The organism is Myxococcales bacterium, assembly GCA_012517325.1.
In the GTDB taxonomy this organism is placed as follows: domain Bacteria; phylum Lernaellota; class Lernaellaia; order Lernaellales; family Lernaellaceae; genus JAAYVF01.
Genome location: JAAYVF010000006.1, coordinates 1 through 57,671 on the forward strand (window position 1 = coordinate 1; position 57,671 = coordinate 57,671).

General features: G+C 60.8%; 52 protein-coding genes, 1 tRNA gene and 1 other RNA gene (1 of these 54 running past the window's edge). 25 read left to right on the top strand and 29 right to left on the bottom strand.

The window, feature by feature from the left end:
* The coding region (locus tag GX444_00485) for a transposase (GenBank protein NLH47058.1) at positions 1-111 on the top strand (111 nt) is incomplete at its 5' end.
* A gap of 97 nt (positions 112-208) precedes the next feature.
* Here the strand turns inward: GX444_00485 and GX444_00490 are convergent.
* The 4 genes from GX444_00490 to GX444_00505 form a co-directional block, all read right to left on the bottom strand.
* On the bottom strand, positions 209-664 hold the full coding sequence (locus tag GX444_00490; protein ID NLH47059.1) for a Smr/MutS family protein: 456 nt from the start codon (positions 662-664) through the stop codon (positions 209-211).
* Between the two features lie 5 nt (positions 665-669).
* Positions 670-1,176 carry a hypothetical protein gene (locus GX444_00495; GenBank protein NLH47060.1) on the bottom strand — a complete coding sequence of 169 codons (507 nt, stop codon included), beginning with the start codon at positions 1,174-1,176 and terminating at the stop codon, positions 670-672.
* A gap of 254 nt (positions 1,177-1,430) precedes the next feature.
* Positions 1,431-2,123 carry a hypothetical protein gene (locus GX444_00500; GenBank protein ID NLH47061.1) on the bottom strand — a complete coding sequence of 231 codons (693 nt, stop codon included), beginning with the start codon at positions 2,121-2,123 and terminating at the stop codon, positions 1,431-1,433.
* A 42-nt stretch (positions 2,124-2,165) separates the two neighbouring features.
* On the bottom strand, positions 2,166-2,819 hold the full coding sequence (locus GX444_00505; GenBank protein NLH47062.1) for a hypothetical protein: 654 nt from the start codon (positions 2,817-2,819) through the stop codon (positions 2,166-2,168).
* Between the two features lie 331 nt (positions 2,820-3,150).
* Between GX444_00505 and GX444_00510 the strand changes: the two genes are divergently transcribed.
* The 5 genes from GX444_00510 to GX444_00530 all read left to right on the top strand — a co-directional run bounded on the left by GX444_00510 (position 3,151) and on the right by GX444_00530 (position 8,507).
* Positions 3,151-4,005 (top strand): hypothetical protein, encoded by an 855-nt coding sequence (locus GX444_00510; protein ID NLH47063.1) that lies wholly within the window; start codon positions 3,151-3,153, stop codon positions 4,003-4,005.
* Between the two features lie 75 nt (positions 4,006-4,080).
* Positions 4,081-4,917, top strand: coding sequence for a hypothetical protein (locus tag GX444_00515; protein ID NLH47064.1), 837 nt, complete (start codon positions 4,081-4,083; stop codon positions 4,915-4,917).
* A gap of 284 nt (positions 4,918-5,201) precedes the next feature.
* Complete coding sequence (locus GX444_00520) at positions 5,202-6,677, top strand: amidophosphoribosyltransferase (protein NLH47065.1); 1,476 nt, start codon at positions 5,202-5,204, stop codon at positions 6,675-6,677.
* 52 nt (positions 6,678-6,729) lie between these two features.
* On the top strand, positions 6,730-7,785 hold the full coding sequence (locus GX444_00525) for a hypothetical protein (protein ID NLH47066.1): 1,056 nt from the start codon (positions 6,730-6,732) through the stop codon (positions 7,783-7,785).
* 32 nt (positions 7,786-7,817) lie between these two features.
* A complete protein-coding gene (locus GX444_00530; GenBank protein NLH47067.1) occupies positions 7,818-8,507 on the top strand; it encodes a DUF697 domain-containing protein in 690 nt (229 codons plus the stop codon).
* On the opposite strand, the gene GX444_00535 is transcribed toward GX444_00530, so the two are convergent.
* The 19 genes from GX444_00535 to GX444_00625 form a co-directional block, all read right to left on the bottom strand.
* A complete protein-coding gene (locus GX444_00535; GenBank protein NLH47068.1) occupies positions 8,504-9,472 on the bottom strand; it encodes an ABC transporter ATP-binding protein in 969 nt (322 codons plus the stop codon). The two genes, GX444_00530 and GX444_00535, sit on opposite strands and share 4 nt — an antisense overlap.
* A gap of 7 nt (positions 9,473-9,479) precedes the next feature.
* Positions 9,480-10,154 (bottom strand): hypothetical protein, encoded by a 675-nt coding sequence (locus GX444_00540; protein NLH47069.1) that lies wholly within the window; start codon positions 10,152-10,154, stop codon positions 9,480-9,482.
* A 13-nt stretch (positions 10,155-10,167) separates the two neighbouring features.
* Positions 10,168-10,944 carry a hypothetical protein gene (locus tag GX444_00545; GenBank protein ID NLH47070.1) on the bottom strand — a complete coding sequence of 259 codons (777 nt, stop codon included), beginning with the start codon at positions 10,942-10,944 and terminating at the stop codon, positions 10,168-10,170.
* Positions 10,937-12,634 (bottom strand): tetratricopeptide repeat protein, encoded by a 1,698-nt coding sequence (locus GX444_00550; protein NLH47071.1) that lies wholly within the window; start codon positions 12,632-12,634, stop codon positions 10,937-10,939. The genes GX444_00545 and GX444_00550 overlap by 8 nt, the downstream gene beginning before the upstream one ends.
* A gap of 140 nt (positions 12,635-12,774) precedes the next feature.
* An RNA gene (gene rnpB / locus GX444_00555) (RNase P RNA component class A) lies at positions 12,775-13,166 on the bottom strand.
* Between the two features lie 26 nt (positions 13,167-13,192).
* The gene (locus GX444_00560; protein ID NLH47072.1) at positions 13,193-13,855 is read right to left on the bottom strand and encodes a ribonuclease HI family protein; all 663 of its coding nucleotides are present in this window, start codon (positions 13,853-13,855) and stop codon (positions 13,193-13,195) included.
* The gene (locus GX444_00565; protein NLH47073.1) at positions 13,848-14,588 is read right to left on the bottom strand and encodes a hypothetical protein; all 741 of its coding nucleotides are present in this window, start codon (positions 14,586-14,588) and stop codon (positions 13,848-13,850) included. The genes GX444_00560 and GX444_00565 overlap by 8 nt, the downstream gene beginning before the upstream one ends.
* A 10-nt stretch (positions 14,589-14,598) precedes the next feature.
* Positions 14,599-15,726 carry a Nif3-like dinuclear metal center hexameric protein gene (locus GX444_00570; GenBank protein NLH47074.1) on the bottom strand — a complete coding sequence of 376 codons (1,128 nt, stop codon included), beginning with the start codon at positions 15,724-15,726 and terminating at the stop codon, positions 14,599-14,601.
* Between the two features lie 25 nt (positions 15,727-15,751).
* Positions 15,752-15,824, bottom strand: a tRNA-Ile gene (locus GX444_00575).
* A 121-nt stretch (positions 15,825-15,945) separates the two neighbouring features.
* Positions 15,946-17,697 carry an RNA polymerase sigma factor RpoD gene (rpoD, locus tag GX444_00580; protein ID NLH47075.1) on the bottom strand — a complete coding sequence of 584 codons (1,752 nt, stop codon included), beginning with the start codon at positions 17,695-17,697 and terminating at the stop codon, positions 15,946-15,948.
* A gap of 24 nt (positions 17,698-17,721) precedes the next feature.
* Entirely contained in the window at positions 17,722-19,500 is a 1,779-nt protein-coding gene (locus GX444_00585) for a DNA primase (GenBank protein ID NLH47076.1), read from the bottom strand.
* Between the two features lie 17 nt (positions 19,501-19,517).
* Positions 19,518-19,994: a CvpA family protein gene (locus GX444_00590; GenBank protein NLH47077.1), complete on the bottom strand. Its 477-nt coding sequence runs from the start codon at positions 19,992-19,994 to the stop codon at positions 19,518-19,520.
* Positions 19,995-20,028: 34 nt separating this feature from the next.
* Complete coding sequence (locus tag GX444_00595) at positions 20,029-20,475, bottom strand: GatB/YqeY domain-containing protein (GenBank protein ID NLH47078.1); 447 nt, start codon at positions 20,473-20,475, stop codon at positions 20,029-20,031.
* A complete protein-coding gene (locus GX444_00600) occupies positions 20,472-20,696 on the bottom strand; it encodes a 30S ribosomal protein S21 (GenBank protein NLH47079.1) in 225 nt (74 codons plus the stop codon). The genes GX444_00595 and GX444_00600 overlap by 4 nt, the downstream gene beginning before the upstream one ends.
* Positions 20,697-20,901: 205 nt before the next feature.
* Complete coding sequence (locus tag GX444_00605) at positions 20,902-21,798, bottom strand: EamA family transporter (GenBank protein ID NLH47080.1); 897 nt, start codon at positions 21,796-21,798, stop codon at positions 20,902-20,904.
* Positions 21,799-21,890: 92 nt separating this feature from the next.
* Entirely contained in the window at positions 21,891-22,349 is a 459-nt protein-coding gene (locus tag GX444_00610) for a hypothetical protein (protein NLH47081.1), read from the bottom strand.
* 96 nt (positions 22,350-22,445) lie between these two features.
* Positions 22,446-24,101: a hypothetical protein gene (locus GX444_00615; GenBank protein NLH47082.1), complete on the bottom strand. Its 1,656-nt coding sequence runs from the start codon at positions 24,099-24,101 to the stop codon at positions 22,446-22,448.
* 15 nt (positions 24,102-24,116) lie between these two features.
* Positions 24,117-25,403 carry a DUF1624 domain-containing protein gene (locus GX444_00620; GenBank protein NLH47083.1) on the bottom strand — a complete coding sequence of 429 codons (1,287 nt, stop codon included), beginning with the start codon at positions 25,401-25,403 and terminating at the stop codon, positions 24,117-24,119.
* The gene (locus GX444_00625) at positions 25,400-26,335 is read right to left on the bottom strand and encodes an alpha/beta hydrolase (protein ID NLH47084.1); all 936 of its coding nucleotides are present in this window, start codon (positions 26,333-26,335) and stop codon (positions 25,400-25,402) included. Before GX444_00625 ends, GX444_00620 begins: the two co-directional genes overlap by 4 nt.
* A gap of 449 nt (positions 26,336-26,784) precedes the next feature.
* Here GX444_00625 and GX444_00630 point away from each other — a divergent pair, with 449 nt between their 5' ends.
* The 12 genes from GX444_00630 (at position 26,785) to GX444_00685 (ending at position 40,814) form a co-directional block, all read left to right on the top strand.
* Positions 26,785-27,225, top strand: coding sequence for a hypothetical protein (locus GX444_00630; protein NLH47085.1), 441 nt, complete (start codon positions 26,785-26,787; stop codon positions 27,223-27,225).
* A gap of 19 nt (positions 27,226-27,244) precedes the next feature.
* Positions 27,245-27,796, top strand: coding sequence for a PadR family transcriptional regulator (locus tag GX444_00635; GenBank protein ID NLH47086.1), 552 nt, complete (start codon positions 27,245-27,247; stop codon positions 27,794-27,796).
* 10 nt (positions 27,797-27,806) lie between these two features.
* Positions 27,807-28,799, top strand: a complete 993-nt coding sequence (locus tag GX444_00640; GenBank protein ID NLH47087.1) for an NAD(P)-dependent oxidoreductase — start codon at positions 27,807-27,809, stop codon at positions 28,797-28,799.
* A gap of 22 nt (positions 28,800-28,821) precedes the next feature.
* A complete protein-coding gene (locus GX444_00645; protein NLH47088.1) occupies positions 28,822-29,637 on the top strand; it encodes an SDR family NAD(P)-dependent oxidoreductase in 816 nt (271 codons plus the stop codon).
* Positions 29,638-29,676: 39 nt separating this feature from the next.
* Positions 29,677-32,049, top strand: coding sequence for a formate C-acetyltransferase/glycerol dehydratase family glycyl radical enzyme (locus tag GX444_00650; protein ID NLH47089.1), 2,373 nt, complete (start codon positions 29,677-29,679; stop codon positions 32,047-32,049).
* Between the two features lie 31 nt (positions 32,050-32,080).
* A complete protein-coding gene (locus GX444_00655) occupies positions 32,081-33,016 on the top strand; it encodes a CoA transferase subunit A (protein ID NLH47090.1) in 936 nt (311 codons plus the stop codon).
* 74 nt (positions 33,017-33,090) lie between these two features.
* Entirely contained in the window at positions 33,091-33,852 is a 762-nt protein-coding gene (locus GX444_00660) for a CoA-transferase subunit beta (protein ID NLH47091.1), read from the top strand.
* A gap of 25 nt (positions 33,853-33,877) precedes the next feature.
* Positions 33,878-35,245, top strand: coding sequence for an MmgE/PrpD family protein (locus tag GX444_00665; protein NLH47092.1), 1,368 nt, complete (start codon positions 33,878-33,880; stop codon positions 35,243-35,245).
* Between the two features lie 12 nt (positions 35,246-35,257).
* Positions 35,258-36,424, top strand: a complete 1,167-nt coding sequence (locus GX444_00670) for an acyl-CoA dehydrogenase (GenBank protein NLH47093.1) — start codon at positions 35,258-35,260, stop codon at positions 36,422-36,424.
* Positions 36,425-36,472: 48 nt separating this feature from the next.
* Positions 36,473-38,461 (top strand): aldehyde ferredoxin oxidoreductase family protein, encoded by a 1,989-nt coding sequence (locus GX444_00675; GenBank protein ID NLH47094.1) that lies wholly within the window; start codon positions 36,473-36,475, stop codon positions 38,459-38,461.
* Positions 38,462-38,567: 106 nt separating this feature from the next.
* A complete protein-coding gene (locus GX444_00680) occupies positions 38,568-39,215 on the top strand; it encodes a hypothetical protein (GenBank protein ID NLH47095.1) in 648 nt (215 codons plus the stop codon).
* Between the two features lie 48 nt (positions 39,216-39,263).
* Positions 39,264-40,814, top strand: coding sequence for an FAD-dependent oxidoreductase (locus GX444_00685; protein NLH47096.1), 1,551 nt, complete (start codon positions 39,264-39,266; stop codon positions 40,812-40,814).
* Positions 40,815-40,848: 34 nt separating this feature from the next.
* On the opposite strand, the gene GX444_00690 is transcribed toward GX444_00685, so the two are convergent.
* The 6 genes from GX444_00690 to GX444_00715 all read right to left on the bottom strand — a co-directional run bounded on the left by GX444_00690 (position 40,849) and on the right by GX444_00715 (position 49,524).
* The gene (locus GX444_00690; GenBank protein ID NLH47097.1) at positions 40,849-42,798 is read right to left on the bottom strand and encodes a KUP/HAK/KT family potassium transporter; all 1,950 of its coding nucleotides are present in this window, start codon (positions 42,796-42,798) and stop codon (positions 40,849-40,851) included.
* 217 nt (positions 42,799-43,015) lie between these two features.
* Positions 43,016-43,705, bottom strand: coding sequence for a hypothetical protein (locus GX444_00695; GenBank protein ID NLH47098.1), 690 nt, complete (start codon positions 43,703-43,705; stop codon positions 43,016-43,018).
* Between the two features lie 186 nt (positions 43,706-43,891).
* The gene (locus GX444_00700) at positions 43,892-45,061 is read right to left on the bottom strand and encodes a hypothetical protein (protein ID NLH47099.1); all 1,170 of its coding nucleotides are present in this window, start codon (positions 45,059-45,061) and stop codon (positions 43,892-43,894) included.
* A gap of 94 nt (positions 45,062-45,155) precedes the next feature.
* Positions 45,156-47,471 carry a diguanylate cyclase gene (locus tag GX444_00705; GenBank protein NLH47100.1) on the bottom strand — a complete coding sequence of 772 codons (2,316 nt, stop codon included), beginning with the start codon at positions 47,469-47,471 and terminating at the stop codon, positions 45,156-45,158.
* On the bottom strand, positions 47,471-48,277 hold the full coding sequence (locus tag GX444_00710) for a hypothetical protein (protein ID NLH47101.1): 807 nt from the start codon (positions 48,275-48,277) through the stop codon (positions 47,471-47,473). Before GX444_00710 ends, GX444_00705 begins: the two co-directional genes overlap by 1 nt.
* Entirely contained in the window at positions 48,274-49,524 is a 1,251-nt protein-coding gene (locus GX444_00715; protein ID NLH47102.1) for a radical SAM protein, read from the bottom strand. The genes GX444_00710 and GX444_00715 overlap by 4 nt, the downstream gene beginning before the upstream one ends.
* A 209-nt stretch (positions 49,525-49,733) precedes the next feature.
* Here GX444_00715 and GX444_00720 point away from each other — a divergent pair, with 209 nt between their 5' ends.
* From GX444_00720 to GX444_00750, 7 genes are all read left to right on the top strand, one after another.
* Positions 49,734-50,534: a hypothetical protein gene (locus GX444_00720; protein ID NLH47103.1), complete on the top strand. Its 801-nt coding sequence runs from the start codon at positions 49,734-49,736 to the stop codon at positions 50,532-50,534.
* Positions 50,535-50,658: 124 nt separating this feature from the next.
* The gene (locus tag GX444_00725; protein NLH47104.1) at positions 50,659-51,399 is read left to right on the top strand and encodes a hypothetical protein; all 741 of its coding nucleotides are present in this window, start codon (positions 50,659-50,661) and stop codon (positions 51,397-51,399) included.
* Between the two features lie 324 nt (positions 51,400-51,723).
* Positions 51,724-53,361, top strand: a complete 1,638-nt coding sequence (locus tag GX444_00730) for a hypothetical protein (GenBank protein NLH47105.1) — start codon at positions 51,724-51,726, stop codon at positions 53,359-53,361.
* A 57-nt stretch (positions 53,362-53,418) separates the two neighbouring features.
* Positions 53,419-54,099: a DUF4956 domain-containing protein gene (locus GX444_00735; GenBank protein ID NLH47106.1), complete on the top strand. Its 681-nt coding sequence runs from the start codon at positions 53,419-53,421 to the stop codon at positions 54,097-54,099.
* 7 nt (positions 54,100-54,106) lie between these two features.
* Positions 54,107-56,143 (top strand): hypothetical protein, encoded by a 2,037-nt coding sequence (locus tag GX444_00740; protein NLH47107.1) that lies wholly within the window; start codon positions 54,107-54,109, stop codon positions 56,141-56,143.
* Entirely contained in the window at positions 56,140-57,381 is a 1,242-nt protein-coding gene (locus GX444_00745; protein ID NLH47108.1) for a TolC family protein, read from the top strand. The genes GX444_00740 and GX444_00745 overlap by 4 nt, the downstream gene beginning before the upstream one ends.
* Before the next feature lie 9 nt (positions 57,382-57,390).
* Positions 57,391-57,671, top strand: partial view of a polyphosphate polymerase domain-containing protein gene (locus tag GX444_00750; GenBank protein ID NLH47109.1) — the start only. The gene runs 493 nt beyond the window's last position; 281 of the gene's 774 nt are visible here — the first part of the coding sequence; it begins with the start codon at positions 57,391-57,393; the stop codon falls past the right edge of the window.

Here is a 57,671-nt window from a genome sequence, read left to right on the forward strand (position 1 = left end):
GCCATCGACCAATATGTCCGCTGGTACAATGAAAAACGAATCCACTCGGCGCTCGGTTACCGGACGCCGAACGAGGTCGAAGCGGCTTACCTCACCCTAAAAGCCGCCTAAATCTGTCTTGCTTTCGGGGGGACACTACGTGAGGGCTTTATCAACCCTCACCCCGGCTTCGCCGCCCTTTTACCGCCCGCCGCTTGATGTAAATCCATTACTCCCGGCAATACACCCGGATGCCGCCCTTTGTTTCGACGCGCAACAGCTTGTCTTTCACCAGCGCGTCGAGGGCGGTCAGAATCGTCGGCTCGTCGTTTTTACGTAGAAATTTGCGGACGATCTTTTCCTTGGTTTTGCCGGTTTCGCAGAATTGCCGGATATCCTGCTGCAGGCGGTCGAGGGCGGTCGGCAGCGTCCCCCGCGGCTCGACGATCGTGTAGCCGGGATTGCCGTCGATCTTCTCGCCGCAAATGTAGGTGAGGCGGTCGCGGTGCCGGTGAAGCAGGCGGTGCAGTTCCCGCTTGATGGTCCGGCCGGCGTCGCCCGTGGAACTGTAGCCGTGAATGACGTGCAGCGGCGCCCGGCGGCCGGTGCGCACTTCCTCGTTGTACCGGCGCACGAAAAACGCCAGCGCCTCGTCCACCGTCATGCCGTGCAGGTCGAGTTCCATGGCTTTCAGATCGGCTTGCCGAATTTTTGCTTTAAAAAATGTTCCTCGCGCCGCACCCGCCAGATGACGACGGTGGTGTAAGGCACGAGCGCCAACCAGGTCCAACGAACGCCGGCGCCCCAGAAAAAGCCGATCAGCGTCAGGGCATTGCCCAGGTAGATCGGGTGCCGGAACCAGCGATAGGGCCCCGAGCGCACCAGGGTTTGTGAAGGGCTGGGATTGTCCGCTTCGGGCGTGTAGTTGTCGCCCAGGTGCCGGTAGCTCCAGTGTGTCCAGAGTCGGGCCAGGATCGCCAAACCCCAGCCGGGCAGTTGCCAGGTCGCAAAGCGAATCACCGGCATCGCGATCAACTCGGCCAGCATGAAACCCAAGCCGGCGGAATAGGTCAGCGAAAGCGCCCAATAGGACGGGTCGTCCCGCCCGACGGGTCCCTTGCGCCGCAACAGAAAACTCGCGTGGAAAAGCAGAAAAAATCCGCCGGTAAAACCCAGGCCGATCAAGATGGTGTTCATGCGCTCGTTTTAGACTAAGGGATTATTGGCGGCAAGTGGAGAAAACAATAATGGGGAATGCCGAATGGGGAATGCCAAATGGGGAATGCCGAATGGGGAATGAGGAATGAGGAATGCGGAATGCGGAATGTCGAATGTCGAATGCCGAATTGGGAGGCCCAGTCAAGACAAAGGCAATGGTTTTGGTTCGGAACATCATTGAAATACGCCACCTGCCATGAGTGCAGCCGAAGAATCCTCGTCACGATTCTTCGCTAACAGCCGCAACCTTTGTCGCTGTCCTCGTTATCCGAATCGGCATTGTCGTCATCATTACTGTCGTTATCGTTATCATCATCCTCGTCGACCGTGTCATCGCCACCGGCGGGCTCGGGAAAACAATAATGGTCATCGACGGCGGTAGCCGGATCGGCGTCGCCGGTCAGCACATAGTCGAAGCAGTTGTACCAGTAGCCGCCGTAGAACGGGTCGGCTTTACTGCCGGTTGTCGCCACGAACGTGAGAGAAACGTGCTCGCTTTCGCGGATATTGCCGATTCCGGGCGTAGCGGTGGGGCCGGTGTATAACCAGGTGAGCGTATCCGTGGCGTCGTCGAATGAAACCGCCCAGGTACCGGCTTCCTCGCCCTCGTGGATCAGCGCGGCGGGCGCGGCCAGGGTGGCTTGGTCGAGAACGCAAGTAGGATCGGGCAGGGTGATCGCAATTTTCTTGATGGCTTCATTGCCGCCGGTCATGTTCCACACGTCAAAAGCGAAGGTGTATTGCGTACTGGGCCATAAGTACATGCCACCGATGCCGTCAGCCCAGCCGATCACACCGAATACATCATCGGTTTGGGGCGTATCGTCGTCGAGGATGGGCGTGGTATCGTCGTCCTGCGCAAATGCCGAAACCGCGCCGACCAATAGTAAAATCACGATCATCATTAAAACTCTTTTTCCAAACATGCCCTTCTCCGATCAAAAACTAGCGGCAGTCGCGGTTAATCGCTAGCAGCCGCAACCCTTGTCGTCGTTATCGTCATCATCCGAATCGGCATCATTGCTGTCGTTGGTATCGTCGCCGACTGTGTCGTCATCACCGGCAGGAGACGCGAAATGCCAAGTACCCTCAATGACAGTCGGCGGAACGGCGTCGCCGGTCATTACATGATCGAACCAATAGTGTAAGGCGCCTGGATGGTAAAGGCATTGGTCGCTATCGGTTGTTGCAATAAAAGTAAAAGTCAGGTATTCGGTTTCGCGAATATTGCCAATTTCGGGAGTGGCGCTGGGGCCGGTGTATTCGCAAAAGATTGTCGAGGTTGCGCTATCGAAGGTAACCGCCCAGGTCCCGGTCTCCTCGCCTTCGTGAGTCAATGCGACAGGCGGGATCAGGGAGCTTTGATCGAGAACGTAATCCGGGTCCGGAAAAGTCGCCGAGAATTTCTTGATTGCCTCTGAACCGCCGTACATATTCCAAACATCGAAACCGAAAGTGTATGTGGTGCTTGGTTGCAGCCATGTCGTGTCACTGCCATTAGCTTTTCCCATGGCCTGGAATATATTATTCCCACATGGTGTGTCATCGTCTTGCGCAAAGGCCGAGATTGAAATAAGCAATAAAGAAGCTGCCAGAAAAACCACTATTCTTCTTCCTAACATTGCATTCTCCTTTCCATATTGAGATGCTGAAAGAATAATTGTTTGCCGTCCATCACGGCTTGGAGAGCTGAAAACAATTCAGCTATTTGTCCAAGTCGGCAATCGCTGTTCGAATTACACAATCTGTGATCGCCTACAGCAACTATCCAGAGGTTAGCAAAACAATGATTTGCCTGCAAGGATAATATTATTGACACTAGTTTTTTATTGATAAACTATGGAAGTCAAATGGGGCCCTTCATCAAGAAAATATAAAATTAAAAACATTTTCTAGCCGCATATGAGTAGTTCGTCTGCGGTTAAAAACCAGCGTATTGAAAGGAGTATAATCATGACAAAACGAACTGGATTATTCACTATGCTAGTTATCTTCTTTCTGATCGGTTTTTGGGTGAGGTATGTGAAAAGCAGCTATGATGTCAATTTTTATTTGATGGAAAAATATAGTAATGATGCGGAATGTTTAAATGGCCCGCTTTTTTCACAATCAATGCTGCAAGATTATATGGATGAAATGGACGAACATGGGTGGGATCAAAATTTAAATGCAAATTATGTCTATCACTATATGTTTTGGGACCCGGATAAAGTTACATATGGCCAGGATTCCAACTACCTAGATGATGGGATGATCGGATTCATCGGCGCTCATGGCGGTGTCAACGCCAGTAATCATATTTATATTAGTATGAATCGATTCAATGCCATCACGAATAGCTGCAAAGTAATCCCGTATGACCAAATGCAGCTTGGCGATATCGCCAACGGCAACAAATGGCTTCATTTGGATTCCTGCCATAGCATGCATGTTGACGACAATGCTCTTCAATCCTGGCGCCCGGTGTTTCAAGGGGTTCACCAGATCGATGGTTTTCACGGAAATGGCTGGATCTCGGATCAATTACTAGATGATTACGGTAATTTTGCCAACCATAGCCATATCCTAGCCATAGCCCGCGAGTGGGTTCAGGAACTGACGGAATTTGATTTCGATGGAGATGTCGACCTCTGTCCGGTCGCCTATACCGGTCGTTATACCGAAGATTCCTGTGAGGATATTCTGACTAACGAGAAGTATCCGACACCCGGACAGATAAACCTATTGTATGCGGATACCCCTAGTCCGACCGTATGGCGGCGGCATTATCGGGCCGGTTGTGATCCGAATGCCGGCGATCCATTGTGATCAAATCGTTCCATCTAACTACCTATTGGTATCGAACAAGTGAAACAAATAGAAACACAAAAACCGGAGGGATTCATGAAACGGTTTTTCTTAATACTTACCTCGATCGTTCTGGCTGCTTCGATGGCCGCGATTGCTCAAGCGGGTTCGACTCAATTTGGCAATACATATCAAATCCTGACTCCCGTTGAGCCTTCGGTGCAACTCATCGACGATGCCTTGGCATTGGGTATCGACCTGACCGATGCCGAATTGCATGAAGCGCGGCGTGGCTGGTGGAGACTGGAAAACGCCGAATACATTTTATCGCGCAATGCGATATCGGGGCATTTTTCACTTCTTAAAAAAGAGCCGCAGCCAAGTGAATGGAAACGATACGAAATCGGAAACGAGCCGGTTTCCGAAATCGACCTTCACGATGAGGCGGAGGATTTGTTGGAGCTATTGGGTGTACCGCTCGATGAAATCCGCGAGATCAAAGTGGAGCGGATTGTCGGCCAGACCGAGGACGAAATAGGCAATGACGTGGGCGAACCGACTACCGAGAACTTTCTTCTCTATACGGTGCGCGAGCTCGATGGTTATTATGTTTCTGGGTCCAACGCGAAATTAATGTTTTCGCCCGAAGGTGAGTTACAGGAAATTACCATTCGCTGGCGGAATGTCGACAAAGAACTTATCGCGAGCGAGCCGCTGATCGCACTGGAACTGTTGGAAGAGGAAAGTCGTAATGAATGCGAGGCCGAGGCCGAATACTCCAAAACATCGCTGACCCTTTTCTATGCCGGCTTCGCTTATGTCGAGGCCAACGCCTCCGAGGCACAAGAAACCTTCGAAATGCAATATGCTTATCGTTGCGGATTCGAGGATTCTCCCATCTATTTCCATGAACGGAGCGCGATCAAGCGATAGTCGGTGTAACAAGTCATTGGTGGCCACTCCCTGCCTTTCGGAAACGAAAGGCAGGGAAAAATCAAACGATAAGACATTGAATTTGAATAAAACGAAGCTGCCACGAGGTTGAATCTCGCTAATCATTCTTACCCGATTCGGCTTCGACCATTGACCGGGCGTTCAATTTGCGTTACAACTCTAACCCGCCGGAGAACGTCTCCGACGGGTTGAAAACCGAGTAAAATTAGGCCGATCTACCCGGACCGACAACCAGCAACAACGATGAAACGAGAATCGAAGAAATGTGTGGAATTTTCGGATTAATCGGCAAGGAACAAGTTTCGCCGCGGTTGATCGCCGGCGCGGCCCGGTTGCAAAACCGCGGTCACCGCAGCACGAAGGTTTTCACCTTTGACGGCAAGTTCTTCTACAATCACGGCGGATTGGCGCCGGCGACACTGCTGTTCATGGATTACGATCCGCGCCAATTGCACGGCACCAGCGGCATCACTCACACCCGTTACGTCACCGCCGGCAAAACCTCCGAGGAATTCCTGTGGCGCAACATCCAGCCGGTGTTTTCCGACCGGCCCGGCATGGCCACGTGCAACAACGGCGACCTGATCAACGTCTACAGCCAGACCCAATCGCTCAAGGACAAGGGCTTTTCCTTCCAGACCGAAGTGGACGCCAAAGTCATCCAAAATACCCTGATCGACGGCCTGATGCGGGAAAAGGCCTATCTGCACGCCAAGCGCCCGCAGTTGTGGATCAAGCATTTGTGGAAGGCCGTCGAACAGGTGATGACCGAATGCATCGGCGCCTACAGCGTGCTGTGCCTGATGGAAAACGGCCTGCTGGCGTTCCGCGATTCGCACGGCATCCGGCCGTTGTGCATGGCGCGGCGGCTCGACGCCGAAGGCAAGACGATCGAGGTCGGGTTCAGCAGCGAATCGAGCGTCTTCAACTATTTCGGCGATTACCACGACGTGCGCGACGTCGCGCCGGGCGAGGCGGTGTGGGTCGACCGCGAATGGCTCAATCCCGTGGCGCAGACGATCCTGCCCGAACGCGAGGCGTTCTGTTTCTTCGAATACGTTTATTTCGCGCGGCCCGATTCGACGATGAAGGAACAGCGCGTCGAGATGGCGCGGGCGGAACTGGGCGCGGTGCTGGCCGAGGAATGCCGCGATCTGGCGCCCGAAATCGACGTGGTTTGCGGGCTGCCCGGCACCAGCATCTCGGCCGGCCAGACCTTCGCCCACATTTTGCAAAAGCAGTACCTCAACGCGATCATCAAGGTCGACAACCGCCGCAGCTTCCAGGAAACCTCCGACGAAAAGCGGCGCAAGGCGATCGACGACAAGTTCATCTTCATCCGCGATTTCATCGAGGGCAAACGCATCGCGATCATCGACGATTCCAACGTGCGCGGCACGACGGCCAAGAAAATCGTCCGCCGGCTCTTCGACCTGGGCGCCACGGCGGTCCACATGCTGTATTTTTCGCCGCCAATCATCGGCCCGTGTTTTTACGGTATCGACACGCCCGACGAAACCAAGCTGATCGCCTTCGGCAAGGACCTCGAGGAGATCCGCGCGGAAATGGGCTGCACCACGGTCCGCTACATCAGCCACAAGGGCTTGTACCGCGGCCTGGGCGTGCCCGAAGGCGAACTGTGCACGGCGTGCATCACGCGGAATTATCCGACCGACACCAGCGAACTGATCGCGCGGGCCGAGGGCCGGCGCCAGGAGCGGAAAGCTTCCGATTCCTAGGTTCGCGGAGCATCGGCTCTCGTTGAGCAAACCCCGGCGCGGGAGGAATGCGGTGCGACGCTTCGGCTGGCTGCTCGTTTGGCTTTTCCTCCTCGGGTTGGCGGCCTGCGACGTCGACCAGGACGATCCTTACCGCGACCAGGAAGGCGTGGAAATCGACTTTCCCTCGCTCGATCCCAACCGCTACCACTGGGACGGCTTTTCCAATCCCTATTACGAAGGCTGGTTTTTCCGCGTTCTGGCCGCGCCGGACACGACCTTCGCCTTCATCTACGGCGTGCAGAATCCGGGGGTGCCGGACGCCGACAGCAGTTCGTCGTACGTCGTCGTCGCGCGCAACGGCGAACCGGCGGCGACGACGCTGTACCCCGTCGACGCGTTTGACGCCAGCCGGCAACGGCTCGCGGTGCGCGTCGGCGACAACGTCGCCACGGCGGACGGCCTGGCGGGATCCCTGACCGACGACGGCGAGGATATCCGCTGGAACCTGCGCTTCACCATCGAGGATTATTGGGCCGAAACGATGGGCCTACTGACCAACATCCCGGGCCTGCCGGTCAACTGGTACGTCGGCATGCTGCGCGGCCGCGCCGACGGTGAGATCATCTGGAAAGGCGAATCCTTCGCGGTGGAAGGGGCGCCGATTTACAGCGACAAGAACTGGGGCACCGTGTTTCCGACTTCGTATATCTGGATTCAGGCCGGCGGCACTTCGCCCGAACAGGACGCGCTGGCGTTCGCCGGCGGCGATATCGGGGTCATGGCGGGGATGTTCATCTGGCGCGGCGCGGGGCGGAATTACGAAATGCGCAGCCAGGATTTGAATACCCTGGTCGACATCTGGGCGGCGGCCGATCAGGGCCGGGTGCGGATCGACCTGCGGCAGGGCGACACGCGCCTCGTGCTCGACGGCGCGTTCGGCGACGATGAGCCGGTGCTGCTGCCGGCGCCGACTGACGAGGGCTACGCACCCTACACGCGCATGGCTTTGCTGGGTGAGCTGCAAATCGAAGTGTACGCGCGGACCGGCTGGGATTATCGACTGCTCGAAACGGTGCGGCCCGACCAGGCGGCCGTTGAAATCGGCGGCGCCTATTGGGGCGAGTGAACCGCGCCGCGAACGGTTGAAGGGGGGGGACCATGAAACGCGATTGGGATGGGATCAAGGCCAAGGCGAGGGAGATGTACGACTCGATCGAGCGCGCGGTCCGCGACGAGATCGACGACGAACGCAACGAACAGGCGCCGATCCGGCGGATCATCATGGCTTACAGCGCCGCCGCGGCCGGCGCCTCGATCAATCCGCTGCCGCTTTCCGGACTGGCGCTGGTCACGCCGATCCACGTCGCCCTGGTGCTGCACGTCGGCAAGCGGCTGGGCCATCCGCTGACGATCGAAAACGCCGGCGAGGTTTTCAAGGAACTCGTCGGCGCGGTCGGCCTGTCGATCGCCTCGCGGCTGACGGCCGGGGCGTTGCTGAAAATCGGCCTGCCGCTGATCGGCGGGCTACTTCGGGCGCCGGTGGTCTTTGCGCTTACCTATGGGCTGGGCCGCGTGGCCGAGGATTATTTCCTGCGCCGGGAAAAGGGGCTGACCTTCGACAAGCGCACCGCGCGGGAAGTCTTCGCGAAGGGCGTCGCGGAAGGCCGGGTCGAGGGCGCCTACGCCGATTACATCAAACGGGAAACGAAACGGAAGAATCCGGCCAGCCAACCGGCCGCGAAAGAGCCGGTGAAAGAACCGGTGAAAAAGTCGGTGAAAAAGCCGGCGAAAAAACCGGTGAAAAAACCGGCGAAAAAACCGGTGAAAAAACCGGCGAAAAAATCCTAGCCGCCGACCTTCTCGTACAACCAACAGGCGACTTGCGACGCCTCGCGTATAAACAGCGGCGGCGGCGTTTCGCGGCAGCGCGGCAGGACGTCGGGGCAACGCGGATGGAAGCGGCAACCCGGCGGATAGGAGGTCGCGGGCTCCACGCGGCCGGGAATCGCCGCTTCGATCCCGCCGCGGTCCAGCGTGTGGATGGCGCGCAGCAGGCCGCGCGTGTACGGATGCAACGGCCGGTTGAAAAGATCCGCCACCCCGGCGCTTTCCGCGATTTTACCCGCGTACAAGACGATCACCCGTTCGCATAGCTCGGCGACGACACCCAGGTCGTGGGTGATGAACAGCACCGCCGTTCCGGTTTGCCGGCGCAGTTCGTCGATCAACCGCAACACCTGGGCCTGGGTGGTGACGTCCAGCGCGGTGGTCGGCTCGTCGGCGATCAACAATTTCGGCTTGGTGGCCATCGCCATGGCGATCATCACCCGCTGGCGCATGCCGCCGGAAAGCTGACTCGGATAAGCGCCGAGCCGTTCCTCCGGCCGCTCGATGCCCACGCGCTCCAAAGCGTTTCGCGCCTCGGCCAACGCCGCCGCGCGGCTGAGCCCCAGGTGCTGCATCAGCGGCTCGACGAGTTGTTCGCCGACGGAAAACACCGGGTTCAAGCTGGTCAGGGGATCCTGGAAAATCATCGATATTTCGCGGCCGCGGATTTTGCGCAGCCGGGTTTCGTCCAGGTCGGTCAGAGATTGGCCGCGCCATTCGATCCGTCCGCCGATCCGCGCCTGCCGTTCGGGCAGGAGGCGCATCAGCGCCAGGGCGGTGACGGATTTGCCGCAACCCGATTCGCCGACCATGCCGACGATTTCGCCTTCCTGCACGGTGAAGGAAATGCCGTCGACGGCGCGCGCCGTTCCGCCGGGAACGGGGAAATGAACGGTCAGGTCGGAAGCGGCGAGCAGGGTGGCCATGGCGCCGTCAGGGCTTCTGGCGCTCGTTTTCGACCCTGGCGCGGAATTCCTCATGGGTGAAGACGCCTTTTTCGATCAGCAGGTCGATCAGCGCGCGGAACGCGTAATCGTTGATGCGCTGGTCGCGTTCGACGAATTCGCCCTCGGGATTGATGATGATCGGTTCCTCGTCGGTGCCGACGAACTGGGTGTCCAGTTCGATGACGTCGGCGGTGTCGTTCAGGCCGTGACTCTCGCGCAGGCCGGAGGTGTGGTAGCAGTAATCGATGGCCCGGTTGATGTCGCTTTCCAGGGCCAGGGCGGTCACGACGCTGTGGCCGGACAGGAATTCGACTTCCTGGATGCCGCGGAAATCGGTCGGGTCGGACATCGCCAACAGCAGCTTGCGGTGCCCCTTCTGGTTTTTCACCGCGACGGGAATGACGTTGTATTTGGCGCAGATGTTTTTCGGGATCAGCTTGAGCGCCTCGAGGTAGACGTGGCTTTTGCGAAAATTGATTTTCGCCACGCCGAGCTGATGGCTGAGCGCGTCGAGCAGTTGCTGATCGGTGATCAGTCCGGCCTTCATCAGGTGCTCGCCCAGCCGGCCGCCCCAACGTTTCTGCTCGGACAGCGCGGCCCGCAAGTGGGTTTCCGAAATCAGGCCGGCTTCCTTGAGGATCTCGCCCAGCGGCTTTTGCATCATTCCCTCCGCATTAATTCGCCGACTCGAACTCCTGCACCCGCCAGCCGTCGGGAACCGACGGGTGGAAGAGCGATGTCTCGATCAATTGATTAACCCGAACGTCCGCCATCTTCAAGACCAGCGTTTGTTTTTGCGCCGGCCGTGCGATGGAGATTTCGTGCGGCACCGGTACGCCGTCCTCCGGGCGAACGGCCTTCCACGCGACGGTCAGCGGTTCCGGCCGCTCCAGGCGCAACGTCGCCGGCCGCCTGCCGCGCGGCTCGATGCCGACCCGCCAATCCACCGCCTGAAAATGCCACAAGTCGTGATCCTCGCCGCGCTCCGGCTTGACCGGCTCCCACGCGGGCGGGTCCAGCGCCAGGCCGCCGGCGACGAACTGCCTCAGGAAGCGCGGCTCCACCTCGATCCGCAGGGCTTTCCAGGCGGTCGCGGCGTCGGCCGGGCCGCGGCGGATCACCGTGTGCCGGTAGTCGAGCAGCAGGATTTCGTCGAGGCCGACGATCGCGGAGAACAGCGGCGTCCCGAAGGGCGTGACGACATCCAGCCGCAGCCCCTGCGCCCGGTCGAAAACGAGAAAAATATCGGCGAGCAACGGCGCGCCACGGTCGCTGACCTTGAGCGTGCCGCTCGCTTGCAGCGACGTGACCTGCCGCAGCGGCGCCGCCAGCATTTCGGTCACTTCCGCGGTGGAAACGGCCGGCGCGGTCCATTGCCCCGCGAACGGCGCGCAACCGCAGAGCCACGCGACCACGCAGCAGGCCGCCAGGAGCCGGGCGCCGTTATTCACCCAGTTTTCCTTTGAGGCGGGCGGACGTGTCGGGCTCGGGATTGAGCGTCATGGCCTTGCGCCAATATTCGCGTGCCTGTGACGCATCGCCCTTGGCCGCGTACGCGTCGCCGATGTGTTCGGCGATGACCGCCTCGGACGGTTCCAGTTCCAACGCGTGTTTCAGGTTCTCGATCGCCTGATCGTAACGGCCCATGCGATACAGCGCCCAGCCGTACGAATCGACGATGTGGCCGCTGTAGGGTTTCATCTTGACGGCTTTGGCGAGCAGCTTTTCGGCGCGCGACAGGTCGGCGTTGTGGTCGGCCAGCGTGTACCCGATGAAGTTGAGGGCGTCCACGTCGTTCGGGTCTTTGTCCAGGCGTTTTTCCATGACCTGCACACCCTGCTTCCAGCGGCCCGAACGTTCGTAGAGGACCGCCAGCGAGTAGATGGATTCCGGATCATCCGGCTGAAGTTTCAGAGCGCGCTGCAGGACTTCCTCGGCCTGCTCGAAGCGGCCCATGCTCGAAAGGACCGAGCCGCGAGTGCGCAGCACGTCCAGTTCGTTGGGGAAGTCTTTTTCCAACAGGTCCAGTTCGACCAGCGCGTTGCCGTTCTGACCCAGGCGCATGAGCAGGGTGGCCAGGTTGAGGCGCGCTTCAAGGTAGTAGGAGCTTTCCTTCGGAATCTGCCGGTAGTTGTCCAGCGCCTCGGGGATTTTGTTCAGCCGCGCCAGGCACACGGCCGCCAGATAGCGGGCCTGGTTGTTCTTCGGCTCTTTTTCGAGCACCAGATTGAACTGCGCCAGCGCGTCGACCGTCCGGCCCTGGTGAAAGAGCACCACGCCGCGCGTAATGGTGGTGTCCGCGGTGCCGCCGCCGAGCAGCTCCAGGCGCTGAGTTTCCGCCATGGCGGCGTCCGGGTTGTTGGTGCGCAGGTGCAGGCCGATGAGCTGGCGGTGCAGGGCACGGTCGTCCGGATTGAGTTCGATCGCGCGCTGGTAGGCGACGATCGCGGCGGGGCGGTCGCCCAGGCCCTCGCAGGCGAAACCCAGGCCGATCCAGCCGCGGGCGAATTCCGGTTCGAGCTCGGTCACCTTGGTGAAATATTTTTTCGCCGCGGCCCATTGTTCGTCGACCAGGTTCAGGCGGCCCAGCTCGAAGAACGATTGATAGGCTTCGGGATTGCGCTTGGTGAATTGCTCGAGGGCTTTTTCGGCTTTGCGGTTTTCGCCGGTTTCCTCGTAGAGCCCCGCGATGAAAATCGCGGCCATCTCGTAATCGGGCTTCAGATCCAGGATGGTCCGATAAATTTCGATGGCTTCCTCGCGCTTGCCGGTGGCGGCCAGGACGCCCGCCTTCAACGCCAGCGTCTCGACGTCCCGGGGAGCCTGTTGCAGCGCCAATTCGATCTCGCCCATGGCCTGATCGATCGCGCCGCTCTGAATCAGGATGATCGCCTTGAGGCGGAGGATTTCCGGAATGACGTAACCCAGTTCCTGGATCCGGTCGAAAAGCTGAAAGGCGAGCGGGGCATTGCCTTCCTGCAGGGAGAGATAGCCCTGGGACAGTAAAAACAGCAGCCGCGCCTTGTCGATCATCGACGGCTCGTGGTTGGCGGTCGCCGGCGTTTCCGGCTTGACGCCGGTGGTGGCGCAGGCGGCGACGACGAGCAGCAGGCAGAGCAATCCGAAAAGTTGTTTTTTCATCTAATTGTCAGTCCTTGAAGCAGACCCGTTTGGAAAAACTTAGCACCGGCGGCGAGCCTGGGCAAGCAGCGCGGAAGCAAATAACGAGCGCTTTCCTTTCTGGGGCGCGGCCGAATTCGCGCGCGCCGAGATAACGCGGGAACCGGAGCGGCCTTGTAAGCCGGGTTCTGTACGCTTGGCGCCCGTTCCCGCCGACGGGCGGCCAAGGCAGTGACCATTCGTCTACGACGGCGGTTGCCCGCCGCCTCCAGCGGCTCATTGAACGCTCGGGCGGACCTCCCTCAAACGCGTTCGCTCGGCCTTGCATCGGGTGGGGTTTACCGCACCGCCGGTTCCCCGGCTGTCGTGGGTGCGCTCTTACCGCACCATTTCACCTTTGCCTGTGCCCCGCGGAGCGGGGCCATCGGCCGTGTCATTTCTGTGGCACTTTCCCTAGGGTCGCCCCCGCCTGCCGTTAGCAGGCACCTGGTCCGCGATGCCCGGACTTTCCTCCCGCGATCCGCGGATCGCCGGCGGTCACCCCGGCCGCTCCGGTTCTGTTTTGTTGATAACGAGAAACTAATCCTCGGTCAATGCGGCTTGCTTTTTGTTCTTGACGCGCGGGGCGCGCTCGTCGAGCACGCGGTTGACCAGGTCGTCGGCGAACCGGTTTTCCTCGCGCCGGATATGGCGGATTTCCCAGTGGGGAAATTCGCGCAGCGCCCTGACCGCGGCGAGAAACAGCGGCAGGATGTTCTTGTTCTTGACCTTGTATTCTCCCTGCAACTGCTTGACGACCAGTTCGCTGTCGCCTTGCAGCAAGAGCCGTTTGACGCCCATTTCCCCGGCCAGTTCGATGGCCAACAGCAGGCCGTGATACTCGGCGACGTTGTTGGTGTTTTTATCCAGAAAGCGGCTCCGTTCGACCAGGGCCTCGCCGTTGGCGTCCAGCGCGATCGCCACGCCGGCCGCCGGGCCGGGATTGCCGCGGCTGCCGCCGTCGAACACGAAGACCAGATCGTCGCGGCCGGCGGCGATTTGCTTCGCGTTCTCCATCCGGCGGTGTTCCGCGGCTTCGACTTCTTCCTGGTGGCGACCCTGCCGATTCAGTCGATAGGCCAGGTCTTGCAGGGTCTCGCGGGCCTGATCGAGGTCGAAATCGGCCCGTTCGGCGGCCTGACCAAGCGGCACGCCGTCGGCCAGCGCCTTGAGCAGCGCCGCCGCGCGACGGAGATCAACCACCGTTGGCCTCGGTTTTCTGCGCTTCTGCCTCGTAAAAAAGGATGCGGTGGCAGGAAGGGCAGGTGATGATTTCCTCGTTGCGGATGACGAGGTTGTAAACCTGGGGCGGCACGTTCATCAGGCAGCCCTGGCAGGTGCGCTTGATGACCCGTACCACCGCGACGCCGCCGGTGATCTCCCGCAGGCGGTCGTACCGATGCAGGAAATTGCCCTCGATGGAAGGGAGAAACTTGGCGCGCTGCTCCTCGAGGATTTTCAGCTTTTCGCCGACGACCTCGAGTTTTTTATTCAGTTCGACGATCTGCACGCTCTTGAGCTTCTCGACCTCGACCAAGCGGTCTTTGGCTTTTTTCAGCGAGAGTTCGGCGCCGTCGATATCGTCCATGATCCGCAGCAGTTGATCCTCGATCTCCTCGATCATTTCCTTCTGCTTGTCGTTTTCCCGCTGGATGGCGTGGTATTCCTCGTTGGTCTTCACCGCCATCAGGCGCGCCTTGTTTTTTTCGATCTGCGCTTCGTGTTCCTGCAGTTCGCGGTCTTTTTGCCGCCGGATTTCCTGGGCGTGTTTCTGCTCGGCTTCCTTTTCCTTGACCACCTGGCGATGGTGCTCCATCTCGCTCTCGAGCGCTTCGATTTCCTTGGGTGAATTCTTGCGCAGCAACTCGATTTCCATGATTTGCTGATCGATTTGTTGCAAGTCGTGAAGCAATCTCAGTTGTTCGGCAGCGGACAAGGCAACCTCCTTAAATCCGGCTGAAGGGATCGCTGTCGGTCCGGCAAACGAATACCGGCAAGGGCGACAACGAGGCGGTCAGCCGCGCGGCCAAGCTTTCGATAAACGGATATTCGGTCGCGAAGTGTCCCAGGTCGATGACGGGAACGCGCCGTTCCCGGGCCTGAAGCGCTTCGTGATATTTCAAATCGCCGGTCAGCAGGGCATCGCCCGGCCGGCCGGCGAGGGCGTCGATGAATCCGGCCCCGGCGCCGCCGCACAGCAGCAGCCGCTCGATCCGGGTGGCGCCGTCGCCGACGAAACGTCCGGCGGGCGCGCGCCGCCGCCGCGCCGCCCAGCGGGCCAAGGCGGCCAGCGTTTGCGGCTTGGGCAACCGGCCGAGTCGGCCGCGTCCGCCCGCGGGATTCTGCCGTTCGGTCGGGAACAGGTCGAACGCTACTTCCTCGTACGGGTGCGTCGCTTTCATCGCCTCCAGCACGGCGGTGACGTTCGCCGCCGGAACGCGCACCTCGAGCCGGACCTCGTTTTCGACCGACAATTCGCCCGGCCGGCCGCTGTAGGGAGTGGCGCCCGCCCGCGGCAGGTAGGTGCCTTCGCCCCGCAGGCGATACGAGCATTTGGCGTAATTGCCGATCACGCCGCCGCCGGCCTGGAAAACGGCCTCACTCACCGCCGCGAGGTGCGATTCGGGCACGAAGACCGTCAGTTTGCGGTAGGCGACGGGATAGAGCGGTTCCCAGGGCCGCACGTCCAGCAGGCCCAGCCGTTGCGCGAGCACGTCGTTGACGCCGCCCGCCGCCCAATCGGCGTTGGTGTGGCAGGCGACGATCGCCGTGCGGCGCCGGATCGCTTCGGCGACGGTCGCGCCGACCGGCGTATCGGTGTCGAGCCGGGCGAGGGGATGGAACAACAACGGATGATGAGTCACCAGCAAGCCACCGGCCGTTTGCCGGACGGCTTCCGGAGAGGGGTCGAGCGCGACGCCGACGCGTTTGACGGTCGCGGCGGCGGAGCCGACTTGCAGGCCGATCCGATCCCATTCCTCGGCGAGCGAGGAAGGAAAGAAGGATTCCAGAACTTCAAGGATCTCATGGACGCGTCGGGCGGCGGCGCGTCGCATGAAATTTGTTTCGGTCATCGTTTCCTCTGTCGTCGATCGCTCCTGGGCCCGGCAGGATTCGAACCTGCGACCAGCCGGTTATGAGCCGGCAGCTCTAGCCGCTGAGCTACGGGCCCCTAATGCGGCATCGCCCCATTCGCGTCGCGGGGGGTTTTATATTTCCTCGCCGCGTCGCTTGTCAAGTTGACCGGCAATTTTTCCTAAGAAAAAGGCCGCCCGCGGGCGGCCCTTTGTCGGTTATTCGAGAAAACTCCGCAATTTTCGGGCCCGGCTCGGGTGACGCAGCTTGCGCAACGCCTTGGCTTCGATCTGCCGGATGCGTTCGCGGGTGACGTCGAAATCCTGCCCCACTTCCTCGAGCGTGTGGTCGCTGGCCTCGCCGATGCCGAAGCGCATCCGCAGCACCTTTTCCTCACGCGGCGTCAGCGTGGACAGCACGCGGCGCGTCTGGTCCGCGAGGTTCATGCAGATGACCGCGTCGGACGGTGAGAGGATTTTCTTATCCTCGATGAAATCGCCCAGATGGCTGTCTTCTTCCTCGCCGATCGGGGTTTCGAGGCTGATCGGTTCCTTGGCGATTTTCAGGACCTTGCGCACTTTTTCGAGCGGCATGTCCATCTTTTCGGCGATTTCCTCGGGCGTCGGCTCGCGGCCGATTTCCTGCACCAGGTAGCGGCTGGTGCGGATCAGCTTGTTGATCGTTTCGATCATGTGCACCGGAATGCGGATGGTGCGCGCCTGATCGGCGATCGCCCGGGTGATCGCCTGGCGGATCCACCAGGTGGCGTAGGTCGAGAATTTGTAACCGCGCTTGTATTCGAATTTATCGACGGCCTTCATCAGGCCGATGTTGCCTTCCTGGATGAGATCGAGGAATTGCAGGCCGCGGTTGGTGTATTTTTTGGCGATGGACACCACGAGGCGCAGGTTGGCTTCGATCAGTTCCTTTTTCGCCTGCTTGGCCATGATCTCGCCGGTGTTGATCGTCGTCACCAGGGCGTGCAGTTCGGAGGCCTTGCTTTCCACTTCTTTTTCGATGTTGCGGATGGTGGTTTCGGCGCTGACGAAGTGTTCTATCTGGTTCCGTATTTTTTCCATGTCGCGGGCTTTGGGCAGAATCAATTTGACTTCGGCCGAGAATTCCTTGCCTTTGCCGAGCTTGCGCGACAGGCGCCGCATGTCCTTGATGGTCAGGCCGGTGTCGTGATTGATCCGGCGGATCCGGTCCATCGAATGCCGGCAGGTGTAATCGAATTCCTTCAGGCGCGCGATGACCATGTCGATGGTCGGCGTGTTGAGGTTGATGTCCTCGAGCAGCACCAGAATGGTCTTGCGGTTGCGTTCGAGGCGCCGTTTGATCGAGCCGCGATCCCGTTTGACCATCTTCTGCATCGACAACATGCTCATGTCGCGCAGGATCCGGTCTTCCAGGTCGCGCAGCCGCGTCATGCTTTTCAGCACGCGCTCCAGGTGCTCGCTTTCGTCGATTTCGAGCGGCTGCCCTTCGTCGTCCTCGAGGTTTTTGATGACGTCGCGCAGCTTCATCGCGCCGCTGGCCAGTTTTTCCTGGATTTCGGTGATGACCTTGGAGGTGAAGGGCGTGCCCATCACCGCCTTCAACACTTGCTGATTGCCCTTTTCGATGCGCTTGGCGATTTCAACTTCGCCTTCGCGGGTCAACAGGCTGACGGCGCCCATCTCGCGCAGATACATGCGCACCGGATCGTTGGTCTTACCGACCGTGCCGGCATCGGCGACTTCGTCTTCCTCTTCCTCGCGATGTTTTTCCTTGCGCTCCCGATATTCCTCTTCGCTGTCGACGATTTCGATATCCAGATCGTTGAACATGATCATCACGTCGTCGATCTGTTCGGAGTTGAAAACGTCCGTCGGCAAGAGGTTGTTCACCTCGTCGTAGGTGAGATACCCACGATCCTTGCCCATGGCGATCAACTGTTTAAGTTCTTTGATTTCGTCTTCTTTGGGCATACCGTAACCCCTTTAATAAAGGTGCTAGAATCTAATCATTTTCAAGGTTTTTCGCAAGGCGAAGATTCGGCGCTCCAAATCGTCGATGCGCGCTTGATTCCCGGTCGTCCGCGCCTGTTCCAGTTCCTGGCTCAACGCGTCGATTTCCTCCTGCAGCTTGCGCCGCTCCCGGTCTTGCAAGGCATCCCGGATCATCTGGGACGCCACCTTGGCCTCGCAGGGCGGCGCGGTCATCAGCAGGTCGCCCGCCAGGTTGCGAAGTTCGTCGGGATCCTCGGCCCGCATCAACGTCTCCGATCCGAGGGCCGATTGGTCCGCCGGCGCCTCCAGCAAGCGTTCGCCCAACGTCCGCAGAAAACCGTCGGGCAGGGCCAGAAGCAGGTTCTCCGGGTCGAAACCGCCTCTAACCCCTGGAAAATGCAAAAGCGTTGCCAAAATGGTCCATTCCGAGCTGGGCAATTGCCGCGCCACGGTTTTTACCGGCGAAACCGCCGGAGCATGTCGCCCGCGGCGGGCGCGGTCGATCTGCTGGCGAATCGTTTCCTCGGGGAGCCGGGCGCGCGCGGAAAGCGTTTTTGCCAGTAATCCTCGCTGGATAGGATTGGTAATGCGCGCCGCCAGGGCGCACGCTGCGTTCATCGCCCGCACCAGGCCGTCCTCGCCGGGGCCGGATTGCCGAAAATACCCGTCGATGACGAAATCGAGCAGCGGCGGGGCTTTTTCGATCCGGTCTTTCATCGCATCCGCGCCGTTTTTTTTCAAAAAACTGTCGGGATCCTCGCTCGGCGGCAAAACCACCGCGCGCGGCTGAAATTCCCGCGGCAGGTAAATGTCGATCAGCCGGGCCATCGCTTTCTGTCCCGCGGCATCGCCGTCAAAGACAAAGACAACGTTTTTCGTATAGCGTTCCAGCAAGGCGGCATGATTTTCGGTGAAGGCGGTGCCCAGGGCGGCCACGGCGTTGGTGAAGCCGAACTGGTGCAGCGAAACGACGTCAAAATTACCCTCGCAAATCAGCACCTGGTCGCGCTGGGAAATCGCCTTGGTCGCCAGATGAATGCCGAAAAAAGTCCGGCTTTTCGAAAAAATATCGCTCTCCGGCGAGTTGATGTACTTCGGCCCGTCGCCGGCCAGCAGGCGCGCCGAAAAGGCCACGACCTTGCCCGCCGGGTTGCGCACCGGAAAAACCAAGCGGTTGCGGTAGCGATCGTAGTATCCCTCGCCTTGTTCGCGCTGCGCGATGACCCCGACGGCGAGCGCGTCCTGCAGCGACAGCGCCCGTTTTTGCAGATGTTGCACCAGGCGTTCCCAGCCGTCGGGCGCGTAACCGATTTCAAAGGTTTCCATCATCGAGCGCGGACAGTCGCGTTGCCGCAGATATTCGCGCGCCGCCTTGCCGATTTCCGGATGGGCCAGCATCTCGCGATAAAAGGCGAGAGCGGCGTCGTTGATGGCGAACAGGCGTTCGCGATAGCCGCGCGGCCGCGACGGGCCGCCGGCGGCGGGGATTTCGATATTCAGCCGTTCTGCCAGGAAGCGCACCGCTTCGGGAAAAGCGAGGCGCTGGGTTTCCATCAGGAAGCGGAAGACATCGCCGCCGATGCCGCAGCCGAAACATTTGAAGGCGCCGCGGTCCGGGTTGACGTAAAAACTGGGCTGCATGTCCTTGTGAAACGGGCACAAACCGACCAGGCGCGTGCCGACGCGCTTCAAGGTCACCGTTTCGCCGATGATCTGGGCGATGTCCGCGCGGGCGCGAACCTCGGCGATCACGGCATCGGGTATGAAATCGCTTTTCGGCATCGGTTCCAGGTCTGCGGTCAGGATGCGTTGAACAAGCCCAAAACGGCGTTGGCCCAACCCATCAGGTAAGGCGCCAGCGCCGAATTTTGGATCGGTCCCGTCAGGGAGACGAACAGCTTCTTTTCCATCAGCACGGCCATGAAAATGCCGCAGATGAAAGCGCCCTTCAGACCGCCGAAGACGGCGCCGAAGGTGCGGTTCAGGCTCGAGAGCTTCAGCTTTTTCGTGGCCTTGGTCAGCACCTGGCCGGCCAGGCCGAAGGCAAAGGTGATCAGGATGAACAACAGCACGAACACGATGACGCTGGAGAGTGGCGGGTTGAAGTTCAGCAGGCCGGCCAGCATCTGGCCGAGCGGGCGATAGGCGGCGGCGGTGACGAACAGGGCGACGAAAAAGCCGACGAACGTCAGGGCTTCGTTGAAGAAGCCTTTCCAGAAGCCTTTACCGGCGAAGATCAGCACGATGACAATAATGAGCAGATCGATGTACGGCACGATTTCACTTTGGAAAAGAAAAGCGCGCCAGGCGCTAATCGGTTAACGCCTGGCGCACTTTTTGATTGACGATCTTGTTGTCGGCCCGGCCGGCGATCTTGGGTACCAGGGCTTTCATCACCTTGCCCAGATCGCCCGCGCCATGGGCGCCGACTTCGGCAATCGTTTCCCCGATCAGGCGATCCAATTCGGCCTCATCGAGCACGGGAGGCAGATACGCGGTCAGGATTTCGTTTTCGGCGAGTTCCGCGGCGGCCTTGTCGTCGCGCCCGCCCGACCGGAACACCTCGGCCGCTTCCTGCCGCTTTTTGATCATCGAACGAATGATCGCCAGCACCTGTTCATCGCTGAGCGGATCAGGGCTGTCGATCTCCTTGTTCTTGATCTCGGCCCGCAACAGGCGGAGCACCCCGACGCGAAACTTCTGTCCCGCTTTCAGGGCTCCCACGTAATCGAGTTGGATGGTCTCGACGAGGTTCATCGAGCGCCGAATCCTCCCTTTTCCGCTTTTTCCTGCTTGCGGATCTTCTTCATCATGCGCTTGCGAGCGGCCGCGGCTTTCTTCTTCCGCTTGACGCTGGGTTTTTCATAATGCTCGCGCTTGCGGACCTCCGACAGGACGCCCGCTTTCTCGCACTGCTTCTTGAACCGCTTCAACGCGGTTTCGTAAGATTCGCCTTCACGTACGCGAACACCCGGCATAAGCTCTTCGACCTCCCTTCGCGCCTTGATTTCACGTCCCCGACCGAGAGAAACAGCATTGCCCGAATGAAACTATGGGACGCGAGAGCAAATGGAAATGCATTTGTGCCTCTCGGAGCGGGGGAAATCATATAGAAACGAAAAGGAATGTCAAGCTGGCGAAAACCCTGGCGCTCCCGGGTTGAAGATTAATAAACGTATTTTGCTACTCGGTCTCGGCGGGCGCGGCGGCTTGGGCAGACGTCGGGCGTCGCATGGCGAGCAGCGCGGTACCGGCGATCACCAGGACGATGCCGACGCCGTGGCCGAAGCGGATCGTTTCGCCGAAGATCGTCACCGCCGCGACGATCGGCAGCACGTTGCTGAGGATCGTCACCACGGGCGAAACGACGCTGGCGCGGCCGTTGGCGAAGGCGGTCTGGAAAAACACGCTGGCCAGCAGGTTGCCGGCGATCACGATGTAAATCGGGTAATCGGTCAGACCGGCGACCCAGGCCTCGGAGCGCAGGAGCGAGAAATCGCCGCCGATTTCGGCGACCACGCGCTGGGTCATCAGTTTGGTCATCAGGTTGCAGAGGCCGAAAATCAAGCCAGCCGAGACCGACAGCGTGATTTCGGCGGTAAAGCCGAGCCGCCGCGCCAACAGCGCCGTGGTGGTGAGGATCGCCGTCGCCGCCGTGAACAACAGCAGGGCGCCGTTGCCGGGAATCAGCGAAGCGCCACCGCTTTCGGCCTGCGCCACCACGATCACGCCGGCAAACACCAGGCCGATCCCCGTCCATTCCACCGGCATCACCTTTTCTTTTAAAAAGGCGACGCCGATCAGCGCCGCCACCGCGCCGGTCAGACAGGTGATCGGCAATACCCGGGCGATGCCGGCGCGGCCCAACGCGGTCATGAAGACCATGCCGCCGCCGATCATCAACAACAGGCCGACGGTCCAGATCCAGTTGGTGATCAGGGTTTTGAGGACGGGGCCGATCTGCCGGAAGAATTCACGCACCGAAATTTTCGGGAAGGCGCCGGACATGCCGTATTTTTGCATGACCGTGCCGATGCCCCAGCAAAGGCTGGCCATGACCGCGAGCAGGATCGGATTCATCGATTCTCCCAGGGGTGACACTTGCGTCGTGCGACATTTGACGCCGGCGGTCGGCGCCGGGCCACGAATTTTCAGCCGCTCAATTTACTTGCTTATTCGTCGCGGGTGAAGACCGTCCCGTTCAGGCCCAGCGAACGGCCCGCGCAGTTGTCCTCGATCAGCGTCGTGGTCAGCGTCGTCGCCGTCACCACGTAGCTGTAGCGGCCGACCTGGTTCGAATCACAGGCCAGGTCGCCCGTCAGGTCGATAACCAGAGCCGTGCAACCGTCCAGTTCGATCTGGCCGGTGACGTCGTAAGCCGTCTGGCTCACGCCGACGGCGTGAAACGACAGGTCATCGGCGATTTCGAGCGTGATCAACGGACCGGTCCAGGAGCCGGGAATCAGGTCGGCGGAGCCGCAATCGGTGTCGTCGTCTCCCGTGTCGTCGTCGGACTCGCCGGAATCATCGTTGTCGTCATCGTCGTCATCGTCGCCGCAGGCGCCGGCGATGCCGAAAAGCCCGAGGCAGACGGTCAGCCACAAAATCAGCCAACGGTTGCTCGACTTCATGTTTTTTCTCCTCTTTAAAGCCGCAACAGAGCGACTGGCATTCTATGCTTCTTTCTCCGGGAAAAGTAGCGACTTTCGGTGTCCGGCCGGGCGCCGCTATTTTTTCGGGCAGGTCCAACCCTTGTATTCGGGTTGGCCATCGCGGGCGCGGCGCATGTAGGTCGAGATGTAGCCGTTTTCCACCGGGTGCGAACAATACGCGTATTTTTTAATGAATTGCGGGGCGTTTTCGAGTGAAACGACGGCGGGAAGGCCTTTTTCCTTTTTGCCGGCCGGGCACTCCTGTAAAGGTGTTTTGCTGACCTCGACGCAATTTAAAATGAAATCCGGCTGGCGCGACAGCAGGTATGGCGTGTCGTATTTTTCGTGGCCGGGCACCCCGAGGCCGGTTTTCATGCGCTTGTGCGCGATGTGCTCGTCGGTCAGTCCCAGAATGTCGATCAGCGGCCGATCCAGAATGTAACCCATTGCGCCGATGGCGACCGCCGCGACCAGCGCATCCTTCGGCAGCACGCCGTCGAGCACCTTGGCGTCCATCTCCATGCGGCGCACGACCCCCATCCCGACGATGATTTTAAATTCGTTGATGCCCAGCACCATCATCGATACGTTTAAAACCAGGACGTACAAAATCAGCGTGCCGGCCGACAACCGTTCGGTCGCGAACCGCCGCAGATGCCGGCCCAGAAATTTGATCCTGCCGATAAATTCGCCGTCAAATCGCGCCAGCAAACTCCAGGTCAGCAGGACGGTCAGCGGCCAGATCGGCACCAGGAAGCGGAAATAGGGCATGAAATCGCCGCCGGAAAAAACCGACTGGGCGCAAAACGCCGTGACGACGACCAGCGATATTTTTTCCCAGCGCAACAGGGGCAGGGCGCGATCCCGTACCCGGCGGAACAGGAGGATCGCCGCCAGCGGAAACACTCCCCAGAGGAGATTCGGCACGACGTAAAGCAGGCCGCGCCAGAGGATCGCCATGCGGATGCCGTCCACCTTGGCGTAGTAGGTGTTCGGATAGAGGTACCCGTAATACGAATAGCGCCAGGCAAAATAGACGCCATATAGCACGGCGAAGAGCAGGGCAAAGACGACGACGCGCCGGATGGGCAACGGCCGCACGAAGCAAAGCCAGGAAAGCGCCAGCGCGGCGGCCAGGGTCGTGCCTTCGGGCCGGATCAGCGCCGCCAGAACGCAAACCAGCGCGGAAAGGATCGGCCGGCGGTCATGGTCCATTTCGCTTTCGGCGAGCCAGACCGCGCCGACGACGGCGGCCATGAACCAGATGGTTTCCATGCCGGAAAGCACCCAGTGGATCATCGCCGGATTGGTGGCCATCAGCAGGGGGAAAAACAGCGACCAGTTTGCATTGTAGTTCGATTGCGGCGCCCGGGTGATTTTGCGGTATCCCAGCGCGGTGATCAGCGCCAGGCACAGGTGCGCGATCACGACCGACACGTGGTATGGATTGATGCCCAGGGCGATGAACGGGGCGAGCACGGTCATCTGCAGAAAGGTCGTGCACCCTTCCACTTTTTCGCCCGGATTGAAAATGGGCCCGAGGCCGCGGGCGATGTTGCGCGCGTAGCGGTAGGTGATGTAGGAGTCGTCGAAAATCGCCTCGCGGATGCGAACGATGAAAAACAGGATGCCGAAGCCGGCCGTCAGCAGAAAGACCCGGACCGGGGTCAGCGCCGCGACGAAGCGCGCGACTTTCGAGGGCGATGAACCGTTGGTTCCGCTGTCCGTCAATCCAGATTTCCCCACTCAGGCCGGGTTGCTTTTCTTGATCGCCTCCTTCCGCCATTTGGCGCGGAATGAAGGATAGGAAAAAGCGAACGTGCAGGCCGCCAATACCGTGCCCAGGTAAGCCACGATGGCGAAGCCCGGCATCCGGGTGGCTTTGGCCAGGCCGAAAAGCGTCAGCAGAAAACCGACGATCATGGCCGTCCGCGCCCGCTGGACGAAGCGCGGATGCGCGGCGGGGCGGCGCCGCCAATTATCCAACGGCCGCAGCAACAACGCCATGGCGCCGAACGCCAGGATCGCCCGCGAGTAGGTGAAGCCCGTTTGGAAAAACTTCACCTTGGTCGCCACCGCCAAAAACGCCACGAGCGCGGAAGCGCCCATGATGAAGATCCAGTGGAAAACGAAGACGATCAGCGACGATTCCGACCAGAAGGCGATTGTCCGGTTGCAGGCGGCTTTGTTGCGGTAATAGGCCTTGAAGAGCAGAAACCAGATCGACGAAATGCTGGCGGCCTGGAAGATGTAACGCGGATTCGCGCGGAAACCGAAAGCCGTCCGGCCGACAGCATCGAGTGGCGGTAGAAAAGCGCCGATCACACCGATGCCCACCATGGCGGCCGCCACGATCCACAGCCATTTCCCTTGCAGCCGGTCGACGAAGATGCCCAGGGTGAAAAAACCGACCCAAGGGATGGGGCCGAACAAATTGAACAGCCAGGGGGCCGGGATCAGACCGTCGATCCCCTTGTCGAGCACCTGGCCGTTGGCAATCAATTGGTTGAACAGGAAATGGCTTTTCACCGACGGGTACAACTGCACCGTGCTGCCGAAGCCGATGACGCCTGCGGCGAAGATCGCCAGGGTCACCAGCCCGACCAGGTAATTCGGAATTTTGTAGTGCAACAGCACGTAGGTCAGCAAGGTTCCCATCGCGACGCACTGGAGAATGTCCATGTTAAACCAGGTGCGGACGAGGAAATTGTACGAGAAACCCATTAAAAAAAGCCAAACCGAGGCCTTCAGGTAAAAGCGGGTCGGTTGGAAATCCGGGGTCTTGGCCGCCGAAGCGATGAAGTTGGCCACGTTGACGCCGGAAACCAGCAGAAAGACGGTAGAGCACAATTCCAGGAAGGACATCATCGCCAACTGGATCGGGTCTTGGGAAACGCCGACGCGGAAATTGTGATAGATGACCATCAACATCAGCATGGAACCGCGGAAAAAATCGATTTCCGGCCGTTTTTTTCGCGCCACCGGCGCGGGAGCCGGCGCGGGATTGGTCGTGAGCGTTGGTTCGGTCGTCATTTGATGAATTGCCTGATGGCTTCTCCGGCGGCATCCCCCGGATCGGGAATGCTGCTGAAGATCGTTTGGTGATTGCGGTGCGGAATCAGTGCGACGGTGGCCGAGCCGCCGGCGGCAATAATCGCCCGCGCCATATCCGCGGTTTGCGACTCCTTGATCAGGTCGTCGCTCTTTCCGTTGAGAAACAAAAAGGACGGCATGCCCGCGTGAACGTAAACGAGCGGCGACATCCGGCGGAGAAAATCCTCGTCCGCGCCGTAAAGGATCCGCGTTGCCGGCCGGCCGATCAACGAGGTCGCCTTGCTGATGTCGCGCACGTCGTACAGTCCCGCGAGAGCGATCACTCCGGCGGGCACTTCCGGCGGCACTCCCAGCTCATCCAGATATTGGCGGTCGCTCGCGAGCAGGGCGCTGATGTGCGCTCCGGCGCTGTGACCCAACAGATATATGCGCTGCGGATCGCCGCCATACTCGGCGATGTGCTGGGACAGCCAGGCGACGCCGGCCGCCACATCTCGGATTTGATCGACCAGCGATACTTCCGGAACCAGGCGAAAATCGAGCGGCACGCCGATGATGCCCCGCACCGCCAGCCATTCCGCCACTTCCTGCACGCAATCGACCTTCCGGTCGCCCGAGGTCCAGCCGCCGCCGTGCAGCACGATGACCGATGGCTTGTTTTCCCCGTCGACCGGTACGATGAGATCGAGTAGTTGCCGTTTGTCCGGTGGCGCCGCCTCGGGAAGGTAGGCGATATTGTCGTAACGTTTGAACGGATGGCGTCCTTTGAACGTCCGTCGTTTGGCGGTCGGCTTTTCACTTATTTGATAAAAAATATCGTCGCGGTGGTTGAACTTGTAGGCGATGAAACCGCCGATCGCGAGAATCATGACGCCGAGGATAACCCAGCGAATTGATTTCCATTTCAGCATGGACGATATCCCAGGCGAATGAAAAAATAACCGCCAGTAAAAACAGGGCCGGTGACGTGAAAATTAGGCAAAATCATGTAATAATAGGCGTTTTTGCTATGTTCTTTCAGTGTCAGCCTCGTTCATGGCAATCCAACTTTCGGCGATTTTTACTGCTTTGGCTGGTGTTGTCAATAGAGAATCCGTGCGGACAGCCGGCGGAAAATTCGGATTTACTTGGATTTACTTTGAAAACCATGAGTCGTCGAGAAGGGGTGAATCAATCGGCCGATAAATCGGCTCGCCGGGAAATCCAACTTGACAGCTATATACTTATATTATAGCTATGAAGGTGTACATGGGCTGAATGCAACTTTCTCGAAAAACGACATTTTAAGCTTTGACGGTCTCGCGGCGACCGTGACCAGACGAACGATTTTCCCGTGCGATGAACTCTCCGGAGGGCGGCAATGGGCAAATACTATCGCGACGCGGCAAACCTGTACGAGATCTACGGCTACTTCCTCAGCCGCATTTTGCAAGACGAAAAAATCGGCCGGAAAATGGCCAAGGCTGGAATCATCATCCGCTTCATCTATACCGACCCCGATGCCGAGGTCACGATCGACCTGAAAAACCCGCCGGCCCAGCCAGGTTATCACGGCACTTTCTATCTGGGGCCGTGCGAATTGAAACCCGACGTTTGGACCAAACAGTCGGCCGACCATTCGCACAGCTTCTGGCACGGTCACGAAAACCCGGTCGCCTCGGTGGCGCGCGGCCAGGTCAAACAGGGCGGCAACATCGTGGCGATGCTCAAGCTGCTGCCGGTCGTCCGGCCCGCCTTCGCGATGTTCCCGGTCATTCTAAAGGAAATGGGGTTGGATGATTTGATCCTGGTCAAGAGCTGATCGAGGGAAGGTGACGGCCATGTCGATCAAATACGCCATTCTGGGGTTGCTGCAATACAAAGACCTGCACGGCTACCGCATCAAAAAGCTCATCGAACGCGACTTCGGTTTCATGTGGACGGTCAATTACGGCCAGATCTATCCGGCGCTCAAGGGGATGCTGGATGAAGGGCTGGTCACGATGAAGGTCGTGGAAAAGTCGGACTCGCCGAACCGCAAGCTGTATTCGATCACCGAAAAAGGCCGGCAAAGCTTCCTGTCGTGGCTGGAAGCCGAACCGGAGCGGCGGCTGTTCATCCGCGATCCGTTTCTGCTGCGGTTTCCGTTCTTCGCCTCGACCGACGCGGAACGGGTGCTCGCGGGCATCGACGAGCAGATCGGTTTTTACGGCCGGCAACTGGCGCTCCGCAAAAAATTTATCGACAACCGGCGGCGCGGCGACCGGTACGTCCGCCTCGCCACCGACCTGGGCATCCGCTTTAACGAGATGATTCTCGGCTGGCTCGGTGACGCTCGGGAGGAAATCGTCAAGAGCCTTCCGGCGCAACCGGCGCGGGCACAGAACGGCTAAGGGAGAGGGCATGGAATACGGGGGCATCACGCTGGTGACGGGCGCGGCGGGCTTCATGGGGCGCCATGTCGTCAAGCACCTGGCCGAAAACGGCGCCAAGGTCCGCGCCACGGCCCGCCCGAAGAAAGACACCTCGTTCTTCGACCGGTTGGGCGTCGAGTTCGTGCCGGCCGACCTGACCAAGCCCGAAACGCTGCCGCGCCTGTTCGAAGGAAACGTCGAGCGGGTGTTTCACCTCGGCGCGATCTGCAATTTCTCGACGCCCTACGAAGACCTGCGCCCCACCAACGTCCTCGGCGTGGAGCACCTCACCCGCCTGGCGCTGGAGGCCAAGGTGAAATGCTACGTCCACGTCGGTTCCACCAGCGTTTACGGGCCGTATCGCGGCCGGCCGTTCGTCGAGGACGCCCCGCGCGAACCGCAGGACAACTACGGCCGCAGCAAGCGCGACGGTGAAAACGTCGTCTGGCAACGCATCGCCGCGGGGCTGCCGGCGATCATCACTCGCCCCTGCACGGTTTACGGCCCCGGCTGCAACGACGGCGCCGGCAAGGCGTTTTCGCGGCCCACATCGATCACCGCCATCCCCGGCGACGGCCGCCAGCGGTTGTCCAACGTGCGGGCCGAGGACGTCGCCATCGCGGTGGAGCACCTGTCGCGGCAACCGGCGGCATTCGGCCGGGCGTTCAACCTCGGCGACGGCTGCTACCCGACGCTGGAAGAAGCGCTGCGGCTGGCCGCCGAGGCCTTCGGCCGGAAACCGCCGACGCTGCATCTGCCGCTGCCGCTGGTGAAATCGCTGGCGCGGCTCGACGGTCTGATCGCCGGTTGGCGCGGGCGGATTCCCGACCTCGAATCCGACGCGGTGGCTTACCTGGATCGCGACTACATCGTGGATACCTCGGCCCTGACGGCGACGGGCTGCCGGCTGCGGTATCCGGATTTCTCGGCATCGATGCGGCAGATCGGGCAATGGTGGCGGGAACACGGCGCGGCAAGCTGAGGCGCGCCAAAGGAGCGTAAGGATGGATGTAATCGTCATTACGGGCGTCGCGCAAGGGATGGGTCGCGAGGTGGCCAAGCTGCTGGCGGCCGGCGGCGATGCGATCGCCGGCTTCGACGTGGACGGCGCGGGCATCGAATCGCTGCAAAAGGAATTGCCGGGCGATCATCTGCTGACCCGGCTGGACGTCACGGACCTCGCGGGCATCGCCGCGTTCCGCGACCGGGTGTTGGAAAAATACGGCCACGTCGACACCGTGCTGTCCAACGTGGGCATCGGATTTTTCGGCCCCTTCGAGGAAGTGAATCTGCCCAAGGCCGCCAAGTGCCTGGAGATCAACGTGATCGGCACCGCCGCCATCTTTCAGGCCTTCATTCCGCGGATGCGCGAACGCCGCGCCGGCAAGTTGATCGCCGTCTCCTCGCTGGTCGGGCAGATCCCGTTCCCCTTCGAATCCATCTACACGGCGAGCAAGTTCGCGGTCGAAGGCCTGGTGCTTTCGATGCGGCTGGAACTGGAGCCGTTCGGCATTCGAATGGCCTTGATTCAACCGGCGCAGGTTTCGACCTCTTTCGCGGCCAAGATTCATTTTCTGCCGCCGGAGGGCTCGCCGTACCGCGACCGGGTCAACCGCTTCATCAACAAGGACAACGAGCTGATCAAGACCGCGCCGAACCCGCTCCAGGCGGCCAAGGTGATTTACGGCGTGGTGAAAAATCCCGCGCCCAAGTTGCACAACCAGATCGATTTCAAGAGCAGGTTTTTCATGGGGCTGAACCGGGTGCTGCCGACCAAGCTGCGTGACCTGATTCTGCTCGACACGATGGACATCAAATAGCGGCGCGCGAACGATCAACAATTTCGGGAGGCGTTTCCCATGCCGGCAATCGCAACGATCAGGGGTACGGAACGGGTGCGGCGCTTGCGCCGGCGCATCATCGACGCGCCGCGCGAGGTCTGCGTCGAACGCGCCCGCTATCTGACGCAGGCCATGGCGGAAAACTGGAACGAACCGGCGCTGACGCGAATGAGCCGGGCGTTCTCGCACGTCCTGGGAAACATCAGCGTCATCATCCGCGACGACGAGCTGATCGTCGGTTGCCGCACCAGCCGGCTCAACGGCGCGCCGCTGTTTCCGGAAAACAAGAGCGGCTGGATCGAAGGGGATCTGGAAACCTTCAACGACCGCGAATTGCAGCGGGTGACCATCACGCCGGAACAGCAGCGCGAGCTGCGCGAGGACATCCTGCCGTTCTGGTCCGGCAAGACCGTGCAAAACCGCTTCGAGGAACTGGCGCCGCCCGACGTGCTCGCCGACATGGACAAGTACATCTTCACCATGATTCTGGAAATCACCTACGGCGTAGGCCATTTCACGATGAACCACGAAAAAATGCTGCGCGTGGGCCTCGCCGGCATCATCGCCGAGGCCGAGGAGCATTGGCGCCGGCTGTCGGCCGCGGAGCGCGCCGGTGAAAAAGGGCTCTTTTACCAGGCGTTGATTTGCTCGTGCCGAGCGCTGGTGCGCTTTGCCAATCGTTACGCCGAACTGGCCGAAAAAATGGCCGGGGAAGCGGCCGATCCCCGGCGGGCCGCCGAACTGAAAAGCATCGCCGCGATCTGCCGCCGCGTACCCGAGCATCCGGCGACTTCCTTCCGCGAGGCGATCCAGGCGGTTTACTTCACGCACCTGGCGGCGCAGATCGAATCCGGCGGTAACTCCATTTCCATCGGGCGGATCGATCAGATTCTGCATCCTTATTTTCAAAAGGATGCGCTGGCCGGCGCGATCACGCCGGACGAGGCCGAGGAACTGCTGTCGCTGCTGTACCTCAAAACCAACGAAATCTGGAACATCCTGGAGGAAGCGTTCATTCCCGGTGGCGAAGGGCCCGAGGGCAAAACCACGCAGAATGTCGTGGTCGGCGGCGTCGGACCGGACGGCCGGGACGCCACGAACGAACTGAGCTATCTCGCGCTGGACGCGTACGCCGCGGTGCAGACCGTTCAGCCTAATTTCGGCGTGCGGCTCGGCCCGGACGCGCCCGCCGATTTTGTCGCCCGCGCGGTGCAATACGCCCGCGACGGCGTGCTGCTGCACCTGTTCAACGACCGGGTGATCATCGACTCGCTGCAAAAAGCGGGGCATACGCTGCCGGACGCGCGCAATTACGGGGTCGTCGGCTGCCTCGAGCCCAACGCGCAGGGAAAGACCTACGGCTCGACCTTCGCGGTGCAATTCAGCGGCATCAAGTGCCTGGAACTGGCGCTGAGCAACGGCATCGACGGCGTCTTCGGCAATCAGGCGGGCCTCGAAACCGGCGACCCGGCGGCTTTCGCCTCGTTCGACGAGGTTTGGAACGCCTATCACGCCCAGTCGGCGCATTTCCTGAAGCAGATGGTCCGGGGCATGGCCGCGATGGATCAGGCGGTGGCCGAACTGGCGCCGTCGCCGTTCGCCTCGGCGATGATCGAGGGGCCGATGGCGAAGGGGCTCGACCTGACGCGCGGCGGGGCCGTCTACAACTCGACCGGCGTGGAATTGATCGGTTTCGCCAACGTGGCCGACAGCCTGTACGCGATTCAAAAGGGCGTGTTCGAGGATCGCGTGCTGACGATGGCGGAACTGGCCGCTTTCCTGGCCGACGATTGGGACGGCGCCGAGGAAAAGCAGGCCTATCTGGCGAACAAGATCGCCAAGTTCGGCAACGACGACGACGCGGTCGACGCCATGGGCGCCCGGGTCGTCGCGCATTTCTGCGACGAGGTGCTGAAACACGAGAACTACCGCGGCGGCCGCTTCTGGCCGGGGATTTTTTCGGTCGGGTTCCACGTGGCGATGGGCGCGTTCGCCGGCGCCAGCCCCGACGGCCGCCCCGCCGGCGGCATCCTGGGCAATGGCATCACGCCCGCCAACGGCCGGGCGCTCAAGGGGCCGACGGCGGTGTTCAATTCGGTGACCAAGCTGCCGCTCGGCCGCATTCACAACGGCGTGAACCTGAACATGCGGTTCAACCGCGAGTATTTGCGGCCGGATGTCCTGCAGGCGCTGGTGCGGGCCTATTTCGCCAAGGGCGGCGTGCAGGTGCAGTTCAACATGATCGACTCGGAACAGTTGCGCCAAGCGCAGGCTCACCCCGACGAGTACCGCGACCTCGTGGTGCGGGTCAGCGGCTATTCGGCACTGTTCACGGGGCTGAGCGAAACGGCGCAGAACGAAATCATCGAGCGCACGGAGTATCAGGCCTGACGCCCGGCCGGGCGGCCGGCGGAGGAGTGGCATGTCCAAGACCATGACGATGACGAAGGCGGTCGCGCAGTTCGTGCACGACGGCGATTTTCTGTTTATCGGCGGCTATATCTGCCGCACGCCGTTCGCCGCGATCCACGAGATCATCCGGCAGGGTAAGAAGAATCTGACGATCACCCGCAGCAACGCCGCCGACGATTTCGACCTGCTGATCGGGGCGGGACTGGTGAAGCGCTTCATCGCGACGTTTCTATCGCTCGGTTTTTACGGCCTGGGGCGCTGTTACCGGCGCAGCCTGGAGCAGGGGATTCCGCACCGGATCGAGGTCGAGGAATACACCAACCTGTCGCTGCCGATGATGCTCATGGCCGGTTCGATGGGCATGCCCTTCGTGCCGGTGAAGGACATGGCCGGTTCGGACCTGCTCAACGTGAAATCGTTTCTGGGCGAAGGCAAGTACAAGGTGATCGATTCGCCGTTCGACGGCCGGAAGACCGTGTTGGTGCCGGCGTTGAATCCGGACCTGGCCATCATTCACGTGCAACAGGCCGACGAGGACGGCAACGCCCAGATGTGGGGCATCGGCGGCGATTGCCAGGTCGGCGCCATGGCGGCGAAAAAAGTCATCGTCAGTTGCGAGCGGATCGTCAGCCGCGAAACCGTCGGCAAGGATCCGTCGCGGACCATCGTGCCGGATTTCAAGGTCGTCGCGGTGGTGGAGGAACCGTTCGGCGCGCACCCCGGCTACACGCCCGGCTTTTACGACGTCGATTTCGCGTTCGGCAACCTTTACAAAGACGCCTCCGCGACCGTGGAGGGATTTCAAAAATTTCTCGACGAATGGGTCTTGGGCGTGCCGAGCCGCACCAAGTACATCGAGCATTACATCGACAAAATGGGGTACGCGGCCTATCGCAACCTGCAAGCCAAATTCGATTACGGCTACCCGGTCAGTTACTCGTACTAGGCGTCGCCGCGACGCCGCTCAGTGGGAGTGGAAAAATGGTTGAACATGCCGCCGATTACATCAAGCCGGAACTGATGGCCTGTTGCGGCGCGCGGGAAATCCAGGACGGCAACATCGTGCTGGTGGGCACCGGTTTTCCCACCATGTCGGCGAACATCGCCCGGTACACTCACGCGCCCAACGCGCGGCTGATGCAGGAGTCGGGCGTCTACGACGCGCAGCCGAAGCGCCCCGCGCTCTCGGTCGGCGACCCGTGCCTGAATCCGGGCGCCGCGATGGTCGGCGGCCTGCTCGAAATCATGGGAATGTTTCTGCAGGGAGGCTGCGTCGACGTGGGCTTTCTGGCGGGCTCCCAGGTCGACAAATTCGGCAACATCAACACCACTGTCATCGGCGATTACCACCATCCGAAAAGCCGGCTACCGGGCAGTGGCGGCGCCAATCCGATCGGTTCGCTGGCGAAAAAGACGCTGATCATCGCGCTGCACGACACCCGCCGGCTGACCGAAAAAGTCGATTTCATCACCACGCCGGGTTACATCGACGGCGCGGGGGCGCGCGAAAAATGGGGCCTGCCGCCGAACACCGGGCCCGAGGTCATCATCACCAACAAGGCCGTGCTGCGGTTCGACCGGGCCACCGGCGAAGCCTATCTGGCGACCTATCACCCCGGCACGACGGTCGACGAAGTCGTCAAGAACACGCCGTGGGATTTGAAAATCGCCGACGACGTGCACGAAACCGAGCCGCCGCGCGCCGCCGAGATCCGCGCGCTGCGTGAAATCCTCGATCCCAATCGGATGATCAAGATTTACGAAAGCCGCGGCTACGTTTGAGCCGCGATCGACGGGAAGGATGCCGATGGACGAAACGAAAAAACTGGCCGATTTCGCGGCGGCGATCGCCTACGACGAATTGCCGGCGGCGGTCGTCGAAAAGGCCAAGCATTGCCTGCTCGATTTTTTCGCCAATATCTACGGCTCGCTGCAAATCGAAGAGGTCGCCCGCGTGGTCGCGTCCGTGCGCGCGCAAGGCGGACCGGAAACCGCGACGGTTTTAGGCGCCGGCTTTGCGACCGGCGTCCAGCCGGCCGCTTTTCTGAATGGCGTTCTGGCCGAAGCCCTCGAGGCCCAGGACGGATTGCGGTTCGGCGGCAACCACCCGGGCGTCGCCGTCATTCCGGCGGCGTTGGCGTTGGGCGAGCAACGGCGCCTCGACGGCAAACGGCTGATCGAAGCGATCGTCGCCGGCTATGAAGTGGCCGGCCGCGTCGCCGCCGCCATTCATCCGCACCACACGCTGTCCGGCTTTTTGCCGACGGGAACCTGCGGCGCGTTCGCGGCCGCGGCGGCGGCGGCGAAAATGCTGGGGCAGGACACCGCGCGGACGCTGCAGTCGCTGGGCATCGCCGGCTACCTCGCGCCGCTTTCGATGGCCGAACACCTGATGGGCGGATTCACCGCGAAAATCCTGCAGGGCGGGCAGGCGGCCGGCGCCGGCCTGATGGCGGCCGATCTGGCCGGGGCGGGGCTGACGGGCGCGCCCTATGTGCTCGAGGGGTCGCACCTGAACGGCGGTTTTACGCAGATCACCACGAAGAACAACGCCAACCTGGAACGGATCACCCAGGGCCTCGGCGCGGCGTACTCGATCAGCGACATTTATTTCAAGCCTTATACCGCCTGCCGCCACACGCACGGCAGCGCCCAGGCCGCGCTGGCCTTGAGCCACGAACATTCTATTGCGCCCGGCGACATCGCGGCGGTGGACGTTTACACCTACATGATCGCGGCGATCGCGGTCGGCAAGGGCGTCGAGAAAAACAGTTCCTTCGTCGCGGCGCAATTCTCCATTCCCTACGTGGTCGCGGCTTGCCTGATCGACGGCGACATGGGGCCGTTGCAGTTCCGCCGCGAACGCATCGCCGACGAGGCGATTCTCGGCCTGGCGAAAAAAGTCACGGTTCACGCCGATAGCGAATTGAGCGAGCGTTATCCCGCGCAAACGGCGAGCCGCGTGGAAATCAAACTGGCCGACGGCCGCACGCTTACGCGGCAAGTCGACGAACCCAAGGGCGACCCGCGCGATCCGATGACCGCGGCCGACCTGGAAGCCAAGTTGCAACGTTTTGCCCCGGCGGACAAGAAAAACGGAACGGCGGAAATCGCCGCGTTGACGCTGGCGCTCGAGCAAATCGACGACCTTCGCCGATTGACATCCATAATTTAACGAGGTGGGTCCATGGATTTTTCATTGAACGACGAACAACAAATGCTGGTGGATATGTTGCGCAAGATGGGCCAGCGCGAAAATTTCAAGGATCTGGCCGTCGAGATCGACCGCACCGGAAAATTTCCGAAGCAACTGATGAAGAAGTACGCCGACCTGGGTCTGCTGGGCATGACGCTTTCGCCCGAGTACGGCGGCGGCGGTCAGCCGGGCATCAACGCGGTGTTGGCCATCGAGGAACTGGCCAAGTTCAGCCCGATGATCGCCGCGCCGGTGTTCGAATCGAATGTCGGGCCGGTCAAGGTGATCAACAACTTCGGCACCGAGGAACAAAAACGGCAGATCATCCCCAACGTCTGCAAGGGCGAGATGAGCGTCTCGGTATCCATGACCGAGCCAGACGCCGGGTCCGATCTGGTTTCCCTGACCACGAAGCTGACGCCGGACGGTGACGACTATCGGCTCAACGGCCGCAAGGCGTTCATCACCGGCGGCGAGGAAGCCAGCCATTACTTCGTCTATTGCCGGTTCGGCGACAAGCCCGGCTACGGCGGCATCGGCGGCGTCCTGGTCGAAAAAGGCATGCCCGGTTTCAGCTTCGGCAAACAGGAAGAGTTTATGGGCTTGCGCGGAATGCCCTCGTGCGACCTGATTTTCGAGGACGTGCGCGTGCCGAAGGAAAACGTGGTCATTCAAAAGGGCCAGTTCAAGGATCTGATGACGACCTTCGACCTGGAGCGTTGCGGCAACGCGGCGATGTGCCTGGGCACGGCCGGCGGCGCGCTGGAAGAGGCCCGGAAATACGCCGGCGAACGCAATGCCTTCGGTAAACCGATCTGCGAATTCCAGGACATTCAATTCAAGATCGTCAACATGGCGATGAAACTGGACGCGGCCCGGCTGCTCGTCTATCGCGCGGCGGTCGGCGCCGGCCGCGGCTTCCCGTCGATGTACGAATCGGCGATGGGCAAATGCTTCGCCAACGAAATGGTCGCCGAGGTGACCGACGCGGCAATGCTGGTTTTCGGCGGCTACGGCTACAGCCGCGAGTTCCCGTTGGAGCGCATGCACCGCGACGCGCTGGCGTGGCGCGTGGCGGGCGGCACCGTACAGATGCTGCGGATCACCATGGCTTCGATCCTGTTCGCCCGCCGGTTCAATCAGCGCACGGGCGAATGAGGGCGCGCCGCGCGCTGGTCGCGGGCCAGAAAACAAGTCGAGGAAAACATGAAACACGCGGTCATGGGCAAGGTCCTTTGGGTCGATCTGACGACGGGCCGGTTCACGCCGGAAACGATCGCCGACGAGCTGTACGAAGCTTATCTCAGCGGGGTCGGGCTGGGCGCGCGCCTGCTTTACGACCGGATTCCGGCGGGCGCCGATCCGCTGGGCCCGGATAACATCCTGGGCGTCACCAGCGGTTTTCTCTGCGGCACCGGCGCGTTGTTCATGGGGCGCTGGATGGTGATGAGTAAAAGCCCGCTGACCGGCGGCTGGGGCGATTCCAACTGCGGCGGCAATTTCTCGCTGGCGATCAAACGCACCGGTTTCGACGCCATTTTCTTTTCCGGCATCAGCCCCCGGCCGGTCTACCTCAAGATTGTCGGTGGCCAGATCGAGCTGGTGGACGCGGCCCATTTGTGGGGCGTCGACGCCATCGAGGCCGAGGAAAAGCTGATCGCCGAATGCGGCGATAGCAAGGCCAAGGCGATCACCATCGGCCCGGCCGGCGAAAAGCTCAGCCTGATCTCGGGCATCGTCAACGACGGCGGACGGATCGCCGCGCGGTCGGGCCTGGGCGCGGTCATGGGCAGCAAACGGCTGAAGGGCGTCGTGCTGGCCGGTAAAACGCCCCCCAAGGGCGCCGACGCGGAAAAAATCAAGGAACTGAACAAGAAGTTCATGAAGTGGTTCAGCAAAGGCGCCGGCCTGCAAAAGGTGCTCACCGGCGGCTTTCTCAATTTCTTCGCCCGGTTCCAACGGGTTTCGCCGATCGCCATGGCCGTGGCGCCGGATTTATTCAAGGCCGTCATGAGAAAATTCGGCACCATCAGTTCGAACGTGCTTTCCTCCGAGGGCGGCGATTCGCCGGTGAAAAACTGGAAGGGATCGGGCACGAAGGATTTTCCCATCGGTACGCACGCCGACCGGCTCAATCCGCAAAAAATCATCGACCGCGAAACGAAAAAATATCATTGCTATTCGTGCCCTCTGGGCTGCGGCGGCGAGGTGACCCTCAAAAACGGCGGTAAAAGCCACAAGCCGGAATACGAGACCACCAGCGCCTTCGGCTCGCTGCTTCTGAACAACGACATCGAAGCGCTGTTTCAGGTCAACGACCTGCTCAACCGCGCCGGCATGGATACCATCTCTGCCGGCGGCACCGCCGCTTTCGCCATCGAATGCCTGGAAGAGGGCATCCTGACCAAGGAAGATTTGGACGGCCTGGATCTCAAGTGGGGCAACGCCGAAGCCGTCGTCGAATTGATCAAAAAAATGATTCGCCGGGAGGGCATCGGCGACGTATTGGCCGACGGCGTGAAGGTCGCCGCGGCGAAGATCGGCAAGGACGCGCACCGCTTCGCGATCCATGCCGGCGGGCAGGAACTGCCGATGCACGATTCGCGCTTCGACCCCGGGTTCGCCATCGCCTATGCCTTGGAACCGACGCCGGGCCGGCACACGAATCACGGTTACCAATGGATCGATCTGTTCGCCTTGCACAAGATTTTCCCCGGTCTGCCGAAAACCAAACCCTTGTCGCTCGTCAAATCGAAATACGATCCGACCGACAAGTGGATCCTGCAGGTGGCGGCCAGCAAATACATGCAATTGATGAATGCCGCCGGCGGCTGTTTGTTCGGCGCCGAGTTGGGCGGCCATCTGCCGATCATCGAATACCTGAACGCCGCCGCCGGTTGGGACCATCCGCCGCATTACTACCTGCAAGTCGGCGAACGGATTCAAACCTTGCGGCAAGCCTTCAATTTCAAACACGGCAAGCAACCGTTAAAAGATTTTGCCCTGCCGGCCCGCGCCACGGGTGAAGAGCCGCTGACTTCCGGACCGATGAAGGGCGTCAAGCTGGATATGGAACGCCTGACGCTCGATTTCCTGCAAGGGATGGGTTGGGATCCGCAAACGGCCAAGCCGACCAGACAAAAACTGGAAGATTTGGGCCTCACCGACGTCGCCGCCGACATCAACGCCGTTTGAGCGGGGACAGTGGCACGCCTTAAGCTTTCCTGCTAAAATAAATCGTTTAAAAAGCGTATAAATATTTTGACACTCCGGTGTTCGCCGCGCGACAAGGAATTTACGCATGAAACATGAGCATCTGTTGCTGCTATTGGTCCTCGGCAACTTCATCTTCGGGGCGATCTTTTGTTTTTCCTGCGTGGACGGCGAGGACGGCCGGGACGGCCGTGACGGCGAGGTCATCGGCGCCGCGGACGACGACCATGACGGCGGCCCGGATGACGAAACGGAAGAACCGGACGACGATGGCGGTGGCGACGACGACCAGACCGGCGATGACGACGGCACCGGCGACGATGACGACGGCCTGACCGCCGATGATCTGCCCTACGCCGACGACTGCCCCGATCTCGCGGACTGCGTCGTGGCGGCCTGTCAGGCGACTCCCGATCCGGACAGCTACGCGCTGCTGAAATGCACTTTGCAGAATTGTTCCGATCCGTACGCGGCCTGTTTCGGCCCTTACGGCGACGAGGCCTGCGTCACCGTGCTCAAATGCCTCGAAGCCTGCCTGCCGGCCGATTGCCTCCAGGACTGCATGGCGCCGGCTTCCTACGAATCGCTGCTGCAATTCGCCGATGCCGGCATCTGTGTGGAAGAGAATTGTCCGGAAGCGCTGGCGGATCCGCTGCACAACATCGGTTGCTTCCTGGGCCCCTGCAACGCCCCGATTGCCGTCTGTTGCGGCGGTTCCGTTCTCGGGTGCATGTAATCAATCCTATTTCCAACCGCTCGATCCAGCAGGAAAGGGAAATCGTCGATGGAAGAAAAAGCGGGAAAGCCGATCAGCCGGAGAAAGTTTTTGTTCTGGGGCGCGGTGGCCACGACCGGCGTCTTGGTCGGTTGCGCGGGCAGCGACGGCAAGGACGGCCGGAACGGCAAGGACGCGGTTTTGTTCTCGGTCGATTGGGATGAAGAAACCGACGTCGTCGTCATCGGTGCGGGCGGTGCGGGCCTGGTGGCGGCCATCGAAGCCAAAAGCAAGGGCGCGGGCGTTATCGTGCTGGAAAAATCCGACAACCTCGGCGGCAACACCGCTTTTTCCGGGGGTGTCGTCCAGGCCTCGGGCACCAAATACCAGCAGCAGTTCGGCATTTCCGGCGATACGCCGGAAAAGCATTACCAATATTGGCTGGAAGCCGGCGAAGGCGTCGCCGACGCCGAACTGGTCCGCACGATGGCCTACAATTCCGCCGGCGATCTGGACTGGCTGGTGGGGATGGGCCTGACCATCACCAAGATCTACGCGATCGATCCGATCCCTTACATCGATCCCGAGCTGATTCCGGCGCGGTTGCACGTCGCCGACGGTCTCGGCGGCGGCTATTTCAGCGTGCTCAAGGAACAGGCGCAGAAATCCCAGGTGGATATCCGCATCGAAAGCCCGGTCACGCAGTTGATCGCCGACGCGGACAAACGGGTGGTCGGCGTTTGCGTCGGCGACGGCGAGGATGCGTTGTACATCAAGGCGCGCCGGGCCGTAGTCGTAGCCGCCGGCGGTTTCGATTGCAACGACGAGCTGGCGAAAGCCTATTCGCCGCAATTGTACAAGGATCTGGAAAACCAACTGAGCCTGGCCTGCACCGGCAACACCGGTGATGTTTTGAAAATGGGCCTGGCGATCGGCGCGGCGCCAGCCGGCTTCGGCGGCACGATCGCCTATCCGGCGATGCGCATCGGGCGAAACGAGGCCGATCTGCCGATTCCCGGCATCTGGGTGAACAAGTACGGCCAGCGGTTCGTCAACGAAGCCGCGCATTACGGCTACGTCGCGCGTGCGGTGTTCGACCAGGAAGAACACATCGCCTGGGCGGTGTTCGATGAAAACGTCCGGCAAATGGGCGGTTCCGTGATCGGCGGCTGGAGCGACGACCTGGCGGCGGAAATCGCCAGCGGCAAGATTCTCACCGCCGACACGCCGGAAGCGTTGGCCGACGCCATGGGCGTGAATGCCGGGCAGTTGGCGCTGACCCTGCAAAAATGGAACGCGGACATCGCCGACGAAGACGCGGATACCCTCTATCAAAAAGCCGTCGCGCTCCAGGCGCTCGACACGCCGCCGTACTACGCGACCTCGGTATATTTCTACAATGTCGGTTCGGTCGGCGGCTTGAAGATCAACTCCAAGGCCCAGGTCATCGGCAATGACGGCGAGCCGATCATGGGACTTTACGCCGCCGGAATGGCCGCCGGCGGTTTCATCGGTCCTTACTATCCGGGCAGCGGCACGGCCGTGACCGCGACGATCGTCTTCGGCCGCCTGGCCGGCCGCAATGCCGCGGCGGAAACCGCGGTCGCCGACGGCGATTGACGGACCGCCGGTTTTTCCGGCCAATCATCCGGGCTTAGATATTGATGGTTTCGATGGCCAGACTGCTGTCGGTTTCAAGGCCGAAGTAGTCGGTAATCGGCTTGCTGAGCCGGTTCAGGCGGCTGAAAAACAGCAGGCGGCCGCGTTCCCGAAGGGACTTGCCGGGCGTGATGAAGCGTTCCATCCCGATCAGCACGAGCCATTTCTTGGGATCGCGCGGGATCTTGATTTGCTGGGAATTTTTCAACTCCGCCAGCACCGCACGCACGTTGGGTTGTTCCATGTAACCGTAGTGGGTTTGCACCGAGGCGATGGTTCCCTCTTCGCCCTGGCTGAGGATTTGCGCCGTGGTTCGTCCGGCTTCGGGGATGAACGGCGTGTTTTCCTGGAAGACGGAGAAAAAGATCAGGTGCTTGGGCAGGATTTTCCAGCTTTTGTAATGGGCGGCCATCACCGGTGGCACGGTGTCTTTGATCGTCAGCACCGGCCGGGAAGCCATCACGACCAGTGAAACCGAGGAGATCGGATCGGTGTGCTGCCGCTTTTTCTCGATCAGCGCCTCGACGGTCAACTCGTGTGTGCCGAACCGCCGCTGGTAAGCCGCCGAAAGCCATTGGCGCCCCCAGCGCCAGTTGTCCATGACCAGGAAGAAGGCCAAACCGATGATGACCGGCACGTACCCGCCGCTGGAAAATTTCATCAGGTTGGAAAAGAAAAAGGACAGATCGACCGCGAAAAGAACAAGGAAAACGGGAAGAATCCAGCGCAGTTTCCATTGCAGCACGTAATGCGTCACGACGAAGAAGGAGAGGGTGGTAATGACCATGGTGCCGGTCACGGCCAGGCCGTAAGCCGCCGCCAGATTTCCGGAGGAGCGGAAACCGAGAACGAGCGTCACGCAACCGATGAACAGAAGAAAATTGATAAACGGCACGTAGATCTGACCACGCACCTCGGGATTGGTGTGAATGATCTTGAGGCGCGGGAACACGCCCAAGGCGATCGCCTGTTGGGTCATTGAAAACGCACCGGAAATCAGCGCCTGACTGGCGATGATCGTGGCGACGGTGGCGAGAATGACCATGGGGATCATGAGCATCGCCGGACAGACGGCGTAGAACACGTGGTTATTGGCGATCGGCTGGCCGCTCAGGAGCACGGCGCCTTGCCCGAAGTAATTCAGTAGGAGGCAGGGGAAAACGATGCCCAGCCAGGACTGGCCGATAGCGCGGTGGCCGAAGTGGCCCATATCCGCATACAGCGCTTCGCCGCCGGTCACGCAGAGCACCACGGCGCCCAGGATGTAAACCGAACTTAATTTGTAATGCGCCAGCAGGTTGACGGCATAAACGGGATTGAGGGCTTTAATCACCTCGGGATGTTTCAGAATTTGCAGCACACCCAGCAGGGCGATCGCCACGAACCATATAAGCATGACCGGCCCGAAGAGCCACCCCAGGCTGCGCGAGCCTCGCTTCTGGATGGAAAACAGCGAGGCCAAGATCAACAGCGTTACCGGGACGACGTAGGGTTGGGCCGCGGGAGTGACGACCTGGAGGCCTTCCACCGCCGAAAGAACGGAGATGGCCGGGGTGATCATGCCGTCGCCGTAGAGCAGGCAGGCGCCGATGAGAATCGGCACCGCGATGCCGGCGCCGATCCAGGAGGGAATCCGCTGTTTCGTTTTTGGCGAGCGCTGGTTGTTGGTGATCAACGCCCAGAGAGCGAAAATGCCGCCTTCGCCGTTGTTGTCGGCGCACATGATCAAGCCGACGTACTTGACGGAGATGACGATGGTCAGGGCCCAAAAGATCAGGGAAATCGCGCCGAAAACGTTATCCGGCGTCGTCGGAATGTGAAAGTGGCCGAAAAACGTCTCGCTGACGGCATACAGCGGTGATGTGCCGATATCCCCGTAAACGACACCGAGGGCGCCGAGTAGGAGAAGAGAGGTAGCGGACCGGTGTCCGGCGGTGTCGGTCATTTCAGTCCATTCGTTTTCGTTTAATTGAAGCAGTCTGATCCGACAGATCGACCGTGGCCGATCACTCGGCCATGATGCGCTAAAAATGTTGCCGGGCGCAAACTGTTTTTCCGGATTGTTGCGAGGCGCGCCCGGCTCGGCCGAGGCGATAAGATGAACAACAATAGGTTGATCGTCAAGCGCTTGAGGCGCTTCGGGGATGACGGGACAATGTGTGCTATCCGACCAGATTTCGCACGAAAACCAGCACGCCGCGCACCGTTTGCAGCAATTCGACCAGGGCGCCGGGCATCGGCTTGCCGGCGAACAAGTCGGCGATCGGCCCGAGCAGCTCGTCGACCGGGGTCGGCAGCAGGATGCCGGGCAGTTTGAATTCGCCTTCCAGGCGCAGCAGATTGGCCGGCACCAGGTCGTCGGATTGGTCGTCGATTTCGGCGATGATTTCCGCGATGCCGTCGATCAGCAGGTCGATCCCGGCGATCATTTCGTCCAGGCCGGCGACCAGCAGGGTGTTGTCGATCAGCCGGCTTGGATGCAGCAGTACGCCGAGCCAGTCGCCGACGCCCAGCAGATTGCCGGTGGTCCGGGAACCGCCGAGCGAATCGACGACGTCGGCCACGCCCCAAATCAGATGGCCGGCCGCGTCGAGAATGAAGGCTTCGCCGCGATCCACCTCAACCCGGCCCAGTGCCGTGCTGCCGCCCTGTTCGGTCATGACGAATCGCTCGATGATCCGCGAGAAATCGAGATCCGTTTCGGCCACGGGCATCAGGACCGCAAGATCCTGGCCCACCTCCCGGCCGTCGCCAAGAATGGTGTCGATGGTCGTCAGCAGGTCGGTTTCGTCGAGCATGTACCGGCTGACGTCATCGAGGACGCCGAACGCGAACCGGACTGTTTCGACCACGCCGGTCGCCAGTTGCGCGGCCGCGTCGTCGGCCGGCGCGGCGGCCAGGCGGTCGAGCGCCGAATAGAAGTCGCCGCGCGCCAGGTAGTAGTAGCCCCAGTCGGTCGGGTCGTCGCCGGACGGCGGATGGATGTAGTCGTCGGTCGTCGCCTGGGCGGCCGGCAGCGCCGTCTCCGGTTCGTAGGTCTAGCGCGCCGTGACGGCGATCAGCGTCGCGCCGATGCCGTAGGTCACCTGTTCGCCCTTGAGGACGTAATCGTACATTTCCCAGGTGGAGGGGCCGGTGCCGTAGCTGGTGCCCAGCAGGATGGTTTCGCCGAGTTCGTCGGTCACGGCCTGGTCGAGGGCGCCGCGCAACCCGCGCCGGGCCAGTTCCAGCAGGGAGTCGTTCGCCTCGCCGGCCAGCGCCGCGTGGTAGATGCCCGACGCGACCAGCGGCCCGACGCTCGTTTCGAGGTAGGTCTCCGGCCGATTCATGATGGTGTGCCAGCGATTGCCGGTGTCGATCAACGCGCCCATCGCCGCGGCCTGCTGAACGAAGCGGTCCCGGATTCCCGCATAGCCTTCGTGCTCCGGCGGCATGGCTTCCAGGGCGATGCCCGAGGCGGCGATCACCCAGGCGTTGCCGCGGCCCCAGTAGTCTTTTTCCGCCGGCGTTACGGTGTCGGTCTCGGCGTCATACATGTGGCGGTAAAGGCCGGTATCCGCGTCGCGCAGATGCTTGGCGAAGACCTCGAACTGCAACACCGATTCGTCGAAACAGGCGTTGTCGTCGTCGGCCGCGCCGAGTTCCAGCAAAAAGGTGAGCATGAACAACGTATCCACCCAAATCTGCTGGCCGGAGATCCAACCCATGTGGTTGAGGCCGCCGTCTGGCAGCCGGTCGGCTTTTTCGAAAATGTAGTAGCGCGTGTCGTCGACCACCTTCCGGTACTTTGCCTCGCCGGTTTCCTCCCACAGCCGCAGCGCCAGACGGCCGGGAGGCACGTGGTCGTTGAAGGCGATCGTGTAGCCGATCGAGATGTGATAGTCCATCCACGTTTGCACGTAATCGTGGTAGCGGTTCTCGCCGGTCTGCCGGTAAAGCTCCCAGATGCCGAGCATCAGCAGGCCGCTGTCCCAGCTCCACCCCATGGTTTCGGGGGTATAGGTGTCGATCCAGGTGTCGGCCAGCGCCCGGGCGGTGTCGAGCGGCGCGGTGGTGTCGTTATCGTCGTCATTGTCGTTGTCGTCGTCGTCGCCGGCCGGCGGCGAGGAATCGTCATCGTCGTCCGAGTCGTTTTTCGAACTGCAGGAAGCCAGCGCCGTCGTCGCAAGAACCAACAGCAGCAGGAGGATCGCGATTCGCTTCAGCATGTACATACCATCGCCTCGTTCCATTTACGTTGCGCGCTATCTTACAACATTTTACGGCTTCCAGTAGCGGCGGGAGGGCGACGCGCGCCGGCGGTCATTCCGGACGCCAAAGCAGGACGCGGCCCTTGCCCTCGCGTTTGGCCTGGTACATTGCGGCGTCGGCACGGGCCAGGTACTCGTCCAGCGAAAGCACTTTATCCGGGCCGATTTCCACCACGCCCGCGCTGAACGAACATTGCAGCCCCAAAGCGCCGATGGGCTTGGCGCGGAAGACCTGCAGAATGCGCTGCATCAACCGCACCGCGTTGGCGCCCGACGATTCCGGGAAGCAAAGCACGAATTCCTCGCCGCCGTAACGGCCGAGGAGATCGACCGAGCGCAATTCGCCGACCAGGGTCGTCGCCAGTTCGATCAGCACCTGATCCCCGGTTTGATGGCCGTGGCTGTCATTGACATGTTTGAAATTGTCGACGTCGAGAAACGCCAGGCTCAAGACGCCGCCATAGCGGGCCAATTTTTCCATTTCATGACCGACGGCCTGCGTCCACGCTCCGCGGTTGAGCAAGCCGGTCAACCGATCGCGCAGCGCGAGATGCTCATGCTCGGCCTTGCGTTGCAGAATGCCGCGAATTTTGACCAGCAATACGTCGAAGGAAAAGGGTTTGGTGAGACAGTCGATCGCGCCGGATTCGAGGCTTTCGAGCACCGCCTCGCGGGAGGTTTTCGCGGTCAGCAGGATGACCGGGATGGTTTTCAACCGTTCGTCCGCCTGCAGGGCGCGGCAGAGGACGTGCCCGTTCATCACCGGCATCATCACGTCGCTGACGATCAACTGTGGTTGGTGGAGGCGCGCTTTTTCCAGGCCATCCTCGCCGTTGACCGCGGCGATCACCCGATAGCGGGTTTTGATGCCTTTGCACAAATATTCGCGCATGTCAGGGTTGTCCTCGACCACCAGAATTACCGGCTGCTTGCCCGGCGGCGTTTCGGCGGCGGCCGCTTCGAGGGGCGGCGATTCCAGGCCGTTGGATTCCAGTTCGGCGTAGGCGAAGCCGAAGGCCTCGGCGGCGGGAATCGGCGGCGCCGTTTGCTCGCGCGGCAGGAAAATGTCGAAAACGGTCCCGCGGCCGGGTTCGCTTCGCACCGCGATGCGGCCGCCGTGCAGACGCACCAGTTCCTGAACCAGGCTCAGCCCGATTCCCGTTCCCTCGTGCGACCGCGTCGTCGAGCCGTCCACCTGGTGGAAGCGGTCGAAAATGGTGGCGAGATCGGCCGGCGCGATGCCGATGCCCGTGTCCCGCACCGCGATGCCGACTTCCCGGTGTCCCGGTGGCGCGGTCACCGACACCTCGACCCGGCCGCCGGCCGGTGTGAACTTGCAGGCGTTCGATAGAAGGTTGGAGACGACTTTCTCGATGATCTCGGGGTCGAAATCCGCCGTGACGCCGTCGCCGGAATCCCTGACCGCCAGCGCGATGCCTTTTTGCTCGGCGTAGGCGGCGAAGGAGCGGGTGAGGTCTTCGACGAAGGCCGACAGGTTGCCGCTCCGGGGCGACAAGCCGACCTTGCCCGCGTCGATTTTCGAGAGATCCAACAGTTGGTTGATCAGACGCAACAATCGCCGGGCGTTGCGCATCATCATTTCCAGACGGCGGCGGTGCGATTCGCCGAGCGCCGCGTCGTCGTCGGCGAGCAGCCCTTCGAGCGGCCCGAGAATCAGCGTCAGAGGCGTCCGGAGTTCGTGCGAGACGTTCTGGAAAAATTCGGTCTTGCGGCGATCTTCTTCTTGAAGGCGTGAGAGGAGATCGGCTGACCGCTGCTGTTCGGCGCGCAGCCGGTCCTCGGTGATGCTCGCCCCCAGGCGCCCGATGGCGGCATTGACGGAAATCGCGATGAACAGGCCGACGGCGACGAACCCCCGCAAAATGTGTAACTGGTGGGTGGTCAGTTGATAAAAGGGGCCGTAGGCGCCGACCAGGACCAGCGCGGCGGCATAGGAGGCGATCACCATCGCGAAGGCCATGATGACCGGCTTGATGTCGCCGCGCGGAATCATCGTGATCGCGCCGCCGATGCCGCAGAGGATCAGCAGCGGCATCAGGGTGTCGCTGCCGAGCGCAACGGTCGTGATGACCAGATGCGCATTGACCAGAATCCCGTAAAAAATGTTGGCCGCTTCGTGGCGACCGCGCCGATTGAGCGCCGTGGTCAGCAGAATCAAGCCGTTAAACAGGCACATTTCAAGAAAAAGCAGCCGCCAGCCATTGAGCAGGCACAAGACCAGAAACGGCAACATCACGGGGATCATGACCAGCGAACTGAGGTTGGCCATCTGAATGTACTTGGCCTGCTCCGGGTTCATTTCCTTCGGGACGCCGATATTGATCAAGCGGGACAGGATTTCTTGCATTACGAAGCTCTCTTTCCATCGACCAACCAGGCGCGCAGGGCGTTTTCAACGCGCAGGGAAAGGTCCTTCCAAATCAAAATCGCCAGCATCCACCAGAGGACGATCCACAGCGGGACGCCGCCGATCCAACCCAGATAATATTGATGGAGATGCCCGACCCGGATGTACAGCATTTCCATCGCCGGTCCGCCGACGAAGAATACGGCCAGCAGTTTCAGGTCGTGCCGGCTGGGGAAAAAGAAAAGCAGATAGATCGCCAGCGAAGCGAGAAACGGCAACCAGGAAAAAAGCGGATCGAGGTAGGTGCGATAGATCCATTGTCGGGTCGCCAAAATCAGAAGCAATTGAGCGCCGACCTTCAACGCCGGGCTCTCGACAAACCAGTCGCCGATGCCGATCCGATCGGCGGGCCGCGCCGGCGGGCCGAGATTTTTCCAGCGCGCCAGGCGGGCGAAAAAACGAAGGATCATGCCCCAAAAAAGCAGCATCCAGGTCGGGATGGTGGAAAAGGCGGAATCGTACGGCACCGTATAGCGGTAAATACGGTGATGAACGACCGAGTTCCAATCGTTGAAGGCGCCGAGCAGGGTGCAGAGAATGAAGAACGGGATTTCGACGCGCCAGACGACGCCCTTGGCAAAAATGCCGAGAGCCGCCATCCGCGCGAGGATCGCCAGCGGCACTAAAACCGATTGCCGGCCGAGCCGGTCGCTCCAGAGGCAGATGGTCACGCTGATGACGGCGACCGTCAGGGCATCGATGGCGACGAGGATGTCCGGGTCGGGCGGCCGATCACGGTGCATCATCCGCGGCCGCCGTGAAAAGCGAATTCCAGCAGTTCGCCGACAAAGCCGCTGCCGAGCGGATTGATAATGCCGTCCAGGTAGCGGGCCGTCGTGTAGTTCTGCATCCAGGCGCAATGCCCGCCGCATTGGTTTTTACCGGGGCCGTGGAAGAAATTCGGATTGACCTCCTTCCGGGCCGCCGCGTAGGCCTCGTCGAAGCCGGCATAATCCAAAAGATTGATATCGGCCGGGGGGACATTGGCCGTGGCGCGACAGGGGAAGGTCAGGTGGCCGTTGGACCAGACGTGCGGTTTCAGCGCGGTCAGGCATTGGTAGGGTTGAGCGAAGAGCAGCCGTTCCAGCAGCGTCGGCGAGCCGATGATCGGTTGGCCGGCCCGTTTCCGCGCCACGATTTGCCCGGCGAGGTCCCGGTAGGCCGGGTCGTCGAGCAGTTCGCGGTTGGGTTCGTGCCGATAATTGACCGGCACGGGAACGAACCAGAGATCCAGGTCGGCGCATAAATCGAGGATCGCCCGCGCTTCCGGAATGTTGTCGCGGGTGATCACCGTATTGACCGCGAGCTTGAAGGTAACTTCCCGCCGCAACCGCCGCAACAACAGCAAATTGACGAAGACCTGTTCGACCTGCTTGACGCGCCACAGCTTCCGCAGACCTTCGAGCTGCAAGCCGTCCAGACTGACGATCACCAGATCCATCTGCCGGAGAAAAGACCGGTAGGCCGGCTTGACCAACAGTTTGTGCAACAAGCCGCCGTTGGTGTTGATCATGTTGGGGAAATAGCCCAGATGCCAGGCGTAATCGAGCAGTTCCGGCAAATCCGGACGCAGGGTCGGCTCGCCGCCGCACCAGTAGATGGCCGAGGTTCCGGTGATCATGCGCCGCAACAGGTCTTTGCCTTGCGCGGTGTCCAGGCGGTCCGGGTCCTTGTGGTCGTAGTAGTGCTCGCCCTGGTGGTTGTCGCAATAGGTGCAGCGGAAATTGCAATCGTTGAGCATCGTCCAAATTACGTAAAGGGGACGTAGCGCATGATCGCCCCGGCGATAACGCCGGCGATTGACGATCAGGTTCTCGCCCGCTTGCCTCAAGGCTTTCGCCTTGCGCCAGGCATCCGCCAGCCGGTCGGCGGGGGTGAGGTCGGAATCTTTGAGGATGACCGGCAGAATTCGCTCGGCCAGTTCCCGAGCTTGCCGGTCGCACGTTTCCCAATTGGGGTGTCCGCTTGCGGGGCGGTACCGGGTGAATTCCACTGGTTTTTCTCCCTCGTCGGATCGGCGGAAAATCGGTTGCTTTACCCTATTATAACAGACCTCGAATAAAAACAGGGTAGCCGGATGGCGATCGCTTCCGGCCGAGCGGCATCCTGGCACGCTTGCTATTTATTGGATGAATGGAAAATCCCTTGCCAATTGAAGATGGATCGGGCAATAATCTGACGGGGGCGAAATGGAGGTTCGATATGAAACGGTTGCTCGGCCTCATTCTTTTTCTTGGTGTAAGCCTGGCGCCGGCGTGGCTTCTCGCCAATCCGATTCCCGACGACAACGAACTGCCCCTGCAACAGGATCAAGGCAGCGTCTGCATCGGTTTTCGGCTCGATCAGAAAACCGCCATGGTTGATGGCGCAGTCCATGTATCCTCTGAATTGGAGATGAATTACCGCATCCGGCGGTATCTTGGCGATGAGGTGTCCGATATCGTCCCGGCGCGCCAATTTACGGCCGCCGAAGCCCTGGCGCGGGTCACCGAATGCACCCACATGGCCACCGATGACGACAGCGACATTTCCAGCGCCGCGGCTGACGCCGAGTGCGAACAGAATCCCGATGAATGCGTGGATTGCGACGGCGACGGAACTCCCGATTGCTTCGGCCTGTGTTACGAGATGTTGTATTTCGTCATCGCGGATTTGTGCGCTCCCGCCGGCAGCGCCGATTACCTGATGGAAATGAAAGCTGAAGACGGCGACGACTGGAATGATTGGATGTCGGCTTCCATTACCATTAATCCGCCGTCCGGCGATTGTGTCGATACGACCGCTACGGTCTGTCAGAAAGTCTTTTGGACCGATTTGCCGCCGGATGCCTACGGCGACGACGATTCCGCCGACGGCGCGGCTGATGACGACAACGACGATGATAACGACGACGACTCAGGCGGTTGCAGCGTCGGCCGGGGCGATCCGTTACTTTCACTGCTCGGCGCGATGGCGGCGATCGGCCTGGTCGCCTTGGCCGTCTCCCGGCGGCGGGAGCGCTGAATATCGCTTGGAAAACGGTCGCTTCGCCAAAGACGTATCGCCGGATTTCCTTCGGTCAGGCAAGGGCCGGATGGTCCGGGTTCTGTCACACAAAAAATCAGGTGTATGTTAGAGGAGTCCTCGGATGAGAATTTCAGCCGTCGTGATTTGCTTCGCGGTTCTGTTTGTCGTTTCGAACGCGGTTTTCGCCAACCCGGTTTCCAACGAGCAGGATTTGCCTCTGCAACAAGACCATGGCAGCGTTTGTATCGGCTTTCGGTTGGATAAAAAAACATGGATGGACGACGGCGATCTCCAGATTTCTTCCGACTTGGATAGCCAATTCCGGATCCATCGCGAGATCGGCGAGGAAACGACGACCATTCTGCCCGATGGTTTGCTTGCCGAGAATGAAGCCCTCGCGCATGTCTATTCCGAATGCGGGCACATGAACAACGAACCGGAAATCGATTGCGAAAAAACCCCCGAAAAGTGCGTGGATTGCGACGGCGATCAAGTGCCGGAATGCACCGGCATGTGCTACGAGATGTTCTATTTCGTCATTGCCGATCTCTGTGCGCCGGCCGGTAAAGCCCGGTATGCCATCGAGCAGCAATCCAAGGTAACCCAGGATTGGTACGAGATCATGACCGGCACCATTAAAATCGATCCGCCGGACGGTATTTGTGCCGATAAGGCTTACTCCGTCTGTCAGGAAGTCTTTTGGATGGATTTACCATCGGACGCATACAATGAGGACAATATCGACGACGACGACTCCGGTGGGTGCAGTGTCAGCCGGGGCGATCCGCTGCTTTCGCTGCTGGGTGCGATGGCGGCGATCGGCCTGGTCGCCTTGGCCGTCTCCCGGCGGCGGGAGCGCTGAGCATCGCCCCCGGGGAATGGTTGCTTCGACACACGCTTTCAGAATCCGCAAATGAGTTTTGGCGCCATTTTTTACGCTTTGTAGCGGTGTGTATCGGCCTAATGAGCCTGGCCAAGTTTCAGCACTGCTAAAAATTGAGCGCATTCATTTCCCGCGAATCCACACCTCAGAAATTCGCTAATTTGTTTCTAACAAGAGGCAAACGCGATGTTTATCGGGCCCGGATCGGCTGGCACGCTTTTTGCCCTCCTGATGGACAGGATCGAGTAACCGTCAGTTTCCGGCGATTTTCCGGAGACCTTTTTCGAGGGAGAGAGCGTGAAAATGAAAAGCCGGCGAATCATTCGTGTCCTTTTGTTTCTTCTGTTCGCGGTGCTTGCCTTGGCGGTCTGGGGTTGCGCCAATAGCGGCGATGATGACGACGACTCGGGCTCCGATGATGACGCCGCCGATGACGACGCCGCCGACGACGATGACAACGACCAAAGCGACGACGATAGCGGCGACGACACGGCGGGCGGGACGATCGTCCTCAACGAAATCGACTGCCATGGCCGCGACTGGGTGGAACTCGTCAACACCTCGGCGGCGGAAATCGACATCAGCGGCTGGTACGTCGCCGACGATCTGACCGAGGACGGCCATCAGTACGAGGTGCCCGCCGGCAGCGTCGTGCAACCGGACGAGCATTACGTCATCAAACAGGAAGAAGATTTGGAGGAGGGTTTCACCTTCGGGCTCAAGTGCGCCGAGGATACCGTCTACCTGTTGGATTCGTCCATGAACGTCATGGCGCAAGAGACCATCGGCGAAGTGCCCGACGGCAGCACCTGGGGCCGGTTGCCCGACGTCACGGGCGATTGGCAGGAAACCAGCCCGACTCAAGGGGAGACGAACCAGGAGCCTTATTCCTCCTCCTCGACCTTTTTCAATCCGCTGACCATCAACACCGTGCGCATCACCTTGTCCGACGGCGCGGTCACCTCCTTGACCAATGAGCCGTATGAATTCGTCGAGGGACAAATCCAAGTCGTTTCCGGCGAGGTCACCAGCGATTTGCTGACCGTCGGCGTCCGCCTGAAAAGCGGCGAGTCCTTCCAGCCGATCACCGGCAAGGCTGCCTTCAAAATCAAGATCAACGAATACGACACGACGGCGCGGCTGTTCGGCCTGAAGGGTTTCAGCCTGAACAACATGATCGACGATCCGACCATGATGCATGAAACGCTCGCCTACACGATTTTTCGCGGCATCGGGATTCCGGCGATTCGCGCCGGTTATGCCTGGGTGCTGGTCAACGGCGAGGCGCGCGGCTTGTACGCGACGATCGAAAACTACGACGACGTTTTCGCCGCCTTTCAGTTCGAGAACACCTCGCACGTCTACGAAGGAACCGCGGACCTCGATTCCACCCATGTCGGTCAGATCGACGTCGACGAGGGCGACGAATCCGATCGGCAGGATCTGCTGACTTTGGTCGATGTGTTGAACAATACCGCCGACGACTCCTGGACCGCCGCGGTCGCCGCGCTCTTCGATTTTGATCTCTTTCTCGATCTGTGGGCGGTGGAGAACTACATCGGCCAGACCGACGGGTATGCGCAAGCGGCCAACAACTATTTCCTGCACAGCGACAACGACGGCTATTTCACCATGATGCCCTGGGGAACCGATCGCGCCTTCACCGACAAACCGGCGTTTCCCAGTGGCACGAGCATCGTCTGCTCCCGTTGCCTGGGCATCAGCGGTTGCGCCGACCTGTACGACACCGCGTTGCCGACGATCGTCGCCGCCATCGAAAACCTAGATCCGGACACCCTGATCACGGAAATCGACTCGACGATCGCCAGCCACGTGCAGGACGATGAATACGCCCAGTATACCTATGCCGAGTATCAGGCCGCCGTGGCAGGTTTGCGCGAATATCTCGCCGACCGGCCCGACGAAGCCAGCGCGATCTGAAGCGTCTCCGATTCCCGGCCGGCGATTTCACGTTTCCGGCGGTGGAGTGCAAGCGTCATGGAAAATCTGCTCTTGAGCTTCGGTTCGATGAAACTGGAATGGAGCGGCGTGCTTCTTTCCTTCCTGGTCACGTTTCTTTGTTCCAGCCTGGTTGCCGCGACCTATGAGAAAACCTTTCAAGGGCTCTCCTGGTCGCGCGGGTTGTTGCATACCATGATTCTGGGCAGCCTGACTTCCAGCCTGATCATGATCGCGATCGGCGACAACGTGGCGCGCGGCATCGGCATCGTCGGTTCGCTGGCGATCATTCGTTTCCGCACCAATTTGCGCGATCCCCGCGATTTGATCTTCCTCTTCGTTTCCATGGGCGTCGGCGTGGCGAGCGGCGTGCAAAGTTACATCAGCGCCATTCTCGGCACGGCCTTTTTCTGCCTGGTCGCGATCGGCCTCAATCGCACGCAATTCGGCCGGCGGTACTCGCACGACGGCCTGGTGCGGTTTCAGGTGCCGGCCGGCCCGACCGGTTCCGAGCAGGTGGCGCGGGTGATGAGCACGATTCCGGCGCACTTCGCCCTGGTGACGATGCGCTCGGCTGCTCAGGGCGACGTGGTGGATTACGCCTATCAGGTGCGGTTGGCGCGCGAGGGCGAGGAAGGGGTGTTGCTTCGCGAGTTGGAAGGCGTTTCGGGGATTCGCGGTCTCGTCTATGTGAATCAACAAACGACGGTCGAATTGTAGGTGCGCGATGAAAGATCTGGGGCGCTACAAATTTCATCTCATCTGGCTGACCATGGCCCTCTTCACGTTCGGATTCTATTTCGTTTACCACGTCAACGCCGACCTGCTCGGCATCGTGGAAACGCGGACGCATAAGCTCGGCGCCCTGGAGTCGGGACGCATCCGGTCCATTCACGTCGCGCTGGGCGATGAAGTGACGACGAACCAAGTGCTGGTCGAACTGGATACAGCCGATCTGGAGATCGAGCACGACGGGCTGGCGCAGGAACTGAATCGCCTGGGCGGCATGTTCGAAAGCGACCGGCGGCGCTACACGCTGGAATACGAAAAACTGCGGCTGCAGCGCGACACGGAAGCGGCGCGGCTGGAATCGAAAAGAGCCGAACTGAACGCGCTCAACAATGAAATCGAGCGGTTGAACGAGGCGGAACAGGCGGGCTTCGGCCGGCCGCGCAACTTGACCGACCTCATCATCCGCCGCGACATCGCGGCCGGGTACGTGAAAAAGGAAAGCGCCCGCGACACCTCTTCCTGGCGGCATTCGCGCGCGCCGGGGGCCAACGAGAAAGCCTTGCCGGGCGATAATCTGGTCTTATCGATGCTCAACGACCGGATTTCGCAAATGCATGAGCTCGAATTGAAAACCAAATTGATCGAGGACCGGATCGAGCGGCGGCGCGTCATTTCCCCCTGCAACGGCCGGATCGTCAACATCAATTACCTGCCGGGCGATTCGGTCGAAGGTTTTTCCACCATTCTGACCGTCGAGGAACCCGAGGCCAGCTTCGTGGACGTCTTCATTCCGGAAAGCTCCGACATCGTTCCGCAATTGGGCGAGCGGGTCGACGTGATGCCGCATCGCTTCGGCGTCGCGGACACCAAGGGCACCATCATTTTCGTCGATCCGGGTTATTCGGCGATTCCCGAGCGGTTGGCTTTTCGCAAGGTCATCTACTGGGCGCGCAAGTTCCGCGTGCGCTTGGACGAAGGGCATCATCTGCGGCCCGGCGAATCGGTCGAGGTCGGCATTCGCGGGGAAATCGTGCCGTCCGGCGCCGCGCAGGCGATGGAAACCAAGCCGGAACTTCGCCGACCGAAGACGCCGGAACCGCCGGCCACGTTGACGGCGGCCGCATTGTCGACCGTCACCGTGAGCGATCGCCTGCGCGCGATCAGCCGATTCGAGCCGTCCGGCATTGCCTGGCTGGACGACCTCAAGCGGTATGTGCTGGTCAGTGACGACACCAGCCGCCAGGACCCGGAGCACCAGCCCTGGATTTACCTGATGGACGAGGCCGGCAATTTGGACGAGCAACCCGTCCCCTTGCACGGCGTGGATTCGGTCAACGACCTGGAGTCGATCGTTTCGGCTCCGAACGGGGTGCTCTACCTGGTGTCGTCGATGAATGCCAGCCACCGCGGCAAACGCCCCCCCGATCGGCAGCGGATTTACCGGGTCGTCCATACCGGCCGTTCGTTCAAGGTGACCGGCGTGGTGAATTTCCTTTCGGTTTTGTGCCAGTCCTATCAGCCCGCTCAACTGGGGCGGCTCGGGCTGGATCCTTTGCTCGGCGATGCGATCGAACTGAATATCGAAGGCGCCACCTGGTACAAGGGCGATGTCCTTTTCGGATTGAAGCAACCGCGTCCGGCCAAAGGGGCGATTGTCTGGCGGTTGAAGGATCCCGAACGATTGTTCGCAACCAATACCCTGGCGCCGGGGCAACTGGAGGTCTTCGGCTATGCGGATTTGCGGACTCCGGACGGAAGGCCGGCCGGGATTTCCGATCTGCTGGCCGAGTCTTCCGGCCGTCTCTTGGCCTTGTCCACCGTGCCGCAAGCCGAAAAAAGCAAGCAGGTCGGCGGATTGCATATTCTCGTCGAAACCAAAACCGACCGGCTGTTGGTCAAGCCGATGCTGAACTTTCCCGCCCTCAAGCCGGAAGGGCTGTGCGCCCGCGACGCGGATCGGCTGACGATCGTTTTCGACTCGGATGACGAACCGCCCTTTTACTACCACACCCTAGGATCGCTCGACCAATGAAAGCTCTTCTGCTCTGGTGCCTGTCGGCCTTGGCTCTGCTCGGCGGACTCGCTTGGGCGGGCGAGCCGTTGACGCAAGCCCGGGCGATTCAATTGACCCTGGCGCGTTCGCCGGAATTGACTGCGGAACTGGCGGCGGCGGCGGCCCAGGGGGAATTGGCGGACTCCGTGGCCGGGGCGATCGAGAACCCTGAAATCCGCTTGGAGGATCTCACCACGAAGTATTTCGATCCCGAGCAGGAGCGCGATTTTCAACTCGGTTTTCGGTGGAGCCCGCCGCGGATCGGCGAACCGGCGTTGCGGCGGCAGGAGGAGACCGTCGACTGGTTCGAGAAAAAACTGAAGGCCGACGCGACCCGGCGCAAACTGATCGCGGAAGCCGGGCAACTGTTCGCGGAAACCGCGATGCTACGCGAAAGCGCGGACCTGGCCGCGCGCACCGCCGATTTGGAGGAACAGCGGTTGTCGCGGGTCGAGCAATTCGTCCAGTTGGGCGAAGCCGATTTGCTGGAGCGATTGAAGACGCAGCGGCGCCTGACCAAGAACCGGGGCGAGGCGCGGAGCCTGCAATCCCGGTTGGCGGCCTGCGAAACCCGCTTGCGAGCGCTGACCGGTTTGTCCGGAGAATTGACGTTGGCCGCCGATCCGCCGCCGAATGTCGAGTTTGATCCCGCGAAGCTGCGCCTCATCGCGACGAGAAACCGGGCGGAAATGTCCTGGCGACAACAATGGGAGCGTCTGGCGCAACGACGGTACGACGCCGCCCGCTATCGTTTGATTCCCCAGTTTTCCTTCATCGAAGTGGATCATCATTTTGAAGGCGACGATGACGATTTCGATGAACTGCGGGTCGGCGTGGAAATCCCGCTCTTCAATTGGACGGTCGCCGATCGTCGGGCGACCGCGATCCTTCGCAGGACCGCCGCAGACCGTGAAAACGCGACCGCCGAAGGGATCGGAAGGGAAATCGACTCGAGCCTGGCGAATTACCGCGAGGCGCTGGCGGTGTGGCGGGCGACGCGGGGCGATGCCGAAAAAACGCGAGATCTGTGCGCTCAACAACTCGAAATCGCGCGCCGGCAGGGGCTGTTATCGTCCGTCGAATTGCTGGACCTGGAAATCGAGGGAATCGCCGCGCGCCGCGCGCTGGCCGAGGCGCTTTATGAATTGCGGGCGGCCGCCGTCGAGCTGCAGGCGGCGACCGGAGCCGCGGGTTGGGAAGAACTGATCGCGCTGTGAGGGATGCCGATGCGTAACGATAGCATGGTGATTTCCCGCTACGAAAACAAATACCTCATCCGCGAGACGATGGCGCGGGCCATCGCCGATTACCTGCGCGGGATTTGCGTGCCGGACAAGCACGCCGGCGCCGACGGCCGGTACATGGTGAACAACTTGTATTTCGACACGCCGGACCTGCGCTTCTACCACGACACGCGCAACAAGCGTTATACGCGCTTCAAACCACGGGTCCGCTATTACGGCCCGCGGCCGACCGATTTTCTCTGGATCGAACTGAAACACAAAGT

Coding starts and splice junctions, on each gene's coding strand:
- GX444_00710 (NLH47101.1), bottom strand. CDS start 48,277: ATGATGCACCGTGATCGGCCGCCCGACCCGGACATCCTCGTCGCCATC.
- GX444_00630 (NLH47085.1), top strand. CDS start 26,785: ATGGGCAAATACTATCGCGACGCGGCAAACCTGTACGAGATCTACGGC.
- GX444_00530 (NLH47067.1), top strand. CDS start 7,818: ATGAAACGCGATTGGGATGGGATCAAGGCCAAGGCGAGGGAGATGTAC.
- GX444_00570 (NLH47074.1), bottom strand. CDS start 15,726: ATGACCGAAACAAATTTCATGCGACGCGCCGCCGCCCGACGCGTCCAT.
- GX444_00670 (NLH47093.1), top strand. CDS start 35,258: ATGGATTTTTCATTGAACGACGAACAACAAATGCTGGTGGATATGTTG.
- rpoD (NLH47075.1), bottom strand. CDS start 17,697: ATGCCCAAAGAAGACGAAATCAAAGAACTTAAACAGTTGATCGCCATG.
- GX444_00685 (NLH47096.1), top strand. CDS start 39,264: ATGGAAGAAAAAGCGGGAAAGCCGATCAGCCGGAGAAAGTTTTTGTTC.
- GX444_00505 (NLH47062.1), bottom strand. CDS start 2,819: ATGTTAGGAAGAAGAATAGTGGTTTTTCTGGCAGCTTCTTTATTGCTT.
- GX444_00660 (NLH47091.1), top strand. CDS start 33,091: ATGGCCTGTTGCGGCGCGCGGGAAATCCAGGACGGCAACATCGTGCTG.
- GX444_00535 (NLH47068.1), bottom strand. CDS start 9,472: ATGGCCACCCTGCTCGCCGCTTCCGACCTGACCGTTCATTTCCCCGTT.
- GX444_00500 (NLH47061.1), bottom strand. CDS start 2,123: ATGTTTGGAAAAAGAGTTTTAATGATGATCGTGATTTTACTATTGGTC.
- GX444_00605 (NLH47080.1), bottom strand. CDS start 21,798: ATGAATCCGATCCTGCTCGCGGTCATGGCCAGCCTTTGCTGGGGCATC.
- GX444_00655 (NLH47090.1), top strand. CDS start 32,081: ATGTCCAAGACCATGACGATGACGAAGGCGGTCGCGCAGTTCGTGCAC.
- GX444_00620 (NLH47083.1), bottom strand. CDS start 25,403: ATGACGACCGAACCAACGCTCACGACCAATCCCGCGCCGGCTCCCGCG.
- GX444_00550 (NLH47071.1), bottom strand. CDS start 12,634: ATGAAAAAACAACTTTTCGGATTGCTCTGCCTGCTGCTCGTCGTCGCC.
- GX444_00705 (NLH47100.1), bottom strand. CDS start 47,471: ATGCAAGAAATCCTGTCCCGCTTGATCAATATCGGCGTCCCGAAGGAA.
- GX444_00725 (NLH47104.1), top strand. CDS start 50,659: ATGAGAATTTCAGCCGTCGTGATTTGCTTCGCGGTTCTGTTTGTCGTT.
- GX444_00745 (NLH47108.1), top strand. CDS start 56,140: ATGAAAGCTCTTCTGCTCTGGTGCCTGTCGGCCTTGGCTCTGCTCGGC.
- GX444_00520 (NLH47065.1), top strand. CDS start 5,202: ATGTGTGGAATTTTCGGATTAATCGGCAAGGAACAAGTTTCGCCGCGG.
- GX444_00730 (NLH47105.1), top strand. CDS start 51,724: ATGAAAAGCCGGCGAATCATTCGTGTCCTTTTGTTTCTTCTGTTCGCG.
- GX444_00610 (NLH47081.1), bottom strand. CDS start 22,349: ATGAAGTCGAGCAACCGTTGGCTGATTTTGTGGCTGACCGTCTGCCTC.
- GX444_00645 (NLH47088.1), top strand. CDS start 28,822: ATGGATGTAATCGTCATTACGGGCGTCGCGCAAGGGATGGGTCGCGAG.
- GX444_00675 (NLH47094.1), top strand. CDS start 36,473: ATGAAACACGCGGTCATGGGCAAGGTCCTTTGGGTCGATCTGACGACG.
- GX444_00700 (NLH47099.1), bottom strand. CDS start 45,061: ATGCTGAAGCGAATCGCGATCCTCCTGCTGCTGTTGGTTCTTGCGACG.
- GX444_00680 (NLH47095.1), top strand. CDS start 38,568: ATGAAACATGAGCATCTGTTGCTGCTATTGGTCCTCGGCAACTTCATC.
- GX444_00595 (NLH47078.1), bottom strand. CDS start 20,475: ATGAACCTCGTCGAGACCATCCAACTCGATTACGTGGGAGCCCTGAAA.
- GX444_00690 (NLH47097.1), bottom strand. CDS start 42,798: ATGACCGACACCGCCGGACACCGGTCCGCTACCTCTCTTCTCCTACTC.
- GX444_00600 (NLH47079.1), bottom strand. CDS start 20,696: ATGCCGGGTGTTCGCGTACGTGAAGGCGAATCTTACGAAACCGCGTTG.
- GX444_00735 (NLH47106.1), top strand. CDS start 53,419: ATGGAAAATCTGCTCTTGAGCTTCGGTTCGATGAAACTGGAATGGAGC.
- GX444_00665 (NLH47092.1), top strand. CDS start 33,878: ATGGACGAAACGAAAAAACTGGCCGATTTCGCGGCGGCGATCGCCTAC.
- GX444_00625 (NLH47084.1), bottom strand. CDS start 26,335: ATGCTGAAATGGAAATCAATTCGCTGGGTTATCCTCGGCGTCATGATT.
- GX444_00495 (NLH47060.1), bottom strand. CDS start 1,176: ATGAACACCATCTTGATCGGCCTGGGTTTTACCGGCGGATTTTTTCTG.
- GX444_00650 (NLH47089.1), top strand. CDS start 29,677: ATGCCGGCAATCGCAACGATCAGGGGTACGGAACGGGTGCGGCGCTTG.
- GX444_00640 (NLH47087.1), top strand. CDS start 27,807: ATGGAATACGGGGGCATCACGCTGGTGACGGGCGCGGCGGGCTTCATG.
- GX444_00490 (NLH47059.1), bottom strand. CDS start 664: ATGGAACTCGACCTGCACGGCATGACGGTGGACGAGGCGCTGGCGTTT.
- GX444_00635 (NLH47086.1), top strand. CDS start 27,245: ATGTCGATCAAATACGCCATTCTGGGGTTGCTGCAATACAAAGACCTG.
- GX444_00540 (NLH47069.1), bottom strand. CDS start 10,154: ATGCAAAAGCCGCTGGGCGAGATCCTCAAGGAAGCCGGCCTGATTTCG.
- GX444_00510 (NLH47063.1), top strand. CDS start 3,151: ATGACAAAACGAACTGGATTATTCACTATGCTAGTTATCTTCTTTCTG.
- GX444_00515 (NLH47064.1), top strand. CDS start 4,081: ATGAAACGGTTTTTCTTAATACTTACCTCGATCGTTCTGGCTGCTTCG.
- GX444_00720 (NLH47103.1), top strand. CDS start 49,734: ATGAAACGGTTGCTCGGCCTCATTCTTTTTCTTGGTGTAAGCCTGGCG.
- GX444_00585 (NLH47076.1), bottom strand. CDS start 19,500: ATGCCGAAAAGCGATTTCATACCCGATGCCGTGATCGCCGAGGTTCGC.
- GX444_00740 (NLH47107.1), top strand. CDS start 54,107: ATGAAAGATCTGGGGCGCTACAAATTTCATCTCATCTGGCTGACCATG.